Consider the following 55,249-nt stretch of genomic DNA (forward strand, 5'->3'; position numbering starts at 1 on the left):
CGGGCCGCGGAACGCTCAAGGAGGCCATCTCCGAGACGATGCGCGACTGGGCGACCACCGTCGAGAACACCCACTACGTGATCGGGTCGGTCGTCGGCCCGCACCCCTTCCCGGTGATGGTCCGGGACTTCCAGGCGGTCATCTCCGAGGAGGCGCGCGCGCAGTCGATCGAGAAGACGGGCGACCTCCCGACCGACGTGGTCGCCTGCGCCGGCGGCGGCTCCAACACGATGGGGTCGTTCGCGGCGTTCGTCGACGACGAATCCGTCGCGCTCCACGCGATCGAGGCGGGCGGCTCCACGCTTGAGGTCGACGAGGAGGCGGGCGTCGCGCCCAACTCCGCGTCGCTCTTCGCCGGCGAGGAGGGCGTGCTCCACGGCGCGCGCACCAAGCTGCTCCAGGACTCCGACGGCCAGATCATGGAGAGCCACTCGGTCTCCTCCGGGCTCGACTACGCCGGCGTCGGCCCCGAACTCGCGTACCTCGTCGACGAGGGGCGGGTCACGCCGGTCGCGGTCGACGACGACGACGCCCTCGAGGGCTTTCACCGCCTCTCGAACACCGAGGGGATCATCCCCGCGCTGGAGACTGCCCACGCGTTCGGCTACCTCGAGGAGCACGCCGCCGACCTCGGCGAGCGCGTGGTCGTGACCGTCTCCGGCCGCGGCGACAAGGACCTCGACGCCGCCATCGAGGAGACCGACAAGCGAGACGTCGCGGGTGCACCCGACATGTCGATGTTCACGGGGGGGATCTGAGATGCCCGCGACCGGCAACAGCGAGGCGCTCGCGGCGGCGTTCGCGGACGGTCCCGCCTACGTCCCGTACCTCGCGGTCGGCGACCCTGACTACGACGCCTCGCTCGAGTACGTCGAGGCGCTCGACCGCGGCGGGGCCGACGTCATCGAACTGGGACTCCCCTTCTCCGAGCCGATCGCCGAGGGACCGACGATCCAGGGCGCGGTCGTGCGCTCGCTCGAGGGCGGAATGACGCCAGACCGCTTCTTCGCGTTCGTCGAGGACCTCGACGTCGAGGCGCCGCTCGTGTGTATGACGTACTACAACCTGATCTACCAGTATGGGGACGGCGACGGCCCCCGAGACTTCGTCGAGAAGGCCGCCGAGGTCGGCTTGGAGGGGTTCGTCGTCCCCGACCTCCCGGCCGAGGAGGCCGACCCGCTGCGGGAGGCCTGCGACGAGTTCGGGCTCGATCTCGTGTTCATCGTCGCACCGACGACCACGGGCGACCGGCTCGAGCGCATCATGAGCCGGGTCTCGGGGTACGTCTACGTCCAGGCGCGCCTCGGGACGACCGGCGCGAAGAGCGACGTGGCCGACAGCACGACCGAGAGCCTCGACCGCCTCCGCGAGTACGACGTGCCGAAGGCGGTCGGGTTCGGGATCTCCACGGGCGAGCACGCCGAACGGATCGTCGCGGGGGGTGCGGACGGGATCATCGTCGGCTCGGCGCTCGTCGACATCGTCGCCGAGGGCGTCGAAGCGGACCTGTCGACGGAGGCGGTCGCCGACCGGCTCGAGTCGCTCTCGCGGGAGCTGAAGGCGGGTGCCGAGCGCGGCTACGCGGCGCGGACGGAGGCCGCGGAGTCGCGCTGATCCGCGGCGGCGGAGCCGCGTCGGACCGTGGTGGGGTGATCCCTTCGACCCGCACCGCATGACTGCGAGGGTCCGGGATGCGGATCCAAGCCAATACGTCCCGGAACGAAACCGACTTACCTCCCTTTGACACAGGGTCACATAAGAGCGATCCACAATGACAGCAGGACTCTCGGCACGACTCGACCGGATCTCCACGAACGATCGATACCTCATCGTCCCGATGGACCACGGGATCACCATGGGCGCGGTGAAGGGACTCGTCGACATCGAGTCGACGATAGACGGCGTCACTCGGGGTGGCGCGGACGCGGTGCTCACCCAGAAGGGGATCGCCCCGCGCGTCCACGACAACAAGAACGGCGCGGGATACATCGTTCACGCCAACGCCTCGACGACGATCGGTCCCGACGAGCAGGACAAACGCGTCACCGCGAGCGCGGAGGCCGCGGTCCGTGCCGGCGCTGACGCGGTCTCGTTCCACATCAACGTCGGGTCCGACTACGAACCCGACCAGATCGAGGAGCTGGCCGAGCTCTCCGAGGACGCCTCGCGGCTCGGGCTTCCCGTACTCGCGATGGCGTACGCGCGCGGCCCCGGCGTCGACAGCACGGATCCCGAGTCGCTCGGCCACGCCGTCCGGCTCGCCGAGGAGCTCGGCGCCGACGTGGTCAAGACCGGCTACTCCGGCGACGGCGACTCCTTCGGACGCGTCACCGAGTCGACCAGGCTCCCGGTCGTCATCGCCGGCGGCTCGAAGGGAACGGACCGGGAGACCGTCGAGATGGTCCGCGGCGCGATGGACGGCGACGCCGCCGGCGTCTCGATGGGGCGGTCGATCTTCCAGCACGACGACCCCGCGGGGATCGCGAGCGCGGTGTCCGCGGTCGTCCACGACGACGCCGACGTGGAGTCGGCGCTCGAAGCCGGCGGCTTCCTCGAGGCCTGAGCGTCCGGACGCGAGCGCCGTCGACGCCACGGGTCGCCCGTCGCTCGCGTTCCGCCGCGTCCTCCCTTTTTCCCCTTCGACCCGAACTGTTCGGTCGACCGGCCCATTCCACGGGAACTCTCACGGGGAATATCTCCCCTCGCGATCTACGTGGGTCCGTATGAGTCACGACACGCTCGACCGACGGACGTTCATCGGAACCACCGCGACGATCGGCGTCTCGACGCTTCTCGCCGGCTGTTCCGGCGGCGGGGCCAGCGGTGAATCCGGCGGAGACGGCGGCGGGAGCGGCGGAGGCGACTCCGAAAGCGACGGAGGCGATTCCGGGAGCGATGGCGGAAGCGGCTCCGACGGGGGCGGCGACTCCGGCGGCGACGCGGAGTACCTCTCGGAGGAGCCGAACTACGACGGCTGGTTCGACGGCGTGGGCAACTACGAAGGCACCGTGGACCGGACCGACGCCGACGAGGTGTCCGTCGAGGTCGGAGCGGCGGACGGCCTCTCGTTCGGCCCGGCGGCGGTGGCGGTCACCCCCGGCACGACGGTCGTCTGGGAGTGGACCGGCGAGGGCGGCGACCACAACGTCTCACACTCCGACGACGCCTTCGAGAGCGAGACGGTCGGCGACTCGGGCCACACCTTCGAGTACACCTTCGAGGAGTCAGGCGTCCACACGTACGTCTGTACGCCCCACGAGGCGGTGGGGATGAAGGGTGCCGTCTACGTCCAGGAGTAGCGGCGAGGCGGCTCCGATCCGTTCGACGCGACGCGACGACCCGCGTCCCGTCGCCGTCGCGATCTCCGGCACCACCGCCGCGCCTAAACAGTTAATCCGGTCGCCGCGAACGGTGAGCCATGTCCCCCGATCCGGCGATCCCGACCGCGGAGGGTTCGCTGTCGATCGGGTCGTTCGCGGACCCGCTGCTCGTCGATCCGGAACCTCCCTTGCTGTCGGCGGTCGTCGGAGCGTACCGCGAGGCGGCCCCGGATCTCGTCGATCCCGACTTCCCGGCGCTTCGAGCGGCCGCCGTCGGGAGGCGAGACGCGTCCGCGACGCCGGCGGAACTGCCCTCGCTCACGGTACTCGTGACCGTCGCTACGTTCGAGTCGGTCACTGACGGCTTTCACGACGCGAGTCGCCTCGCGGCGCTGGTGGACGCGGGCGCGATCCGGCTCCGGACCCTCACGCGACCACAGGCGAACGCCGTCCTCGCCGGCGACGTGGCGGGCTGTGTTCTCGTCGGCGGTCAGGGAGACCCCGAGAGGGACGGAGACGGCGAGGGAGACGGAGACGCGGCGCGATGGCACCGCCTCGGAGACGATCGGACGCTTCGGGACCGATACGAGCCGATCCTCGCGAACGCCGACGAACATCGGCTCCGGACCCCGAGTCGTCATCGCGTGTACGGCGCGTTCCGGGAACGGTGCGGCGAGGCGGTCGCGGAGGACGTCGTCCGGCTGCTCGATCCGGGTCCCGACCTCGCCGGAGACGACACCGTCGGCCCGCGAACCCGCGCGTACGCGGTCGGCGCGCGCCACGGAACGCACGATCACACGCTCCGACGCGCCTGTGAGGACGCCGGACTCGGGAGCCCCTCCACGTTTACCCGGATCAAGCGTCGGCTGATCGACGCCGGACTCGTCGAGACCGAACGGGTCGACCGGCCGGTCGGCCGCCCGCGAGAGCGGGTCGTCGCCGCCGATCCGCTGAGCGCTCCTCCGCTCGAGCGCGTCGCGGACGCGCTACGGGAGTCGCTCGAGGCGTGACCTCCGTCGGTCGACGCGGTCGGATGACTACGTCGAGCGGTCGGCCTCCGAAGGGGCCCCCGTCCCGGCGTCGGCTCCGCTTCCCGTGGCCCCCTCGGTCTCCCCGTCGGCGGTCGCGCGCTTCTCGATCTCCCCCTTGAGTTCGGCGGCGTCGAAGTCGTGGTCCGGGCGGATCGCGACGAAGTCCAGGAACCGGCGGGCCGCGAGCAGTTCGGCGGGGTCGTAGCTCGCGAGCGCCGCGTCGATCGCGGCCGGTGCGCCGATGAGGGGTTCCAGGGCGGCGAGCGCGCTGGCGAGGTCGTACGACCGGGCGTCCGTTCGACCGTTCTCGCTCACGTTCGTCGCGTCGATCACGTAGATCTCCCCGTCGAGGACTAGGACGTTCTCCGCGCGCACGTCCCCGTGAGCGAGCCCGGCGTCGTGGATCCGCCGCAGGGTCTCGAACAGCTCCGGCGCGAGCTCACGCTCCCGTTCGTGGTCGATCTCGTCCAGCGTGCGGAACTCGGGCAGATACTCCAACACGAGAACCCCGAACCCGTCCACCTCGAACGCCTCGATCGGCTCGGGGGCGTTCACGCCGATCTCCCGGACCTTCCGGGTGGCCTCCAGCTCGTGGCGGGCCATCTCGTAGGGCGTCTCGTGGCGCTCGAAGAAGCCCTCGGTGCCGGCCGAGAAGGCCCCCAGGTTCCGGCCGGTGGTGAAGAGCGTGTGGACGAGCGTGTTCTGGCGCGTGATCACCTTCACGAAGAGGTCGTCGTCGAGCACGAACGGGATCGAGAGCCAGTTGTCCGCGTCGAGGAACTCGACGCGCACGCGGTCGCGGTCGTACCGGTCCGCCAACTCGCGGACGACCCCCTCCAGCTCGGGCCAGCTCGCGGTCCCCCTGACGAGTCGGCGGAACTCCATACGTACCGGTCCACGCGCCGGCGACGGATAAAGGATCGCGAGCGACTCGCGCACGCGGCTCGTCATCGAGGACCTCCCGGCGCTCGCAGGAGTGCCGGTTCGTCGCCCCGATCCTCCCGATCGATCCAGATCGTCGTGTCGTTTATGCTCGCGGCGGGAAAACCTCCGGTCATGGAGTTCGAGCCCCCCGCGGAACACCGGATGATCAGGGACACCGTCAGAGAGTTCTGTGAGTCCGAGATCCGGCCGATCGCCCAGGAGATCGAGGACGACCACCGGTTCCCGGAGGAGACCTTCGCGGCGCTCGCCGACCTCGACGTGATGGGGATCCCGGTGAGCGAGGAGTACGGCGGGCTCGGCGGCGACCAGCTCATGTACGCCCTGGTGACCGAGGAGCTCGGCCGTGTCTCGGGCGGGATCGGCCTCTCGTACGCCGCCCACACCTCCCTCGGCGCGAAACCGATCGAGGCGTTCGGCACCGACGAACAGAAGGAGGCGTGGCTCCGGCCGCTCGCGGAGGGGGACGGGATCGGCGCGTGGGCGCTGACGGAGCCGGGGAGCGGTTCCGACGCCTCCGGAATGGAGACGACCGCCGAGTACGACGCCGATGCCGACGAGTACGTCCTGAACGGGACGAAACAGTTCATCACGAACGCCAACGTCGCGAACTCGGTGCTGGTGAAGGCGGTCACCGACCCCGACGCCGGCTACGACGGCATCTCGACGTTCATCGTCGACCCCCGGAACGACGACGGCTTCGAGGTCACCACGGTCTGGGAGAAGATGGGCCTGAACTGCTCGCCGACCTGCGAGATCCGGTTCGACGACCTCCGGATCCCGGCCGACCGCCTGCTCGGCGAGGAGGGAGAGGGGTGGGAACAGACGATGAAGACGCTCGACGGCGGCCGGATCTCCATCGCCGCACTGTCGGTCGGGCTCGCACAGGGTGCCTACGAGGCCGCGAAGGAGTACGCGGGCGAACGCGAGCAGTTCGGCAGGCCGATCGCGGAGTTCGACGCGATCCGCGATAAGGTCGTCCACATGTACCGCCAGATCGAGCGGGCGCGGCTGTTGACCCACAAGGCGGCGACGACGTACGACGCGGGCGAGCCGGTCACCCGCGAGTCGGCGCTCGCGAAGCTCGACGCCAGCGAGGCGGCCCGCGAGGTCGCCGAGGAGGCGGTGCAGACGCTCGGCGGCTACGGCTACACCACCGACTTCGCGCCCCAGCGGTTCTACCGCGACGCGAAGCTCATGGAGATCGGCGAGGGCACGAGCGAGATCCAACACGTCGTGCTCGGCCGGGAGTTGGGGCTGTAGGGCGGGTTGGCTGCTCGGGGTTGGTGACTCGAGAAGGCTGGAGACGGTTCGGTGGGAACCACCGCCAAGGCCCCAGCCGGCTGCCCCTTTGAATCCCACCCGACCGCACTACCGGAAGACGTTCCTGCTCGCTTCGCTGCGCGGGCTGCGACTTCCGTACTCCCGCTCGTTTCACTCGCGGGACCGCCCCGCACCCCACGCCTCCCCAGCCCCGGCGGACGGACCGGCGCGGGAACCGCACCGCGGCCGCGCCGGTCCGCCGCCTCCCTCGCGGTCCGGTCGCGCCCTGGCGGGCGCTCCCGGGCGCGCCGGTGAACGGTGACCGGTCGTCGTCGCGGTCGTGTCGATCGTCGTGCTCGCCTCCCCGATCGGTTCCGGCATCGAACGCGGTCAGGGCAACTCGACGAGGTCGTCGTCGACGGCCCGCAGGCTCTCGGCGAGCCGCGATCCCTCGGGGACGGATTCCAGGAACGCGGCCGAGCCGAACGGGGCGTCACCGTTGACCGAGAGGTAGCCCAGGTCGGCGGGCGCTCCGTCGACCCCGGTGAGGAGTCCGACGGTTCGGGCGATCGGCACGTCGCCGGCCGTTCCCGTGGGATCGACGGAGGCGTACAGCGTCCGGTGGGTCGCGACGTGGTGGACGCAGGTCGGCGTCGGCGCGAAAAACAGGAGGTAACGCGCGCCCGGGCCGGTCCGATCCAGTTTCGGTCGGAGCCGATGGGTCTCGTCGGCGTGGAAGTATCGCTCCATCCGGCGGTACTGCCTGAGGACCTCGTTCGCGCCCGTGGCGCGGCGCACGGCGGCGTCGGACTTGAGCTCGACGACGTGGTCGACCCGTTCGGGCGTCCGGAGCCGGACGTAGACGTCGACGACCCCACGGCGGCCCTCCGCGTCGTACGGCTCCTCGAGCCGGATCTCGGGGTCGTCGTGGACGGCCTCGTAGTGGTCGACGATCCGCGTCGCCAGGTCGTCCTCCCGCATGGGTCCACCGAGACGGCGGCAACGCTTAAACACGCCCTTCGGCGGCGGGTCGGACGGATCGAACCGACGCGGATCCCGGGGCCTGACGTCCCCGAACGTGACCCCCTCCGACGGTTCCCGTGACCCCCTTCTGTAAACATATCTCTACTGATAGATACGAGCGGTCGTTTACCCAGAAGACGAGAGTGATCAAGGGGTTTGTATGCCTTCGCACCCTACGATCCGGTGATGACACGAAGACTGTCTAGACGGCGGTACGTCGTCGGAACCGGCGCGGCGCTGGCCACCGGTCTGCTCGCGGGCTGTTCGGGTGGCGGTGACGGCAGTGGCGACGGCGGCGGGGGCGACGGCTCCGCCGGCGAGCCCGCGGACGACGTGCCGAGCGAGATCGACGACTACCTCTCCGAGAACGAGGCGCGGCTCTACGAGGGAACGATCGCCGACTACACCGGCGAGGACGAGGTCGTCGTCGACGTTGGTGCCGGCGAGATCGGGTTCGCGTTCGACCCCGCCGCGATCCGGATCGACGCCGGAACGACGGTCGTCTGGGAGTGGACCGGCGAGGGCGGCGCACACAACGTCGTCTCCGCGGAGGGCTCCGCGTCCGACTTCGAGAGCGGCGATCAGGTCGCCGAGGAGGGAACGACCTTCGAGCAGTCCTTCGATGACGCCGGGGTCCAGCTGTACTACTGCACGCCGCACCAGTCCAACGGGATGCACGGCGCGATAGAGGTCATCGAGTAGTCGCAGTCGTCGGGTAGTCGAAATCGGCGGGTAGTCGCGGTCGCGGGTGACCGCAACTGTCGGGTAACACCGACGTCAGCCGGTTTCTCTCGCGTCCACGCGTGTACAAGTGTCCCCGGCACGTAGCCCGGGTATGACCCACACCCTCGAGACGCCCGGGATCCACCACGTGACCGCGATCGCCGGCGATCCGAACGCCAACCACGCCTTCTACACCGAGACGCTCGGCCTCCGACTCGTCAAGCGGAGCGTCAACCAGGACGACGTGGGCGTCTACCACCTGTTCTACGCCGACGACGCCGGCAATCCGGGTACCAGCATGACCTTCTTCCCGTACGTCGGGGCGCGATCCGGCCGCGTCGGGGACGGACAGGCGTCGACGGTGTCGTTCACGATACCGGCCGCGTCGGTCGACTACTGGGTGGACCGGCTCGCGGACCGAGGCCTCGACGTCGAGACGACCGAGCGGTTCGGCGACGCGGTCGTCGGCTTCGAGGACCCCGACGGGCTCCCGCTCGAACTCGTCGCCCGCGAGGACGCCCCCGCGGGCGATCCTCCGACCGGCCCCGTCCCTGACGAACACGCGATCCGCGGGTTCTTCGCCGTCGAACTGTCGCTGTCCGACCCCAACGCCACGGTCGAGTTGCTGGAGGCGATGGGATACGAGGAGACCGACGGCGACGAGGCGGGCCACCGCCGCCGGTTCGAGGCCGACGGCGACCGCGGGTTCGTCGTCGACGTCGTGACCGACCCCGCGACACCGCAGGGGGCCCCGGGTGCGGGGACCGTCCACCACGTCGCCTATCGCGTCACGGACGAGGAGCAGGAGGAGTGGCGGACGCTGCTGCAGGAACACGGCCTCCGCCCGAGCGAGGTGATCGACCGCAAGTGGTTCCGGTCGGTGTACGCCCGCACCCGCGGCGGCGTGCTCTTCGAGTTCGCGACGGCCGAGCCCGGCTACGACGTCGACGAGCCGCGCTCGTCGCTCGGCGAACGGCTCGTGTTGCCCGACTGGCTCGAGGACCGCCGCGAGGAGATCGAGTCGGGTCTCCCCGAACTCGAGACGACACCGCCCGCGATGGAGTGACGACGGCGCCCCGCTACCGCAGACACGTCCACCGTACGTCGACGAGCTGGTCCCGCTCCCCGCTTATCGTCGGACGCGCGAGGTGGTCGTTGGCGTCGACTCCGTGCGATGCGAGCCCCAGAAGGGCGTCCTCGAGCGAGCGGTCCGATCGCTCCACGCTGGCGTCCCGGACGTACGGCACGTCCCGCGGCTCGTCGATCGAGTTGGTCGTCTCGATCCGGTCGGTGAGGTCGCTTCCGAACGCGTGGGGGGGCTGGTGGAACTCCCAGCCGTCGACGGTGACGAGTAGCCAGACGTCGCCGTGGACCGCGTGGTACTCGCCGGTGACCGCGCCGGGGTCGGCGGCGACGATCCGGTTCAACACCTCCGTCTTCGTCCGATACAGCGCGTCCTTCCGGGCGGAGGAGACGTTGCTGTCGGTGACGTCGCCGCGGTCGTAGGCGGCGGTCGCCTCGTCGGCGAGCCGCTTCGCGACCTTGTTCACGACGTAGAGCGATTCGAGCAGGTCGTCGTCGGGTTCGAGCGGTTCCACGGTGTGCCTCTCGGTCCGGACGGTGCCGGTCTCCGGACGTCGGTGGCCGGTGACCGGTAGCGGTCCGCGATCGATAGCAGGTCCGCGCGTCGCGGGCAAAGACGTTTCGGGGCGTCGAGACCGCGGACTCTCGGTCGGCGGCCCGCCGTCGAGATCGCGACCGCCGGCCCCCGGATGGTTAATTCTTTAAGCACGCGGACGAAGGTCATCTCAAGAAATGTCGTCCGACTCCGTCAAACTGTACTCGGCGATATATCTCGCGCTCCTGATCGCGGCGATTCTGAACTTCGTTCTCTTCGAGGTCGAGTTCTTCGGCTTCTCGTACTGGGAGGCGTTCGCCGGGACGATGATCATCTCCGTGGTCAAGACCGTCCTGATCGTCGCGTACTTCCAGCACCTGCGCTGGGAGAACCCCTCGTTGACGTACCTGATGGGGCTCGCGCTCGCGTTGACCATGCTTCTCATGGCCGCGGCCGCGTACTCGATCTCGTGAACGCGTCGCGGATCTTTTTGTAGTCGCGGAGACACTCCTCGGTATGGACTTACGAGAGGCTACCGCCGACGACGTCGGATCGATCCGCGAGGTAGCGTTAGCGTCGCTCGCCGCGTCCTACGGCCACGCCGTGGACGAGACCCTGCTGTCGGAGGCCGTCGAGAACTGGTACGGTGCCGACGACGTGGACGAGGACATCGCCGACCCGGACACCGTCTTCCCGGTCGCGGTCGTCGCCGGCGAGGTCGTCGCGTTCGCGGAGAGCTACGTCGTCGACCGCCGCGAGCGGGTCGGCGAGATCGACTGGCTCCACGTTCACCCGGACCACCGCGAGTCGGGGATCGGGTCGGCGCTGCTCGAACGCGTCGAGGACGAGCTCCGCGACCGCGACGTCGACAGCATCGAGGGGAAGGTCCTCGTCGACAACGAGGCCGGAACCGCCTTCTACGAGCGTGAGGGATACGACCTCTCGGGCGAGCGGGTCGTCGACATCGGCGGAGAGGAGTTCCAGGAGCGGCTCTACCGCAAGCGGATCGGTCGCGACGGAACCCTCCGAGAGGGGATCTACGAGACCGCCGACGGCGAGACGGTGTACGTCGCCTTCGACGAGGGTGAACGCGGCTCGAAGGCACCGTTCTACGTCGCGTACGCCGACGCCGATCACGAGAGCCGGTACGGCTACTTCTGCGGGAACTGCGAGGGGACGAACGTCGCGATCGACACGATGGACGCCGTGGAGTGTCTCGACTGCGAGAACCGACGGAAGGCGGCGCGGTGGGACGCGGCGTACTGAGGGGTACGGACGAGCGGGCCTTTCCGACTCGTCGCAGCCGACGTCGACCGCCTACAACGTCTCCTTCACGCCCAACACCCGCTCTTCCGCCTCGCGTCCGGGGTCCCACTCGCTGCCGTCGCGGTCCGACTCGCGGTGGTCGGCGACGCTCCGCGCCATCGCCTCCTCGACGGGCGTCGACTCCCAGCCGAGGTCGGCGAGCGCGCAGGTGTCGAGCAGGTGGGGATACTCCCGGTAGAGCGTGAAGTCGGTCGGCTCGAGCCCGCCGGCGGCGAGCGCGTCCGCGCTCGCGGGAACGACCGTACACGTCGTGTCGGCGGCTTCGGCGATGGTCTCCAGCGTCTCCTCGAGGGTGAGCGCCCGTCGATCCCCGACGTTGTAAGCTCTCCCCGGCTCGCCGCGCTCGGCAACGATACGGAGCGCCCGCGCCACGTCCTCGACGTACGCCCGGTGCCAGAGGTTGTCCCCGTCGCCGGGGACGACCACGCGGTCGTGCGTGAGAACGCGGTCGATCCAGTAGTCGAGCCGCTCGGTGTGGTCGTGCGGGCCGTACACGATACACGGCCTGACGGCCATGGCGTTCACCCCCTCCTCGGCGGCGGCGAAGACCGCCCGGTCGCCCGCGGCCTTCCGGTTGCCGTAGGTCGCGGCGTGCTCGTCGCGGGCCTGCTCGGGGGTACACTCCTCGAGGGGCGTCTCGTCCTCGCGTTTCGGGACGTGCTCGGCCGCGTAGGCGGCCCCGGAGGAGACGTACACGTAGCCGTCGACGTCCGCGAACGTCTCGGTCGCCGTCTCGACGTCGGCGGGGTGGTACGCGACGCAGTCGATCACGACGTCGGGATCGACGGACAGTTTCGCGGCCTCCAGGTCGCGGTCGTTCGTTCGGTCGCCCTCGACGTGTGAGACCCGGTCCTCGTCCGCGAACGGGTCCTCGCGGTTCCCGCGGGTCAGCGTCGTGACCCGGTAACCGTTCTCTATCAGGTCCTCGACCGTGTGTCGGCCGATGAACCGCGTGCCGCCGATGACGAGCGCCGTGTCGGTCATACCGGTCCTCCGGCGGGCGGCGGCAAAAGCGTAGTCGAAGCGGAAGCCCGAGGAGGACGTTGCCGCCGAGCGACGGTCAGTCGTCCGTCTCGTCGCCGTCGGTGTCGCGCGGGCCGTCGCCGCGCCACCGCCTGTACAGGAGGTACGCCACCACGAATCCGCCGCCCCAGTAGGCGACGGCGAGGAGGGCGATCCGGAGCCCCGTGAGGAGCTCCGTCGTCGGGATCCCGACCATGCCTCGACTCGGCGTCTCGGAGGGATAAACGCTCCGAGGGAGGGACAACTACACGGCCCCGGAGTCCGTACGCCGAGCCATGAGCGAGATCCGTCGACGGCGACCGTGGCTCGCCGTCCTGCTAGCGCTGTTGATATCCGGGCTCGGGCACGCGTATCTCCGTCGATGGGCCCGCGCGTTCGGCTGGTACGTGGCCATAACGGCGACGCTCGTCTTCCTCGTGCCCGACGCGGCCGTCGACCAACTGTTGGCCCGTGAAGCACCGCCGATCGCCGACATCGCGCCCGGCCTGCTCGCGGTGCTCGCCAGCGTCGTCGACGCGTACGTCCTCGCGATCCGGAACAACCGACGCTACGACCGCAAGCAACGCGCGGCCGCCGGGCGCACGGACGCGGCGGGGAGGGGGTCCGTCGGGACGGACGCGGTCGAGACGGCCGACCCGAGCGAGGGTCCGTCAGGCGGCCCGGCCGCGGGTCCGTCGGGCGACTCGGACGTCACGGCCGCCGGCGGGGACGACGAGCGGCGGGCCAAGCGGACCGCGTCCGATGCCGTCGAGGGAAAACCGTCCGGAACGACCCCGGACACCGTGGAGTGTCCCCACTGCGGGAAACGGACCGACGCGGAACTCGACTTCTGCCACTGGTGTACCGAACCGCTCGAGACCTCGGACGGTTCGATCGAGTGAGCCGAGCCTCGTCGTCTCCCGCCACGTTCGGTCGGTCGTTCCGCGTTCTCGGTGACCGCGACCGCGCTCACTCGAGTCGAGCCTCGACGAAGTCGACCACGTCGGCGAGTTCCTCCCGACCGATCCCGTGGCCGGTGGCGTACGTCCCGTAGGTCACGTCCGCGCCGAGTTCGGCGAGCCGGTCGGCGGCCGCCTCGGCCCTCGATTCGGGGATCACTCGGTCGCCCGTGCCGGCACCGACGAAGACGGGCTTTCCCTCGATCCCGTCGGACGCCAGGTCGGCGTGTGAGTCGGGCAGGTAGCCGTGGAGTCCGACGACCCAGTCGTAGGATCCGGGGTCCTCCACGAGCAGCGAGAAACTCGTGATCGCACCCTGGCTGAACCCGAGCAGTCCGATCCGGTCGGCGTCGAGGCCGTAGGCGTCGGTCGCGGCTGTGACGCTCTCCTCGATCAACTCGAGGCTCCGCCGGAAGTCCGCGGCGTGTGGCTGGCTCTCGTGAAGCCCGCCGCCGGAGAGGTCGAGCTCGTACCACGTGTAGCCGCCCTGAAGCCGGTCCGGGGCGCGGAGGCTGATCACGTGGAGGTCGTCGGGGAGCGATTCGGCGACGGGGAGGAGGTCCTCCTCGTCCGCGCCGCGGCCGTGAAGCACGAAGACGGCCGGCGCGCGATCGGGGTCGCCGTCGGGAGCGACGTGAACGTGTTCGAGCGGGATCTCGGTCATGGGGGGCCGTTCGCCGGCTCGGCGGTTGTATCCGTCGACCGCGGCAGTGGGAGGGCGGGGGAGCCGGCCCGTGTCGTCGACGGCCCTCGGCCGCTCACTCCTGGTAGGCGACCCGCACCTGCTCCCACTTGCCGACCTCCTCGAGATGTGCCTGGAGCTCGTCGGCGTACTCCTGGACGAGCCGTTCCGCCGCCTCGAGCTCCTCGTCGCTCGGACCGCCTCCTCCGCCGCCGAGCCCGAGCGCGCCCTTGATCGAGTCGACGATGCCGCCCCCCGAACCGCCGGAGCGGCCGCCATCTGACCCGCCGCCCATCGCGGCGACCTGCGACCGGACGTTCTCCAACTCGGGCATGATCGCCGGCAGACTCGAGGTGTCGGCGACGATCCGCGCCGCGTCGGGGTCCTCGGAGTTCTCGATCTCGAACTCCGTCGCGGTCATGATGAGTCCCCATTCCTGGCTGGAGAACCGGGAGGCCATCACGCGGTCATTGAACTCGTTGTCGACGGTCATCCGCTCGCCGACGATCGCGTCGGTCCACTCGCTCATGCACGCCCCTTCGACGCAGTCGGTGAAAAACCCGTTCCCATCGGTGGAGAGTCTCCGAGACGTTTTACCGGATCGCGCCCCACCGCATCGCATGGTCGAACGCAGCCGTCGCGCGCTCGTCGGGTCCTGTGGCGCCGTCTCGCTCTCCCTCCTCGCCGGCTGTGCCGGGCTGACCGGCGGATCGGGCGGGGGCGGAAGCGACGCGGAGCAGGTCGACCGGACCGGCCGGGAGACGGTCGAGGTCGCCGTCGGGGCCGGCAACGGGCTCTCGTTCGGTCCGGCGAACGTCCGGGTCGATCCCGAAACGACCGTCGTCTGGACGTGGACCGGCGAGGGCGGCGGCCACAACGTCGTCGACGTCGACGGCGCGTTCGAGTCCGAACTGACGGACGAGGCTGGTCACACCTTCGAATACACCTTCGAGGAGGCCGGGATCGTCGAGTACGTCTGTACCCCACACCAGACGCAGGGGATGCGCGGGGTCGTCGAAGTCGTGGTGTGACGATAGCGGTCGACGTGGAGTTATGCACGTGAACGCTTAACATACTACATCCCGTAGGTGGCGAGTATGAGTCACGACTCGGGTAAACTGTACGCGGGCGTCGAGATCGGAGAAACCGTTTACGACGAGGACGGCAGGGCCCTCGGAACCGTTCGCGGGGTCGACGACGACGGGTTCTACGTGCTCGCCCCCGAGGACGCTCCCGAGACGTCCCTCACCGAGGCACGAGAACTCACCGGACGCGACTACATCATGTGGCGATGCTGGGAGTGTGGCGAGATGGGCAAGATCGAGGGAGCACTGCCGGCGAACTGCCCGGAATGTGACGCACCGCGTGAGGAACTCTATTACTGGGCCGAAGACTAACTCCTCCACCTCGTTGATCGAGCGGAACGGCTCGACGACGCCCTACCAGTCGTACTCCTCGCGCGGGTCGACCCCGTCGCGCTCGCGGTCGAAGACGTGCTCGCCGTCGACGAAGACGTGTCGCGTTCGACTGTCGTTCTCGTAGAAGACGCCGTCCCAGACCGCCACGTCGGCGTCGGTGCCGACCTCCAGGGTGCCGACGCGGTCGTCGATCCCGAGGATCTCGGCCGGGTATCGCGTGACCGCCTCCAGCGCCTCCGTCTCGGGGAAACCCTCGCGGACCGCGAGCCCGACGCAGACGTCGAGGTGCCGTTGGGGTAACACGGGCGCGTCGGTCTGGATCGCGACCTTCACCCCGGCCTCGTGGAGTATCCCCGGCGTCTCGAAGGTGATGTTGCGGAGCTCGTACTTCGCGCCGGAGTACAGCGACGGGCCGACTATCGCGGGCACGTCCCGCTTCGCGAACTCCTCGGCTATCAGGTGGCCCTCGGTGGCGTGTTCGATAGAGAGAGACTCGATCCCGAACTCCTCGGCGATCCGGAAGACGGTCATGATGTCGTCCGTGCGGTGTGCGTGCACGCGAAGGGGAAACCCCTCGGTGAGCACGCGCGCGAGGTTCTCCATGCCGAGGTCGCGCTCGAACGGCTCGCCCTCGTTGCGGGCGTGCTCGCGCCGGTCGACGTAGTCCTCGGCCTCCATCAGCGCGGAGCGGAGGGTGGCCGCGACCCCGGGGCGCGTCGAGGGCTGGCGACCCTGCTCCTCGCCGTGGAAGCGTTTCGGGTTCTCGCCCATCGCGGCCTTCATCCCGTCCTCGCGGATCAGCATCTCGTCGGCGGTCAGCCCGTGCGTCTTCATCGAGCAGATGATCCCGCCGATCACGTTCCCGGAACCCATCCGTGCCGACACGGAGGTCACGCCGTTCTGGAACGCGTGTTTCAGCTCCTCGTCGCGGGGATGGAACCCGTCGAGCGCGTTGACGTGCGGGGTGACCGCCGAGGTTCCCTCGTTGTAATCGCCGTCCTCGGGCTCGCCCCACTCGGCCATCCCGGCGTGGCTGTGGGCGTCGACGAGTCCCGGCGTCACGTGATGTCCTTCGACGTCGATGGGAGTCGCCTCCTCGGGCGGTTCGACGTCGCCGACGGCGACGATCTCGCCGCGGTCCATGACGACGGTCCCTTCGATCGTTCCCTGCTCCGTTGCCGTGTGGACGGTCCCGCCGACGAGGGCGTACATGAAACGGCGTTCGACGGCACGGTACTAAACCGTTCAGGACGCGGCTCGGACGGCTCGAACGCGTCGGCCGTCTCGTATGCGATCAGTACACTCGCATGCGTCCGGTCCTCTCGCATCGCTTTTCACGTCGGACGGCCCACTCCGGGTAATGAGTTACCGGATCGGTCTCGTCGGTAAGCCCTCGGTGGGCAAATCGACGTTCTTCAACGCGGCGACGATGAACGACGTGCCCGAGGGAGCCTATCCCTTCACGACGATCGACCCGAGCGTGGGCGAGGCGTACGTCCGCGTCGAGTGTGCGGCACCGGAGTTCGACGAGACGTGTACGCCGAACGTCGGCGTCTGCCGCGACGGCACGCGGTTCGTCCCGATCGAACTCGTCGACGTGGCCGGGCTGGTTCCGGGCGCTCACGAGGGGCGCGGGCTCGGCAACCAGTTCCTCACCGACCTCAACGAGACGGACGCGCTGGTCCACGTCGTCGACTTCTCGGGGACGACCGACGTCGAGGGCGAGCGGACCGAGGGCCACGACCCCCGCGAGGACATCGACTTCCTCGAGGAGGAGCTCGACGCCTGGTACCTCGACGTGCTCGGCAAGGGCCTCGAGAAGTACGAGACGCGCTATCAGGGGTCGGAGGCCGCCATCGAGGAGGAGCTGGCCGAACAGATGTCCGCGTTCGGGATCACGAAGGACGGGATGAAGCAGGTGATCCTCGCCGAGGGTCTGGAACTCGAGCCCGAGACGTGGGACGAGGGGGACCGCGAGGAGCTCGCCCGCGAGATCAGAAAACGCACGAAGCCGATGGTGGTCGCGGCCAACAAGACCGACACGCCGGAAGCCAGGGAGAACTGGGCCGAGATCACCGCCGACCCCGACTACGACCACCTCTCGTTCGTCCCCGCCAGCGCCCACGCCGAGAAGGCGCTCAAGAACGCCGACGAGGCGGGCATCGTCGACTACACCGCCGGGGACGACGACTTCGAGGTCGTCGGGGACGTCTCGGGCGAGCAGGCCGCGGGCCTCGACGCGATCCGCGAGCACGTGACCGAGTACGGCGGGACCGGCGTACAGACGGCACTGGAGGCGGCCGTCTTCGACGTGCTCGGCTGTATCGCGGTGTTCCCGGGGTCGGCGAACGGTTCGAAGGACGAGAAGGGGGTCTTCCGCGACTGCTTCCTCCTTCCCGAGGGCGCGACGACGGAGGACTTCGCGTATCACATCCACTCGGACATCGGCGAGGGGCTGCTCCACGGCACCGACTGCCGGAGCGGCCGACAGGTCGGGACCGACCGCGAGCTCTCCCACCGCGACGTGATCGAACTGATCTCGACGAAGCAGGCGGCGCCGTAGCCGGCTCGATCCGCCCTCGCCGGGCGCCGTCGAGTCAGCGGCCGCCGGCTTCGTCCGCGACGACGGTCCCGTCCCCTGCCGTCAGGTCCAGGAGGTCGAGCCGATCGAGGAGTTCGGCCGTCGGACGTCCAGTACCGTCCCACTCCCGAACGGCGTAGTAGCCGTCGAGGAGGGCCTCGAACGCGTCGGGATCGAGCCCGTCGAGCGGGTCCGCGTCGTCACCGGCCGCTCGCGCGTCGTCGTCCCGTACCCCCGCGATCGCCGCCGGCAACGCGTCGTCGTCGCGGTCGAACCCCTCACGAACGTTGTACAGTCGGGTGAGCGTCCATACCCGCTCGCCGAGGGAGGCGAGGTCCGCCGGATCGTGGTCGTACCCGCGGGCGGCGAGCCACTCGGCGGCGACTGCGGCGTCGAACACGTCCTCGAGGAAGTCGTCGGCGACGAGACACCACAGCGCGGCTCGCCGGTCCTGCTCGGCCGCGACCGCGCGAGCGACGTCGTCGGGGTCGCGCGAGCGAGGGGCCATCGCGTCCACCTCGACCGGCCGGGCCCGACGGTGGCACGCGCCGCGGTCGCTGGTGGCGTACGCCAGCGCCATCGAGGTCGCCCCGCGCGGGTCGTACGAGGAGAGTTCCATCCCCTTCACCGTCGGGATCAGGTCGTCGCCGCCGAGACACGTCGCGGCGGCCGCGACGCCGTCGGCGAGGTCGTCTCCGAGCCGCGTCTCCCGAGCCGCGATCTGCTCGATCAGCGAGCGTGCGGCCGCCTCGTCTCCGAAGTCGACCTCGCGCTCGATCAGTCCCTCCTCGCCCGCGCGAACCGCCCAGGCGACCGCGTTGCCCGCGGATATCACGTCCATCCCGAGCCGGTCACAGACGCCGCCCAGCGCCGCGACCGCGTCGAAGTCGTCGATCCCGAGCCCCGCCCCGAGGACGATCGGGGTCGCCCCGCGAGGGACGCTGTCGGCGGCGGACGCGTCGTCCACGTCGGCCCCGACGTCCCCGTCGTCCTCTCCGTCCGTCGCTTCGTCCGTCTCGTCGACCCGCTCCTCCGTCTCCCCCGTCCCCTCGTCGTCGGGTATTCGGAACCCGCCGGGAACCGGGTCGTCCGCACGCTCGCGCCCCGTCGCGCGCTCCGTGGCGCGTTCGATCCCGATCGCCTCCGCGCCCTCGAAGCGTCGCTCCTGCCAGCCGCGGGTCGGGAGCACGCCCGCCTCGTTCGCGAAGTCGACCGTCTCGAGGGTGTCTCCCGCGGCCAGCCAGCGTCCCGAGTCGCTGTCGGCGAACGCCGCCCCGTCGCGCTCCCTGAGAGCCGCGAGCCGTCCGGAGGGCTCCGGCGGCGGGTCGCGTGCGACGACCGCCTTCAGCCGTTTCGATCCCATCACCGCGCCCGCACCGCCACGGCCGGCGTGGTGGTCTCCGCCGTCGGAGGCGATCGTCGCGTATCGCACCGCGTTCTCGCCCGCCGGGCCGACGCAAGCGACGGCCGCCTCCGGGAACCGGTCGTCCGCCGCCGCCGTGTCGAGCCCCCACAGGTCGCCCGCGGGCTCGATCGTCGCTTCGCCGTCCGAAACCGAGAGGACGACCGGCTCGTCGGCCGCGCCGGTGACGAGCACGCCGAGGTGTGGCCCGAGCGAGGCGGCGAGTCGCCCCGGAAAGGTGCCGCCGCCGTAGGAGTCGAGGAACGCACCGGTGAGCGGCGACTTCGTGATCGCCGCGTACCGCTGCTCGCCGGGGGTGTACCCGGTCAGGGGTCCGGTCATGAACGCGAGCGGGTTCGCGGGCGACTCCGGGTCGATCCCGCCGCCGGCCGCGTGGAGGTACCGAGCACCGAGACCCTTTCCGCCGACGTACCGCTCGAGCCACTCCTCGGGGACCGGATCGCTGTCGATCCGGCGGGTCGAGAGGTCGACGCGGAGGATCCGGTCCGGTGGGTCCATCGTCGTCGTTAGCCGCCGAAACGGGATTAAACCCCACGGTGTCGGCGACGAGTCGAGGACGCCCCCGCGTGAACCGTTCGACGGACCCCTCCTGCCGGGATCGACGCGCTTTCGACGCGGGGACCCCAGGAACGGACGCCATCATGAACGTCGTCGACGCGCTCGATGCGGGCGAGGGAACGACCTGTCTCGTCGGGGCCGGCGGGAAGAAGACGACGCTGTACGCGCTCGCCCCGCGTCTCGATCGGGCGATACTCACCGCGACGGTCCGGATCCCGATCTTCGACCGGCAGGTCTCGACGGTGCGGACGGCGGCGGATCCGGTCGACGAGCTCGCCGCGGTCCGCGAGGAGTACGCCGAGCGCGAGGAACCGCTTCCGTTTCCGCTCGGACTCGTCCCGGAACGCGAGCGAGAGGATCGATATCGAGGATACGATCCGGAGACGATCGATCGCCTCTCGGCCGCTCACGACGGCCCGGTCCTGGTGAAAGCCGACGGCGCGCGGACTCGACTGTTCAAGGCCCCGAACGACCGCGAGCCGCGGATTCCCGACGGGACCGACACCGTCGTTCCGGTGGCGAGCGCCCACGCCGTCGGCGAGCCGCTCTCGGAGGCGGCCGTTCACCGACCCGAGCGCGTGGCCGCGCTCGCCGACCTCGCGATCGACGACGAGATCACGCCGGAGGCGGTCGGGCGCGTCGTCGCCGACGAGGCGGGGGGACTGAAGGGAGTCCCGTCGTCCGCGACCGCGATCCCCCTGATAAACATGGTCGACGACGACGACGACGAGGCGGTCGCTCGAGAGATCGCCGCGGCGATCCACGAGCACGCCGACGTGCCGCGCGTCGTCCTCGCGCGGATGCGCGAGCCGGGAGTCGTCGCGGTCGTGACGTGACCCGGGTAGCCGGCGGCGTCAGGTGCCCGGCGGCCCGTGGACCGGTGGATCCTCCGTGGTTTCGTTCGCGTCGACGGTTTCGTTCGAGTCGCCGGTCCCGTTCGAATCGCCGGTCCCGTTCGAGTCGCCCGTCGACACCACGCTGACCGCGTCGGTCATCCAGCAGCCGTCGTACTCGCTGCCACCCTCGGTGAGCGAGGCGTCGGTGGCGTTCACCTTCCGCATCCGGAACTCGTAACTGCCGGTCGCGGAGCCGTTCTCGTACGTGACGACCCGCACCGTGGCGCGGTCGTCGTCGACCCCGAGCGGGGCGTACCACACGGCGTCGTGGGTGAGCATCGGTGCGTAGTTCGATCCCTCGAAGAGGTCGACGAACCGTCCGAAGGTGCTCACGGCCTGGCGGTTCCGCGGCGACGCGAACCGTCTCGTCGTCCGGATCCCGTCGTTGGTCGCCGGGTCGTTGTATCGAAGGGCGTTCATCTGGATCTGGACGACGTGAAGCGGTCCGCGCTCGCAGGTCGGCTCGAGGGCGGTCGCCCGTTCGGCCGTCGACCCGTTCCGGTCCGTCGCCCCGGCTTCGTCGAACGATCCGAACGAGTCCGCCACGCCGGTGTAGGTCCCGGAGTCGCCCAGGTCGACCGATTCGGTCGGATCGGTCGAGGACGACTCGCTCGAACCACCCGGTCCTTGACCGCCGTCAACCGCGTCCTCCCCGCTCGCCGACGGCATGTCGTCGCCCGGATCGAGACGATCGCCGATCCCCTCGGTGAGAGACGGACCGGTCAGCGACGCGGCACCCGCGACCGCCGCGAGCAGGACCACGACGACCACCGCGGTCGCGAGCCGACCACGGCGGACGTCGGCGTCGTGCCGCCGGGACCCTGTGCCCTCGTCGTCGGACGCGGCGGTGGCGATCGCGCCGTCATCGTTACCGATCGTCTCCCCGCCGCCGGGGGCCGTCCGGTCCACTGCGACGCCGGGGCTTGGACGGGAGGACGACGCCATCGGCTCCGGTTCGGTCGAGGCGGCTCCAGTCGATCGATCCGCCGCCATCGGGCTCTCGGCGGTTCGATCCTCGATGAGTCGATCCCCGGCCGTCCGGCCCCCGACCGCTCCCGCGGTCGCGTCGTTACCTCCCGCCGATTCCCGGCCTTCCGATCCCCGGTCTACCGACTCTCGGCCTACCGACGTCCGGTCGTACGACTCCGAACGGGCCGGCATCCCGAGGAACCGCTCACACGCCGACTCGGCGTCGGCCATCGGAAGGGCGTACAGGAGACGGCCTCTGAGGTCATCCGGAGAGACCGTCTCGAGACCGGCATCGGGAGACACCGAGCCCTCGTCGGGGAGCACGACCGCATCCGGATGGGCGGTAGCGTCGCCGTCGCCGGCGCGTATCGCCTCGAGCACCGCGTCCGACGCCGCGGGCGCGACGACGAGATCGGTTCGACTGCCGCCGTTCCGCACCGTGACGACTGGAGGATCGACATCGACCTCCTCGCCGGTCGCCGCCCACAACTCGGCGACGAACGCCACGAGGTCGTCCGGGTCGAGGGAGTCGAGCGCGTCCGCGAACTCGTCGGGCGGGATCGGTGCGGGATCGGTCACTGGTGGGCCCCCATGTGCTGTTCGTTGTATGCGTCGTGTTCACTTCCCGCTTGCGCTGCTCGTCAGCGACTCTGGAAGGGTCTCGGAGGGCCCGCGACGATCGACGGCGTCGATCGCGCGACGGTCGCGACGGTCCCCGTCAGAGCCGGTCGATCGAGTGCGCCGAGACGTCGAGGTCGGTCCCGCCCTCGGTCGCGAAGTCGGCCAAGACCTCGCCGGTGGCGCTCGCGAACTTGAACCCGTGACCGGTGAACCCGGTACCGACGGTGACCGAGTCGTACCCCGGCACCCGCCCGAGCACGAAGTCCTCGTCCGAGGAGTACGACTGGATACAGGTCCGCAACGCCAGCGTGGGGCCGGCCCCCTTCGGGAAGAACTCCTCCGCGAAGCGACGGTGGAGCTCCTCCTCGGCCGCGGTCGGCTCACGATCCATCCGGTCGGGATCGACGACCTCCCGCTGGTCGCCGGAGTAGCCGAACTTGAACCCCGGCACGTCGTGGACCGGGAAGCCGTAGCCGCCGCCGTCCTGGCCCCGGAGCACGAAGACGGGGAACCGATCGGGGGAGAACAGCTCCGGCTCCGTCGGCTGAAGCCAGGCCATGAGCGCGCGGACCGGGACCGCGTCGTCGGCGACCTCGGGCAACAGCTCGGCGGTCCACGGCCCCGCCGTCACGACGAGCTCGTCCGCCTCGTAGCGTCCCTCGTCCGTGCGGACCCGGACGCCGTCTCCCGTCTCCGACCAGTCGATGGCACGCTCTCGGGCGCGGACCGTCGCCCCCTCGGCGTGGGCGGCCTCGACGTGGGAGCTCACGCAGCGCTCGCAGTCGAGGTACCCGCCCTCGGGCTGGAAGACCGCCTCGAAGTCGCTCGGCAGGTCGTAGCCGGGGAACCGCTCGTTGACCTCGTCCCCGGAGAGGTCCTCGTAGTCGACGTCGTGGGCCGCACACGCCTCGCGGGCGTTCGCGACCACGTCCGTGCCCGGCGCGCCCGCGTGGACGGACCCGGTGACGGTCAGGAGGTCGCGGCCGGTCCGCTCCTCCAGGTCGCGCCAGCGCTCGTAGGCGCGCTCGACGAGCGGCACGTACTCCGGTCCCTCCTGTTGGGCCTTCCGGATGATCCGGGTGCTGCCGTGGGAGGAGCCCATCGCGTGTGGAACGTCGTACCGCTCGATCCCGAGCACGTCGAGGCCGCGCCGTGCCAGCTCGTAGACCGTCGCGCTGCCGACGCCACCGACGCCGACGACGATCGCGTCGTACCGGTCGTTTCCGCTCCGTGTATCGCTCATGGTTCCGACAGACGGCCGGAGTGCAAAATCCCCCGAGATCCGGCGGTTCCGTCCGGGAACCGCGAGCGAGCTCGATCGGGATCGCGGGCGAACGCGACGGGCACCGACGGACGACGCCGGACGACGCCGGGCACCGACGGACGACGCCGGACGCGCTCGGACGAGAGTATAATACCCGTCGCGTCGGAACGGAGGGTATGGAACGGATCGTCGAGGTGGTGCCGGAGGCGGGGTTACACGCGAGACCGGCCTCGAAGCTCGTCAAGACGGTCAACCGATTCGACGCGGACGTCTCGGTCGGCCGCGCCGCCGACGGCGACGACGGATCGGTCCGCGCCGACAGCATGCTCGCGGTGACCGGGCTCAACGTCGGACACGGGGAATCGGTCAGGATCGTCGCCGACGGGCCGGACGCCGAGGCGGCGCTCGACGCGATCGAGGACCTGCTGACGAGCCCGGTCGAGGACGGGAACGGAGGCGAGGAGAACGGAGGCGGGGAGAACGGCAACGGAAGCGAGCACGCCGAGGACGACGCGGAGGGCGACCCGTAGTGACGGGACCGACGACGCTGACGGGGATCGGAAGCACCCCCCGAACCGGAGTCGGGACCGCGCGGTGGTACCGCGGGGGAGCGGACCTGACGCTGCCGGACCGCCCCGACCCCTCGACGGTCGACCCCGCGATCGAGCGCGAGCGGTTCGAGGCCGCCCGGGAGGAGGCCCGCGAGGCGATCCGACTGGCACGCGACCGAGCTGAAGCGCGCGTCGGCGGGGAGGAAGCGGCCGTCTTCGACGCCCACGAGGCGTTCCTCGACGACCCGGGGATCGTCGACGACGTCGAGGACGCCATCGCGGACGGGACCCCCGCCGAGCACGCGGTTCGCGACCGGTTCGAGGCGGCGATCGGGCAGTTCGAGGGGATGGACGGGCGGATGGCCGAGCGCGCCGACGACCTCAGGGACGTACGGGACCGGCTGTTGCGCGCGCTGCTCGACGCCCCGACGCCGACCGACCTCTCGACGCTCCCGGCGGGCACGGTCCTGCTGGCCGAGCGGCTGACCCCGAGCGACACGGCCGAGTTGGACCCGGCGGCGGTGGCGGGGATCGCGACCGTCGCCGGCGGACGGACCTCTCACGCGGCGATCATCGCGCGATCGTTGTCGATCCCGGCGGTCGTCGGCGTCGTCGACGCGCTCGCCGAGGTCGCGGACGGAACCGAGGTCCTCGTCGACGGCGAGGCCGGCGAGGTCGTCGTCGAGCCCGGCGAGAAGCGACGGGCTGCGGCGCTCCGCAAGGACGACGCGCCGGTGGTCCCCGAACCGGTCTCGACCGCCGACGGTCGGGCGATCGAGGTCGCCGCGAACGTCGGGAGCGGGGCGGAGGTGCCGCCCGCGAGCGACCGCGGCGCGGACGGGATCGGCCTGTTCCGGAGCGAGTTCCTCTTTCTCGACCGCGAGTCGCCGCCGGACGAGGAGGAGCAGTACGAGGCGGTCGTCGCGGCGCTCGAGGCGTTTCCCGACGACCGGATCGTCGTGCGGACCCTCGACGTCGGCGGGGATAAGCAGGTTCCCTACCTCGACCTCCCGGAGGAGCCCAACCCGTTCCTGGGACGACGGGGGATCCGACTCTCCCTCGAGGAGCACGCCGACCTCTTCGAGACGCAGCTGCGCGCGCTGTTGCGGGCCGCCGCACACGGGAGGGACGGAAACGGAGGCGGCGGTAGCGAGGGCGACGGTGCTAGCGACGACGATCGCGACGACCGCGGCGGTCTCGCGGTCATGTTCCCGATGGTCTCGCGGGTCGAGGAGGTCGAGGCCGCGCTCGACCGCGTGGAGTCGGTTGCCGCCGACCTCGCGGCCGAGGGGGTAGACCACGCCGTCCCGGAGCTCGGTGCGATGGTCGAGACGCCGGCCGCGTCGTACCTCGCGGACGCGCTCGCCGCCCGGCTCGACTTCCTGAGCGTCGGGACGAACGACCTCGCCGGATACGTGATGGCCGCCGACCGCGAGAGCGACGCGGTGGCCGACTACCACGATCCGCTCCACCCGGCGGTGTTGCGGGCGATCGACCGGACGACGGCGGGCGCGGAGGGGACCGACGCCTGGGTCGGCATGTGCGGCGAGATGGCGGGCGACCCCGAGTTGACCGAGCTGTCGGTCGGATTCGGACTCGACGAACTCAGCATGAGCGCGGTCACGATCCCGGCGGTCAAAGAGCGCGTTCGGGAGGTCGACTCGGCGGAGGCACGCGAGCTGGCCGAGGCGGTACTCCGCTGCGAGACGCGTGCCGAAGTCCGCGACGTGCTCGGTCTGGACGAGTGACGTGCCCGGTCCGTCTCGGCGGCTGACGCGGCCGGTCCGGTCACCGTCCAGTCCGATCCTCGGGAGGTCTCAGACCTTCGAGATCTCGCTCGCCGCCTCGGCCTGCTCGCGGACCGACTCGAGCGTGGCGCTCGGGTCGGTGGCGGCGACCGCGGCGTTGACCGCGCCCTCGAGCACGGGCGCGTCGGCGATGACCGCGTCGACGTCCGAGAGCTCGATGGCGACCTCGGCGTTCATCACCGCACTCCCGAGGTCGACGAGGACGACGACGCCGTCGCTCGGGTCGTCGTCCGCACCCGAGTCGCCTCCGTTCCCGCTTCTCCCCACGTCGCCGGCGGCCACGAGGGCGTCCTCGATGTCGTCCGGAACGGTCCCGATCCCGCCCCGTCCGTCGCCGCCGACCGCCTCGATCCGGGTCTCGCCCGCCATCTCGGCCGCGATCTCGACTATCCCCTCGGCGGCCCGCGCGCTGTGTGAGACCACGACGAGTCCGACCGTCACTCCGCTCCCTCCGGGGTCGCGTCGTCCGATCCCGCTTCGTCCGCCTCCGCGTCTTCCGCCTCCGTGTCGTCCGGGATCGTCGGCGAACTCGCGTCCGTCTCGGGCACCTCGGCGTCGAGCCGGTCGGCCGCGACCTCGAGAACCTCCTCCAGGAGGAACAGCGTGCTCGTCGCGCCGGGGTCCTGGTGGCCGACCGACCGCCACCCGAGGTACGAGGCGCGGCCCTTCCGCGCCCGGATCGGGACCGTGAACGCGACGCCGCGCTCGGCCGCGTCGACCGCCTTCGCCAGCGCCTCCAGCGGATCGAGGTCGTCGACCTCGACGGACTTCTTGAACGTGTGGACCGCCGGCGTCAGCGCGTCGACCATCGTCCCGTCGCCGATCCGGGCGTCGCCACGGTCCTCGACCTTCTCGAGGTACGTCTCCGCGAACGCGACCGCGGTCTCGGCGGTGACCCCGTCCGCGAGTTCCGCGCCCGCGAACACGAGCGAGCCGCCGAAGAGCGGTCCCGACGCGCCGCCGACCTCGGACATGAGCGTCTTGCCGACCGTCTTCGCGACCGTCTCCGGGTTCGGATCCTCGAGGTCGCGGGCGGCGTCCGCGGCCTTCGCCCACCCGCGGGCCATGTTGCCGCCGTGGTCCGCGTCGCCGATGGCCGAGTCGAGGTCGGTCAGGTGATCGCGTTCCGCCTCGATCCGTTCGGCGACGGCCTCGACGGCCGCGACCACTGCCTCGCCGTCCTCACGCTCGTCGTCCGCGTGCTCGTCGCTCGCGCGCTCGTTCTCCTCGCTCATGAGACGGTGAGCGCGGGGGTGTCGGTCGTCGCGTCGAACAGCTCCTTCAGCTCGTCGTCAACGGCACACACGGTGATCGAGACGCCGGCCATGTCCAGCGAGGTCATGTAGTCGCCGACCCACGCGTCGTGGACCGAGAGGTCGCGTTCGCCGAGCAGCTCCCGGAGCCGTCGGTTGACGACGAACAGCTCCATCTGTGGCGTCCCGCCCATGCCGTTGACTATCGTCACGACCTCCCGGCCCGGTTCGAGTTCGAGATCCTCGAGGACTGCCTCGGTCAGCTCCTCGGTCACCTCGTCGGCCGACATCACGTCGGTCCGCTCGGTTCCCGGCTCGCCGTGGATCCCGATCCCGAGCTCGATCTCGTCGTCGCCGAGGTCGAAGGTCGGCTCGCCCTTCTCGGGGGTGACACACGAGGTGAGCGCCATCCCCATCGTGGCGACGTTGTCGACGGTCTTCTCGGCGACCCGCTTGACCTCCGGGAGGTCGGCTCCCGCCGCCGCCTTCGCGCCGGCGGCCTTGTGGACGAGGATCGTCCCGCAGACGCCGCGCCGGCCGGAGGTGTAAAGGGAGTCCTCGACGGCCACGTCGTCGTCGACGACGACGCTCTCGACCGTCGCGCCCTCCATCTCGGCGAGTTCGATGGCCGTCTCGAAGTTCATCACGTCTCCCTCGTAGTTCTTGATGACACAGAGGACGCCGGCGTCGCCGTCGCAGGCGGCGATCAGTTCCTCGAACTCGTCGGCGGTCGGCGAGGAGAAGACGCCGCCCGCGGCCGCCCCGTCGAGCATGCCGTCGCCGACGTAGCCCGCGTGGGTGGGCTCGTGGCCGCTCCCGCCGCCGGTGACGATCCCGACCTTCCCGTCAAGCGGCGCGTCCTCGCGGACGAGCACCTGCGTGTCCGGGAGCCTGCGGAGCCTGTCGGGGTGTGCCGCGGTCATTCCGTCGAGCATCTCGTCGACCACGTCGTCGGGATCGTTGATGAGCTTCTTCATGATCGATTAGAATGTTACTCCGTGATCAATTAAAGATAGTGGCGAGAACGGGATCCAACCGACGTATGCGGGCGTTTTATGCCGTTCTGCGCCGATCGTCACATGAGTTGACGGCATGAACGAGCCCTCCACGGACCCGCCCGCCGACTCCCCGATCGAGGTCGCGTACCTCCCGGGTTCCGCGGGAGCCACGGGCGGGGTCGACCGTGCGTGGCCGACGGCCGGCGAGCTCTCGGTCGGGAACGTCGAGTCGCTCCCGTCGATCGCGGCGCTCGAGGCCCACGGGGTCTCGACGGTCGACTGTCTCGTGACCTCGTTCGGGCTGGCCGACGGGACCGCAGTGGAGCTCCTCGACGCGATCACGGAACGCGCCGATGCCCCGCCGGTCGTGCTCGTCGCCCCCGTCGAGGACGAATCCGTTCCCGTCGAGACGGTGGAGTTCCCCTTCGACGCGGTCGTGCCGGTACGCGCGGAGGCGGATGCCGCCGACGTCGCCGAGCGGATCGACCGCGCGGTCAGGCGGACGATCCCTCCACGGTCGCCGCGGATAGACCCGGCGTTCGACCGGCGACTCGACGACGACGTTCTCGAAGACGACACTCCCGAAGACGACGCTCTCGACGCTCTCGGGGTCGACGAGTGGAAACGCCGGGTCCTCGACCAGCTGTTCACCGAGATACCGCTTCACATGTTCGTGAAGGACCGGGAGGCCCGAAACGTGATGGTGAGCGAGGCGAGCGTCGGCCGACGGATCCACCGGTTCAGCGACGAGTACCTCGGGCAACGCGACGTCGACGGCGTCGTCCCCGTCGAGGAGGGTAGGGGGCCGTATCTGGACGACCTCTCGGTGCTTCGGACGGGCGACCCGATCCTCGAGAAGGAGAAACACTACCCGACCAGCGACCGCTGGTTTCTCACCTCGAAGGTCCCCCTCCGCGACGACGACGGCCGAGTGATCGGCCTCGTCGGGGTCGCACAGGAGATAACCGCCCAGAAGCACCGTGAGCGCCAACTCGAGACGGTGAATCACCTCGTCAGACACACGATGCGAAACGACCTCAACGCCATCACCGGGTGGCTCGACGTGCTGCGGGAGGGAGACGTCTCCGGCGACGAAACGGACGACGAGGTGCTCGATCGGGTTCGACGGATCGCCGACGGGTTGTGCGGCAAGATCGACAAACAGCAGGCCGTCGTCGACGTCCTCACCGGGTCGAACGAGACCGAGTCGCGTGACCTCTCGTGGGTCGTGGGTCGGGAAGTCGCCGCCCTCGACGAGGAACACGGGGCGGCGACGATCCGCGCGGACGTCGAGGAACGAGTGTCCGCGGTCGTGACCGACGACGTGGGACGGGTCCTCGTCGAGCTGGTCGAGAACGCGGTCGTCCACGCGGAGCGGGCGGACCCCCGCGTCGAGGTGGTCCTGGAGAACGGCGGGGACGAGGCGGTCCTCCGCGTGCTCGACCGGTGTCCGGCGATCCCGATCGACGAGCGGGAGGTCCTCACGGGAACGCGACCCATCGACCAACTGAACCACAGCTCCGGGCTCGGGCTGTGGATGGCGCGGTGGATCGTCGAGAACGCCGACGGAACCATCGACTTCCGGGTCCGCGAGGACGGCGGCAACGAGGTCGTCGTGACGCTGCCGAGCGAGGAGTGAGCCCGTCGACTCGACGCACTCGACCGCATCCGCGGGATCACGGGGAGATATATATCCTCCGGGTGCATGGGTCATGATAACATGGCCTTGTACGACCGGGTCCTGGTTCCGACCGACGGCTCTCCGAAGGGGAAACGCGCCGTCGAACACGCGCTCGCGCTCGCGGCGGTCCACGACGCGGCGGTCCACGCGCTGTACGTGGTCGACACGGCGAGTTACGCCGGGACCGGCATGGAGGCCACCTGGACGGGGATAGACGAGATGCTCCGAGAGGACGCCGACGAGGCGGTCGCCCAGGTCGCGGCGCTGGCGGAGGGGACCGACGTCGCCGTCGAGACGAGCGTCGTCGAGGGGTCGCCGGGGCGCGAGATCGTTCGACATGCGACCGACGCCGGCTGCGACCTGATCGTGATGGGGACGCACGGTCGCGGCGGGATCGACCGGCTGCTGCTCGGGAGCGTCGCCGAGCGCGTCGTGCGCCGCTCGCCGGTTCCGGTGTTGACCGTCCGGCTGGGCGAGGAGGCGGAGCCGACGAGGGCAGCCGAGGAGCCGGAGGCGGCCGAGACGGCCGAGGACGGCTGAGCGAGTCTGCGAGGGGCGACCCGCCTACCGGACGTCCGCGTCCCGCAGGTGCTCGCAGTCGCCGGCGTGGACCCGCGTTCGCCCCTCGTCGGTCTCGACGACGAGCGCGCCGGGGGGCTCGACATCGACCGCCCTCCCGGTCACGGTTCCCCCCGGGGTCTCGACGCGTACCCGCCGACCGAGCGTGCTCGCTCGCTCCCGCCACGCCGAAAGGACCGCGTCGGGATCGGCGGCCAACTCGGCGTATCGCTCGAGGAGTCGAGCCAGGAACCGGCGGCGGTCGACGTCCTCGCCGCGTTCGGCCCGCAACGAGGTCGCGCCGGCCGGCAGCGTCCCCGGATCGAGGTTCGCGTTGACGCCGACCCCGACGACGAGCCAGGAGACGCGGTCGGCCTCGCCCTCCATCTCGGTGAGGACCCCGGCGAGCTTTCGACCGCCGCGATCGGGACGGTCCGAACGGCCGGGACGATCGTCGCCACCCCCCGCCTCGGGTCCCGCCACGAGCACGTCGTTCGGCCACTTGATCGTCGCGTCGACGCCGGCCTCCCGGCAGGCGTCGGCGACGGCCACCGCGGCCGCGAGCGTGAAAAGCGGAGCGCGGGCCGGAGCCACGGCGGGGCGGGTCAGGACCGAGACCCAGACGCCGCCGCTCGGCGCGACCCACTCGCGGTCCAACCGCCCGCGCCCGCCGGTCTGTTCGTCCGCCACGACGGCGACGTCGGTCCCGCCGTCCGCCGCCAGCGTCCGCGCTCGATCGTTCGTCGAGGGAAGGCTCTCGTGATGCTCGACGACGTACGGCGCGTCGAGTCCGAACTCGATGCCCGCCGCACAGTACGCGGGGTCGGCCGGCGCGACGTAGCCGTCGGCGGCGGATTCGACCGCGAATCCCTCCTCGCGGAGCCCCTCGACCGCCTTCCAGACGGCCGCGCGAGAGACGCCGAGCTCGTCGGCGAGCGCCGGCCCAGACACCGGTCCCGACTCGAGCGCGGAGAGGAGGGCGCGACGCGTGTCCATGCCCCCCACATGCCGCGGGGTCCGGAAAGCCGTTCCGAGTCGGCCGTGCCGGCCGGACGGATCGCTTTTCTCCGGGTGGTCGCTATCGGGTCACATGCACGGACTCGTCCTCGGCGGGACCGCCTCGGGCGTCGGGAAGACCGTCGCGGCGCTCGCCGTCTCGCGGGCGCTCGCCGACGCCGGCTACGACCCGATCCCGGCGAAGGCGGGTCCCGACTACATCGACCCGAGCCACCACGCCGCCGCGCTCGACCGCCCCTCCCGGACGCTCGACACCTGGATGCAGGGGGTCGAGGGCGTCCGGCGGAACCTCCACCGGGCGGTCGGCGGCGGAACGTCTCCCGGCTCCGCCCCCGCCGCCGGCGACGACCCCGAGCGCGTCGCGGTCGTCGAGGGAATGATGGGGTTGTACGACGGGTCGGCCACGTCGACGGCGGCGACCGCGGCGGCGCTCGACGTCCCGGTCGTCCTCGTCGTGGACGCGGGCGCGGGCATGCAGAGCGTCGGCGCGACCGCCCTCGGGTTCCGCGAGTACGCGGCGCACGCCGACCTGCCGGCGGACGTACGGGAACGCGTCGACGACCCCCGCGTCGACGTGGTCGGCGTGGTCGCCCAGAAGGCCCACGCCGGCCGCCACGCCGACGGGATCCGCGAGGCGCTCCCCGACGGGATCGCCTGGCTGGGGCATATCCCGCCGGCGGAGGGGCTGACGGTCCCGGACCGACACCTCGGATTGGAGATGGGCGACGAGACCCCGGTCCCCGAGGCCGCGATCGCGGAGGCCGCGGAGACGATCGACGGCGAGGCGGTCGCGCGGGTCGCCGAGGCGGTCGCACGCCCGAAGCCGAGGAACGACGGCGCTCGTCCGGGCTCCGAAACCGGCGGGAGCGACGGCGACCGCCCGACCGTCGCGGTCGCCGCCGACGACGCGTTCCGGTTCGTCTACCCCGCGACCTGGGATCGGCTCCGCGGGTTGGCGACCGTCGAGCCGTTCGCCCCGGTCGCCGGCGACGACCTCCCCGACTGTGACGCCGTCTACCTCCCCGGCGGCTACCCCGAGAACCACGCCGCCGCGCTCTCGTCGTCGCCGGCCCTGTCGACGCTCGCGGACCGGGCCGCGGACGGGCTCCCGGTGCTCGGCGAGTGCGGCGGGTTGATGGCGTTGTCCGCGTCGCTGACGACCGTTGACGGGGAGACACACCGTATGGCGGGGGTCCTCCCGGGCGGCGTCCGGATGCACGACCGGTACCGCGCGCTCGACCACGTCGAGCTGCGTGCGACCGCCGACGGCGTCACCGCCGCGGCCGGCGAGCGTCACCGCGGCCACGAGTTCCACTACTCCAGTCACGCGCTCGGGAACGGGGGCGGGGGTCATCCCGAAGCGACGCCCGACGCCGACGCCCGGTTCGCCTTCGAGGTCGCTCGAGGCGAGGGGATCGACGGCGACCACGACGGGCTCGTCGCCCACCGGACCCTCGGGACCTACGCGCACCGCCACCCGGCGAGCGGGGCGTTCGATCGGCTCGTGTCGGCGGCGGCGGAGTACGCGGGGGGCCCGTGACGCGGGGCGGGGAGCCGGCGATCCGGTCCGCTCCGGCGTCTCTCCGGGAGACACCGCGTTTCCGGTGAACCGACGGACGGCGATCGCTCCAAATCGCCCGTCGATCCGGGACGATCTCCGACACGAAACGACCGTTTCCGAGCGTTTCGTGTGCGTTTTCGACCGTTCACTCCCGGTCGGCACAAGACACAAGTCCTCACGGACGGGACCTGAGGGTATGCAACCCTCCAAGGAGCGGGAGGCCGGAGAGACCCGGGATGCCGGGGACGACGACCCGCTCGACGACCTCGACGACCTCCTCGACGACGACCTCGCGGGCGGCGGGGAGTCCGGCGGCGTCGACACCGACGCCACGCCGGAGGCGTCCGCCGGATCGGCGGAGACGACCCGATCCGCCGCCGGCTCGGGTCGGATCGGCGTCGACGGTCGCTGGTTCTCGCTCAAGAGCTTCGCTGTCGCCGTGCTCGCCGTCGTCCTCGGAACCGTCCTCGTCGGCCTGGTCCCGCTCGTCGGCGGAGCGATCGGCGGCGTGGCGGGCGTGCTGCTCGGAACCTTCCTCGTCGGCTTGATCTTCGCTTCGCCCAACTACGTCGAGACGGGCTTCGCCGGGGCGCTCGCGGGTGCCGGAACCGCCGTATCGAGCGTTCTCGGCGTCGGGTTCCTCCCGATCGGGATCGACTACCTCGGCCAGTGGGGGCTCCCGCTGCTCGCGGTCGGCGGCGGCGTAGGACTCCTCTGCGGGCTCGTCGGGCACTACTTCGGCCGCGACCTCCGTGCGGGCGTCACCGGCGAACTCCCGGAGTGAACCACGCAGTACGCCGGTCGGTTACTCGGGATCGAACTCGAAGACCAGCGCCGAACACTCCTCACAGGCCAACACGGGGAGATCCGGGTCGCGCTGGACACCGCCGGGGCCGCCACAGCAGTTCCGCCGGACCGTCTCGGCGACGTCGTCACCACAGACCGGACACGTCCGGACGAAGGTTCGGAGCGGCCGCGCGGATCTCCGACGGAACGTCGAACGCGGCGAGCGTCTCCGCCGCCGCGGTCTCGGCGATCGCCACCGGCCGCGAGAGCCAGACGGGGCGGTCGCCCGCGATCCGGATCCGGATCCGTGCACCTCCCCGCGGGGTCGTCGCCGGCGGCCGCGGCCGCGATCGGCCAGCGCGGACTCGGGAGATCCCGCAGGTCGGCCATTCGTTCCTCGAACGCCTCGCGGTGGTCGTCCGCCAGCCGGAGGTCCTCGCCGGCCTCGACGAGGACGCCGGCCTCCAGGAGCGCCGCGAGCAGTGCCTCGGGATCGGCGGCGGCGTCGGAGCCGGCGTCGAGGTGGTCGGAGCCGGGATCGGCGCTTTCATCGGGGCCATCGACGTCTTCACCGGCTTCGTCGATCCGTTCACCGGACCCGTCGGCGGCCGTTTCGCGGACGACCTCGTCGTCGGCCGTTCCGCGAGAGACGCCGTCGGCGATCGAGCTCCGGACCGACGTCGAACGGGAGCGGCTCGACGAGACTCGGCGCGAACCGCGGCGTCCCGGGGACGACGTACCCGCGAAGGTAGACGAGCGAGCTCCCACCGAGCGGGGCGAGCGGACCGAGCGGGGCGAACGCGACACCCGCGACCGCGGCGGCGACGACGATCGCGAGGTTGACGGCGGTACACGGCCAACAGCGGTTCTCGCCCGTGTGTTCGGGTCGACGAAGCGTGTCGAGTGCGGTCTCGTCGATCCGTGGGTCCCCCGCCGGTAAGGACGTTCCGGGGAGCGCCCCCCGCTACGAACCGAATCCGTGGTGGCTCGCGACGTAGGCGGCGATCTCCCGGCGTTCCAGCGCGGCGAAGCCGGCGAGGATGGCGACGAATCCGAGGATCGCCTCCCCGCCGATCAGGTGACCGAGCACGATCCAGCTCCCGACGGCGGCGACGACCGGCTCGACGTAGCTCACGAGGTGGAGCTGCGTCGGGCCGACGGCGTCCAGGAGCGCGAAGTAGAGGAGGAACCCGACGATCCCGGAGAGGACCGTGAGGTACGTCAGCGAGACGATAGAGGTCGCGTTCCACACGATCGAGGCGGGCGACTCGCCCGTGACGGCTGCCCCGCCGAAGAGCAGCCCCGCCCCGACCACCATCGCCCATCCCTGGAGTGCGGCGATCGGGAGGTCGGTTCGGAGCGGCCGCAGGAGAACGGCACCGACCGAGAAGGAGACCGCGGAGAGGAACACCAACGCGACGCCCAGAAGCTCCGGAGAGAGGCCGCCGAGGAGGGCACCGTCGCCTCCGGCCATGAGTCCCGCCCCGCCGGGGTCGGCGATCACGGCGACGCCGATCACGCCGAGGGCGAACCCGCCGATCTCGAGCGGGCCGAGCCGCTCGTTCGGCAACAGGAGCGCGGCGAACGCGGCGGTCAACACCGGCGAGAGGCTGACGATCACGGCGGCGATCGCGCCCGAAACGTGGAGTTCGCCCACGTACAGGAGGCCGTGGTACGCCGCGATCACGAGGGCGCCCGCGACGCCGACGCCGAGCCACTCGTCTGGATCGCGGGGGATCCAGCGGTCGGAGACGACGGTCGCGTACGCCAACACGGCGACCCCGGCGAGCGCGTACCGAACGCCCGCGAAGAGCAGCGGCGGGAAGTACGCCAATCCGGCCTCGATCGCGACGAACGAACTGCCCCACAGCGCCGCGAGCAGCAGGAACGCGCCGACGGTACCGGTGGGAGACGAAAGGAGATCTCTCGTGTACATTGGATACAGTATTGGTATTTCCGGATATATTTAAACTAATCTCTAAATAGGGACGATATTTTTGATTATGGATCACACATATGATGTTCGTTCAATATCCGTCCGGATCGATCGGTCGATGTTGGAGTCGACTCCGAGTATGTCGGTCGGAATATATACGGATCCGTAACGTGAACCCGGATATATGGACGAGCGCGACGTGCGGCTGTTGAAGGCGATCGCGGACCTCGGGACCGGGAGTCCGGAGGCACTTCACGAGGAGACGGACATTCCGGTGTCGACCATCCACTACCGATTGAACAACCTCCGGGACGCCGGCGTGATCGAAAACGACCTCTACGACTTCGATCACGAGGCGCTCGGACTCGGCGTCACCGTCCTCGTCGAGGTGCTCGCCGATTACGAGTGTTCCCACGAGGAGTTCGCCGAACGACTCCTCGACATCGAGGGCGTCACGGAGGCGTTCTTCACCATGGGCGAGACCGACTTCGTCGTCATCGCCCGACTCTCCTCGTCGGACACCGTCGAACGGCTCATCAGCGAGTTCGAGGCGATCGAGGGCGTCGAGCGTACCAACTCGACGTTCACGATATCGACGCTGCGCGACGAGTCACGCGCCCCGGCGACCTACGAACTCGACACGCTGATCGAGGAGCTGACGGACTGACGTTCTCCCCCGTCGGACCGGACGATGGAGCGACGTCCCGGGAACCATCGGCCATCGGCCGTCGGTGGTCGGTACGTGGGTAGTCGGTGGTCGGTACGTCGGGATGGAACCCACGGAACCCGTACGATCCCCGGACGCGAACTGCTACTCGTCGCCCTGGGCGTCGACGATAACGACCTCGCCGTCCTCGACGGTGACGTTGATCAGGGTCTTCACGTCGTGGTCGGTGTCGTCGAGCTCGTTCTCGCCCGCCTTCTTGATCACGGCGACGACGTCGACGACCTCCGCGCCGACCTCGTCGGTGAGCGCGTCGAGGATCGCCTTCATCGTGCCGCCCGTCGAGAGCACGTCGTCGAGCACGAGGACGCGGTCGCCCTGTTCGACGTCGTTGATGTACATCTCCGACTCGGAGTAGCCCGTCTCCTGGAACAGCGGGACCTCGCCGTCGAGACCGTACTGGCGCTTGCGGATGACGACGAGCGGGATGTCGGTCATGAGCGAGAGGGCGGTGGAGATGTGGATCCCCATCGCGGCGGGGGTAACGATCTTGTCGACGTTCTCCAGCTCCGCCTTCCGGATGATCCGGATGACGATCTCCCGGAGCAGCTCCGGTTCGAGCATCGGGACGCCGTCGCTGATCGGGTGGACGAAGTACTGGTACTCGCCTTTCTCGATGATCGGCGCGTCGAGGAGCGACTGCCGCAACTGGTCCATGTCGCCGGTACTCGGGGCGATTAATAAAGCGTGGCGATCCCCCGATTCCGTGGATCTCGGTGTCATGGACCGCGTTCGAGCATGGCGCCGTCCCGTACCGCGAAAACGTTCCCGAGGAGCCCGTCGGGAACCTCCACCGTCTCCCATGTCCGGCGGCCGTCTCTGAGCGTCTCCTCCCGAAGGAACATTTAACTCGGCGTTTCCGTACGTAACCCCATGGGCGACTCGACGGAGCCGGGTCGAGACGACGGGTTGCCGAAGCGGACTCGGGCCCACCGGGGTGGCGGACACAGCCCGCGACGCGGCCCACCGGGACGGGAGACGAGAGCGGCCACGTCGAACTACCGCAACGAGTTCCTGGCCATCGGGAACCGGGGTGGGAGCGAGAAGGACCGGATCGGGACCCTCCTCGCCGACTTCGGCCGGATCGTCGGTGAGGTCGGGGCCCTCACGCTTCCGGTCATGCTGTACCTGCCGTTCACTCCGGCTCGGGAACCGCCAGCGCTCTTCGAGACGTGGCTCGTGGCCCTGACGACGATGGTCGTCGTCGCCACGCTGATCAGAAACGGTCTGATCGCTTCACCGCCTCTCACGGACGCTCCGGGGTGGGCTCGCCTGTTTCCGACGCTGATCCTCCTCAGACTCGTCTACTTCAACGGGACCCTCCTCGCGGCGATCCACGGCGGCGGCGCCGTCGGCGGCGTAACGGGCGTGACGTCCGCCGGACTGTTGTGGGCGCTCGTCGTGGGCGGAACGGCCACGCTGCTGTTCCCCCGAGTGGTCGACGAGTGGATGGCTCGGCGGGCGTGACGCGACCGAACCGGCGACGCCGCCCCGTGCCGAGTGAGCGTGGGGGTTCCCCTACGTCGATTCGATGGCGGTCTCGCACACGTCGAACCACTCAGATGTCTTCCCGGCTGTCGATCTCGCTATAGATGAACCAGGCGATGGTGTACGCGCCGATGAACAGCAGGTAGCCGAACACGAGCCCGACGAGCTGGCGGGAGCCGAGCCCGCCCGGCAACGTCCGCGAGAGGATCCCGAGCGCCACGGCGAACACGACGAGCGAGAACAGGCCCGAGAGGGTGTACACGCCCAGATCGGAGGTGAGACGATCGCGCACGCCCTTACCAACGGTATCGGCTTATAAACTCGCGTCGGTCGCGGCGAGGCGGGGCCGGTCGGTGCCCGGAACGGGCGCGACCGGTCGACCGCTCGGCCCGTTCACGGATTGCAACCCCTATATGCCCCCGGCCACACGTGAGGGTATGAACGGGAACCGGTTCGGTCGCCTCTTTCAGGTGACCACGTACGGCGAGAGCCACGGCGACGCGATGGGCGTGACCGTCTCGGGCGTGCCCGCGGGCGTCGAACTCGACGAGGAAGCGATCCAGGCGCAGCTCGACCGACGCAAGCCGGGACAGTCGATGATCACCACCTCGCGGGGCGAGCCCGACGAGGTCGTCGTCAACTCCGGCGTCCAGGACGGCTACACCACCGGCACCCCGATCGGCATGGTCATCCAGAACAAGGACGCGCGCTCCGGCAAGTACGAGCCGTACGTCACCGCGCCGCGGCCCTCGCACGGCGATTACACCTACTCCGCGAAGTTCGGGACGCGGAACTGGGGCGGCGGCGGACGCTCCTCCGCGCGGGAGACCGTGAACTGGGTCGCCGCCGGCGCGGTCGCGGAACAGGTGCTCGACGCCTCCGACCACGACGTGGAGATCAAAGCCCACGTTAACCGCATCGGCGACGTCGAGGCGGACGACGTGAGCTTCGAGCAGCTCCTCGCCGAATCGGAGGGGAACGACGTGCGGTGTGCCGACCCCGAGGCGGCCGCCGAGATGCAGGAGCTGATCGAACGGTACCAGGAGGAGGGCGACTCCATCGGCGGCTCCATCTACTTCGAGTGCCGGGGCGTCCCGCGCGGGCTGGGCGCGCCGCGGTTCGACGGCTTCCCGGCGCGGCTCGGACGGGCGATGTTCTCCATCCCGGCGACCACCGGCGTCGAGTTCGGCCTCGGGAAGGACGCGGTCGACGTCGCCGGCAGCGACCGCAACGAGGACTGGACGTTCGACGACGGCGAGTCGTTCGAGCACGTCGAGAGCGAGGAGGGGGACCCGGTTCCCGTCGGCAACGACCACGGCGGGCTCCAGGGCGGGATCACGACCGGCGAGCCGATCTACGGCGAGGCGACGTGGCACGCGCCCACCTCGATCCCCAAGAAGCAGCGCTCCGCGGACTGGGAGACCGGCGAGGAGAAGGAGATCCAGGTCGTCGGACGGCACGACCCCGTCCTCCCGCCGCGCGCGGTCCCCGTCGTGGAGGCGATGTTGTACTGTACGGTCCTCGACTTCATGCTGCTCGCCGGCCGGATCAATCCCGACCGCGTCGACGCGAACCCCGGCCAGTACGACACCGAGTACCATCCGAGTAGCCCGCGTAACGAGTAGCGAGTCGGGACCGGGACGTTTCTTGGTTCCGGCGCGCGTGACGCGAGGACGACCGACGGGAGTCCTCGCCGCGCGCGAGGGAGCGGCGACCGCGCCGCCGCGCGGATCCGGCGGCGCGGTCGGTGCGAGGCTGGGGAGGGGTGAGGTGTTGGAGAGGGGTGAGGTGCGGGTGTGGCGGTCTTACCTTACACTACGACCACCGCGTCGACGACGACCAGCAGCACGAAGCCGACGAGGAAGGCCGCGGTCGCGGCGTCGGAGTGACCGTGACCGTGCGAGGAGGGGATCATCTCGCGGAAGACGACCGCGAGCATCGCGCCGGCGGCGAACCCGGCGGCGACGGGGAAGAGTCCGGTCGACAGCGAGACGAGCGAGAAGCCGACCGTCGCGGCGAGGACCTGCGGTATCGTTCCCGAGAGCGCCGTGTACGCCAGCACGCGGAGGTTCCCCATCCCGGTGTCGGCCATCGGGATCGCGAACGCGAAACCGTCGGGGACGTTCTGGAGCCCGATCACGACAGCCAACACCAGCGCGACCTCCTCGAGTCCGGAGGCGAACGCCACGCCGATGGCGAGCCCCTCCGGCGCGTTGTGGAGGGTGATCGCCCCGCCGACGAGCAGCGCCCGGCGGAGCGCGGCATCGAGGATCGCGGCCCTCCCGTCGTCCCCGTCCGAGTCGTCCGAACCGTCGGAGCCGTCGGCTCCCGTCGCCGTTCCTTTTCCTACCATGCCCGCGGCGTCCGCACGGGTCGCGCCCCCCTCCGCGCGCCACCCGCGATAGCGGGCGTGGAGGTGCGGGATGAGCCGGTTTCCCGCGAGCAGTCCGGTCCCGCCGACGAGGAGCCCGAAGAGCACCGCCTCGAGACTTCCCTCCTCGGTCCCGGGGAGGATCAGCCCGAACACGCTGGCGGCGACCATCAACCCCGCGGCCAGACCGAGGGCGGCGTCGTACGTCCGGTGGCTCACGCGGCCCCGGACGAACACCGGAAGCGCGCCGAGGCCGGTCACGAGCCCGGTCGCGCCGGCGATGCCGATCACGGTCGGCAGCGTCGTCATGGAAGGGCCTACCGACGAAGGTGGGATAAAACCGTCCACCTCGGCTCCGATTCCAGCGCGACCGACGTCGAACGCTCCCGCGACGCTTGAGTCAGGACGTTAAAGACGGAACGTCCTCGCGACTCGGACGGTCTCACGACGGCACCCCATCGTCTCACGACGGCATCGCTCGGGACTTCATCGACTCCTTCGCTCACGCCCGCGCGCGTGCGCCGGGTTTATAACCCATCACGGACTATCCACGTCAAGTTCTATGCCAGAGGAGACCGAATACGGAGCCGGCCAGATACAGGTCCTCGAGGGGCTTCAGGCCGTCCGCAAGCGTCCGGCGATGTACATCGGGTCCACGGACGGACGCGGGCTCCACCATCTCGTCTACGAGGTCGTCGACAACGCCATCGACGAGGCACTCGCGGGGTATTGTGAGGAGATCGACGTCACGATCCACGAGGACGACTCCGTGAGCGTCCGCGACGACGGACGCGGGATCCCCGTCGACACCCACGAGAAGTACGACCGGCCGGCGCTGGAGGTCATCATGACCGTCCTCCACGCGGGCGGGAAGTTCGACTCGAAGTCCTATCAGGTGTCGGGCGGTCTCCACGGCGTCGGCGTCAGCGTCGTCAACGCGCTCTCCGAGCGCCTGGAGGTCGAGGTGAAACGCGACGGCGGCGTCTACCGCCACGAGTTCGAACGGGGCGAGCCCGCTCCGGACGGGTTCGAGCGCGTTCGCGATCTCGACCCCGACGAGGGGACCGGGACGCACATCCGCTTTTGGCCCGACGACGACGTCTTCGAGACGACCGACTTCGAGTTCTCGACGCTCTCCAGTCGGCTCCGCGAGCTCGCCTTCCTCAACTCCGGCGTGGCGATCACGCTTTCGGACGACCGCGACGGGACCCGCGAGACGTTCCGGTACGACGGCGGGATCCGCGAGTTCGTCGGCTACCTCAACGAGACGCGCACGCCGATCCACGACGACGTGATCTACTTCAACGACGAGGAGAACGGCGTCCACGTCGAGGTCGCGATGCAGGCGACCGAGGAGCTTCAGGGCTCCGTCCACGCGTTCGCGAACAACATCAACACCCGCGAGGGCGGCACCCACCTCACGGGATTCAAGACGGCGCTCACCCGCGTGATCAACGACTACGCCAACGAACACGGGCTCGTCGACGACCTCGACGCCAACCTCAAGGGCGAGGACGTCCGCGAGGGGCTCACCGCAGTCATCTCGATCAAACACCCCGATCCGCAGTTCGAGGGCCAGACGAAGACGAAGCTCGGCAACAGCGAGGTCCGCGGCGTCGTCGAGTCGGCGACCCACGCCAAGCTCGGGACGTTCCTCGAGGAGAACCCCGACACCGCCCGGAAGATCGTCCACAAGGCCGCGGAGGCCGCCCGGGCCCGAAAGGCCGCGAAGAAGGCCGAGGAGCTGACGCGTCGGAAGTCGGCGCTCGAGTCGACGGCCCTGCCCGGCAAGCTCGCGGACTGTCAGACCCGGGACCCGACCGAGGCGGAGCTGTTCGTGGTGGAGGGCGACAGCGCCGGGGGATGCTTTACCGGTGACACAGAGGTCGCGCTCGCGTCCGGTCGATCAATTTCCTTCGAAAGCCTCGTCGAGGAGCACGAGGACGGTGAGACACATTACTGTTACACCGTTGATTCCGACGGCAAGATCGACCTTCAACGAATTACGAATCCGCGTGTCACGAAGGAGGATGCGAACCTCGTGGCAGTCACTCTCGACAACGGCGAGACGATACGGTGTACGCCGGACCACGAGTTCATGCTCAGAGACGGGAGCTACTGCGAGGCGCAGGACCTCGAAGACGGACAGTCGCTTATGCCGCTATATCGAAAAGAGTCGGACACTGCCGAGGATAACATCACTATTGACGGCTACGAAATGGTGAAACAGCCGGTGAGGGGTGATTTCTGGGAATTTACGCATCTCTTGGCCGATCGATACAATCTAGAGCGTGGGCAATACGCGGAGGATGACGGTGAGCATAAACACCACGTAGACTTCGACAAGCGGAACAACCGTCCGGACAACATCCAGCGGCTTCCGAAAGACGAACACCTCGAGTTACATCGCGAACACGCAGAACGAACACTCCACACAGAGGAAGTCTACGAGAAGCTGCGAGAACTCAAACAGAGCGAGGAGTTCCGCGAGAAGATGAGCGATCGTATGCAGCAAGAAGAGACCGTAGAGATCCTCCGCGAGCAGGCCAAAGAGCAGTGGGAAGACGAGGAGTACCGTGAGTTCATGCGAGAAGCGTGGCAGGAGTACTACGATAATAATCCCGAATACAGAGAGCGAGTACGCGAACGCCTCACCGAAGAGGCACGGAAATACTGGGCAGACGAATCTCACCGAAAGAAGCAGTCCGAGCGAGTTACGGAGTACTACGAGGAAAACCCGGAAGCGATCGAAAATCGACGGGAAGAGGCGAATGAACAGTGGGAAGACGAAGATCTCCGTGAGTGGCGGAGTGAGAAGACCGAAGAACAGTGGGACGACGAGTTCAGAGAACAGCGGATGGAGGCGTACAACCAGACGTACTTCGAGAACACGATCCCGTTCATGAAGGACGTTCTCGAAGAGGAAGGGGATCTGTCGAACTACGGCGAACGTAGACGGGAAGAGAACGATCCGAACGTCCTCACGAAAGCGACGACGATAGAGAAATTCTTCGAGGGAGAATCAGAACTACTTGAGGCCGTACAGGCCCACAACCACTCGATCGTATCTGTGGAACCTCTCGAAGAGACCGAGGACGTGTACGATCTTGAAGTACCCGAAACGCACAACTTCGCTCTCGAGTCTGGGGTGTTCGTCCACAACAGCGCCAAACAGGGCCGGAACCGCGAGAACCAGGCGATCCTCCCGCTCAAGGGGAAGATCCTCAACGTCGAGAAACACCGGCTCGACCGCATCCTCGAGAACGACGAGATCCGCGCGCTGATCACCGCGATCGGCGCTGGGATCGGCGAGGAGTTCGATCTCGAGGACGTCCGATACAACAAGATAATTCTCATGACGGACGCCGACGTCGACGGAGCTCACATCAGAACGCTCCTCTTGACCCTGCTCTACCGACACATGAAGCCGCTTTTGGAGGCCGGCTACGTCTACGCGGCTCAACCGCCGCTGTACCGGGTCCGGTACCGCGGCGAGACGTACGACGCGATGACGGAGGCCGAACGCGACCGTATCGTCGAGGAGGAGTGCGACGGGAACCCGACGCAGGTCCAGCGGTTCAAGGGGCTCGGCGAGATGAACCCCGAACAGCTGTGGGACACGACGATGGACCCGGAGAACCGCCGGCTCAAGCGGATCACGATCGACGACGCGGCCGCCGCGGACCGGATGTTCAACGTGTTGATGGGTGATGCGGTCGAACCGCGCAAGCAGTTCATCAAGGAGCACGCGACCGAGGCGGAGTGGGTGGACATATGAGCTCGGACGTCCCCGACGTCGACCCGAACGACGTCCGCGCCGCACAGGTGACGAACGCGCGCATCGAGGACGAGATGGAGCAGTCGTACATCGACTACGCGATGTCGGTCATCGCGGGTCGCGCGCTCCCCGACGTTCGCGACGGACTCAAGCCCGTCCATCGGCGCATCCTCTACGCGATGCACGAGGCGGGCGTGACGAGCAACTCCGCACACCGCAAGTCCTCCTCCATCGTCGGAGAGACGATGGGTGATTACCATCCGCACGGCGACAGCGCCATCTACGACACGCTCGCGCGGATGGCCCAGGACTTCTCGATGCGATACCCCCTCGTCGACGGCCAGGGGAACTTCGGTTCAGTCGACGGCGATCCGCCCGCGGCGATGCGGTACACGGAGGCGCGGATGGCACCCATCGCCGAGGAGCTGCTCGCCGACATCGAGCGCGACACGGTCGATTTCACGTCCAACTACGACGATCGACTCGAGGAGCCGTCGGTGTTGCCCTCGGCGGTGCCGAACCTGCTCGTCAACGGCTCGTCCGGCATCGCCGTCGGGATGTCGACGAACGTCCCGCCGCACAACCTCGGCGAGGTCGTGGACGCGACCGTCGAGCTGATCGAGAACCCCCACGCCACCGTCGAGGACCTGATGGAACACGTGAGGGGACCCGATTTCCCGACCGGCGCGAACATCGTCGGGCGAAACGCGGTCCACAAGGCGTACAAGACGGGTCGCGGCCGGATCCGGGTCCGCGCCGAGTTCGAGGTCGACGAGGAGGAGGGTCGGATCGTGATCACGGAGCTCCCCTTCCAGCAGAACAAGTCCCGACTCGTCGAGCGGATCGCCGAGGACGTCAACGAGGGGGCCATCGAGGGGATCCGCGACCTCCGCGACGAGTCCGACCGCGACGGGATCCGCGTCGTCGTCGAGCTCAAACGCGACGCGATGGCGGAGGTCGTGAAGAACCAGCTGCTGGAGAGCCACCTCGAGCGGACCTTCGGCGTGATCAACCTCGCGTTGGTCGACGGCTCGCCGCAGGTGCTCGACCTGAAGGAGACGCTCGAACACTACGTCGAGCACCGCCGCGACGTGGTCCGTCGACGATCGAACCACGAACTCGCCGAGCGGGAGGACCGCGCGCACATTCTCGAGGGACGGTTGAAGGCGCTCGAGAACGTCGACGACGTGGTCGAGACGATCCAGGACTCCGACGATCGTGACGCCGCGAGGGCAGCGCTGGAGGCGAAATTCGAGTTCACGGAGCCACAGGCCGAACACATCGTTCGGATGCAGCTCGGGTCGCTCACCTCCCTGGAGACACGCGAGATCGAGTCGGAGTACGAGGAGGTCACGGCCCGGATCGAGCGGCTGGAGACGATCCTCGACGACCCCGACGAGCTCGATTCGGTCATCGTCGAGGAGCTGGAGGAGATGAAGGCGGAGTACGACGACGAGCGCCGGACGAGCTTCATCGAGGACACGGGTTCGGTCACCCACGAGGACCTGATCCCCGAGGCCGAGTGTATCGTCGTCATGAGCGAGGACGACTACATCAAGCGGATGCCGCTCGAGACGTTCCGGGCACAGAACCGGGGCGGCAAGGGGATCATCGGGGCGGACCTCAAGGAGGGCGACCGCGTCTCCTCGGTGTTCGCCGCCAACTCCCACGACTACCTGCTCGTGTTCACCAACCACGGACAGATCTACCGGCTGAAGACCTACGAGATCCCGGAGATGTCCCGAACCGCTCGGGGGAAGTCGGCCGTGAACCTGATCGATCTCGACGACGGCGAGGAGATCGAGGCGGTCGTGAACACCGACGACCTCGACGACGACGAGTTCCTCACGATGGTCACCCGGGACGGGTACATCAAACGAACCGCCGTCGACGAGTTCGACAACATCCGGTCGACCGGGATCCGGGCGATCCGCCTGGAGGACGGCGACGAACTCGTCGACGTCGAGGTGACGGACGGCGGGACCCACATCGTCATCGGGAGCCGCGACGGGATGGCGATCCGGTTCGACGAGGACGACGTCAGAGCCATGGGCCGGACGGCCCGCGGCGTGATCGGGATCGACCTCCGGGAGGGCGACCGGGTCGCCGGCGTGGCCGCGATCGACGCCGACTACCACAACTGGGTGTTGACGGTGACCGAGAACGGCTACGGGAAGCGGTCGGACCTCTCGGAGTACCGACCGCAGTCCCGAAACGGGATGGGGCTCGTCGACATCAAGACCGGCGACCGCAACGGTGAGGTCGTCGCCATCGAGGCGGTGACCCACGGCGACCACCTGATCGCGATGAGCGCGGACGGACAGATCATGCGGACCCGCGTCGAGGAGATCTCGACGGTGAGCCGGAACACGATGGGCGTCATCGTGATGGACCTCGAACCCGACGACGAGGTCGCGTCCGTGGACATCGTTCTCGAGGCGGCGTACTCGGACGCGGACGAGGAGGAAGGCGGCGAGTAGGTTTCCCTCGATCCCGGACCCGATCGAAGACGGGGGACGTTCAGGAAAGTTACTTACTGTCCCCGCGGGAACGGTCCGTAGAGATGGACGAGTACGAGGGGATATCCGAGGTAGTCCACGAGCCCGATCCCGAGTTCGCGGAGTCGACGAACGTCGCCGCGTTCATGCGGGAGTACGGGATCGACGACTACGAGGAACTGATCGCGCGGACGACCTCGGACGTCCCGGGCGAACCCGAGTCCGGCATCGACTGGTTCTGGGACGAGATCGTCGACTACCTCGACATCGACTTCTATACCGACTACGACGCGGTCCGAAACGGCGCGGATCGGAGCGCCGCGGGCGACCGGACGCGGTCCGGTGACGGCCGAACCGGTCCGCAGTTCACCGACTGGTATCCCGGCGGCGAGATCAACGTCGCCCACAACGTCGTCGACCGCCACGCCGCCGTCGACTCGCCGAACCGGAACCGCGTCGCGCTGATCTGGGAGGGAGAGCCCGGCGACGTCCGGGAGGTCACCTTCCACGAGCTGCACCGCGAGAGCAACCGCGTCGCCAACTACCTCGAGTCGGTCGGGGTCGGGACCGGCGACACGGTCGGGCTGTACATGCCGATGGTTCCGGAGGTGGTCTCGATCCTCTACGGCTGTCTGAAGGTCGGGGCGATCGTCGTCCCGATCTTCTCGGGATTCGGCCGGGAGGCGACCGCGACGCGGATCGACGACGCCGAGCCGAGCGTGCTCTTCACCGGCGACGGGTTCTACCGGCGCGGGAGCGAGGTCCGGCTGAAGGCGACCGCGGACGCCGCGATCGACGACGCCGGCCACGTCGACCACACGGTCGTGTACGACCGGCTCGGGGGGACGCCGGACGGCGACGGGAACGACGGCGACGACTCGGGTGACGTCGACCCGGTCCCGTGGGACGACGACCGCGACGTGACGTGGCGCGAGGCGGTCGGGTCGCGGCCCTCGACGTACGACACCAAACGGCTTCCGAGCGACCGGGAGTCGATGCTGCTCTACTCCTCGGGAACGACCGGGACGCCGAAGGGGATCGTCCACACCCACGCCGGCGTTCTCACGCAGTGTGCCAAGGAGATCCACTTCGGCTTCGACCAGAAGCCCGCCGACCGCTTCTTCTGGGTCTCCGACATCGGCTGGATGATGGGACCGTGGACGCTGATCGGCAACCACGCCTTCGGCGGGACGGTGGTGATGTACGAGGGCGCGCCGGACCATCCCGAGCCCGACCGGTTCTGGGAGCTGATCGATCGCCACGGGATCACCCAGTTCGGCATCTCGCCGACGGCGATCCGGGCGCTCCGCAAGCACGGCGACGAGTGGGTCGAGGGCCACGACCTCTCCTCGCTCCGGATCCTGGGCTCCACGGGCGAGCCGTGGGACCCCGAGTCGTGGAACTGGTTCCACGGGACCGTCGGGGGCGGCGAGTGTCCGATCATCAACATCTCCGGGGGGACGGAGATCTGCGGCTGTTTCCTGATGCCGATGCCGAACCAGCCGCTGAAGCCGTGTACCCTCGGCGGGCCGGGGTTGGGGATGGCCGTCGACATCGTCGACGAGGCGGGCGAGTCCGTCCGCGAAAACAACGAGCGGGGCTATCTGGTCGCGCGCGACTCGTGTCCGTCGATGACGAAGAGCCTCTGGTCGGGCGACGAGCGCTACCTGGAGGAGTACTGGTCGACGTGGCCCGACCTCTGGGACCACGGCGACTTCGCCCAGAAGGACGAGGACGGCTTCTGGTTCCTCCACGGCCGTGCCGACGACGCGCTCAACGTCGCCGGCCGGAAGGTCGGTCCCGCCGAGATAGAGGGAGTTCTCATCGACCACGACGCCGTCAACCAGGCCGCCGCGGTCGGCGTTCCGGACGAGACGACGGGGACCGCCGTCGTCGCCTACGTCGTGCTCGAGCCGGACGTGGAGCCGAGCGAGGAACTCCGCGAGGAGCTCCGCGAGCTGGTCGGCGAGGAACACGGCAAGCCGTTCCGTCCGCGCGAGCTTCTGTTCGTCGACGCCTTCCCAAAGACCCAGTCGGGGAAGATCATCCGGCGGGCGATCGGGTCCGTCTACCGGGGCGAGGACCCCGGCGACCTCTCCTCGATGGAGAACCCGGAGGCGCTCGAGGACCTGCGCGACCCGGCCTGAGGATCGCTTCGTCGGACGGGGCGGGTCCCGTCACTCTCCGTCGCCTCACGCCGCCTCCGACACCGCCTCGTCGAGGGCGGCGTAGTCGGGCTCCAGGCCCGAACGCTCCGCGAGCCAGCGGTAGGTCACGGTCCCGTCCGCGTCGATCACGAAGACGGCGCGCCGTGCGACGGTCTCGACGCCGTAGTGCTCGAAGTCCTCGATGACGTCGTAGGCCTCGATCGCGTGGTGGTCCGGGTCGCCGACGAGTCCGAACGGGAGGTCGTACTGAGCGCGGTACGCCGCGAGCGCGTGCGGGAGGTCGGTGCTCACGCCGAGGAGGGTACAGTCGTCGCGGTCGAATCCGTCCCGGAGCGCCTCCATCTCGTCGGTACACGTGTTCGAGAACGCGGCCGGGAAGAAGGCGAGCACCACGGGGTCGTCGCCGAGGTGGTCCGAGAGCCGGAACGGCTCCATGTCGTCGGTCACGAGCGAAGCGGTGAAATCGGGTGCGTCGTCGCCTACGTCGACCATACGAACGCGTCGGAGGCCGGGCGTATCACGGTTTCGACCGGCGACGCCACGTCCGAACTGCCGATGTGATCGAACGACACACCTATGTGAACCGAACGAAACAGCCGGACATGGCCATCGGAAGCGTCGTCTCGGGCGTCCTCGGAGGAAAGCTCCGGATCGCCCTGGTCGGGTTGCTCGTCGTCGGGGCGGCCGTGGGCGGGGCGTTCGCCCTCGGGATACTCGGCGTCCCGAGCGTCGCCGCGATCGGCAACACGTTCGGCGACGTGACGAACGAGACGACGACGATCGAGACCGACCTGGTCGTCTCGAACCCCAATCCCGTCGGGGCGACCTTCGACGACGTCGCGGTGAACTACACGGTGTCGATGAACGGGATCGAGATGGCGCGCGGCGACCGCCAGGGGGTCGGGATCGCCGCCGGCAACTCGACGATCGAACTCGAGACAGCGATGCGAAACGACGCGATCCCGCCGTGGTGGACGAGCCACGTCCGGAACGGGGAACGGACGGAGATCGTCGTCGACGCGACGGTCGCCTCCGGACGGCTCGGCCGGAGCGTGGACTTCAGCCGGAGCCACGAGATCGAGACCGACCTCGTCGGCGCGTTCGAGTCCTCCGAGACGCGTCCGGTGAACGCGAGCAGCGCTCTCGTGGACGATCCGGTCCTCTACGTCAACGAGACCCGCGGCGGATGGGGAACGGTCAGCGAGCGGGAGACGCCGATCGAGATGGAGTTCGACGTGTACAACCCCAACCTCGAGCCGTACGTGGTCAGTCGGATCGGGTACGACATCACGATGAACGGCGTCGAGATGGGCAGCGGCGAGACGGACTCCGAGACGGTCATCCCGTCATACGGCTCCGAGACCGTACCGATCACGACGGTTCTCGAAAACGAACGACTCGACGATTGGTGGGTGACCCACCTCGACGAGGCGACGAACGGCCACCAGCGGAGCGAGCTCCGGATCGAGTTCTACGCGGTGATCGAGTTCCCGACCGGCGACCGGGTGACCGTCCCGCTCGACGAGTTGACCTACGAGGAGACCGTCGAGACCGACCTCTTCGACGAGGGTAACGACGTTCGCGACGGCTCGGGCTCCGGAGACGGCGACGCGGACGACGGTGGCGACGGAAGCGAGACCGATGGAAGCGGAACCGACGGAGACGACGGTGACACGAGCGGACCGGAGGACGACTCCAATACCGACGACGGCTCAGGCACCGACTCCGCCACTGACGACGATTCCGGCACCGACGGCGGGAACGAGAGCGACGACGATGACGACGGGATCGTTCCCCTGTGAGCACGAACGACGCGCCGCGTCGGTTGAACTCGTCGTAACCCCCGTGGATGCTCGTTCCCCGGCGAGGGAGATCGGGAAAACCATCGACTCGGGACGGTCACGCGGCGCTCCGTCGCCGGCTGACTCGTCCAAAAAGACTATAATCGCCACAGGGCTACCCACGTATAGAAATGGTGAACGCGATTCCACTGATCGGCGGCATTCCGGCGGGCCCGGAGCTCCTCATCATCCTGCTCGTGTTGGTTCTCTTGTTCGGCGCGAACAAGATCCCGAAGCTCGCCCGGTCGACGGGACAGGCGATGGGCGAGTTCAAGAAGGGCCGTGAGGAGGTCGAGGACGAACTGAAACAGATGCAGGAGGGCGACCTGGACACGGACGCCGACACGACGACGGAGACGGCCGACGACGACGAGGAGGAGCTCGAAACCGAGAAGGAATCGAGCGCGTAGCCGGCGACGGCGCCTCCAGAGATCCCCGCTCGATCATCCGTTTTTCCTCCCCGCCTCGGGCACGTGGCCTAGTGGACAGGGCGAGGGGTTCCTAACTCCTCGATCGCGGGTTCGAATCCCGCCGTGCCCGTTCCTCGCTCGTTCAACGGCCGCCGGACGACACTCCGTATCGGTTCACCGACGACGACTCGCGACCCGCTCCTCCGCCGTCTCCTCCGAGACGAGCTCGTAGAGTATCGCGCGGCCGTCGTCCTCCTTCGGTCGGAGGACTCGTCCGAGTCGCTGGGTGAACTCCCGCTCGCTGCCGGAGCCGGAGAGGACGACCGCGACGTTCGCGTCGGGGACGTCGACCCCCTCGTCGAGGACGTTCGCGGCGACCACCCGACCGTAGGTGCCCTCACGGAACCGTTCGAGTATCTCGCGGCGTTCGGCCGCACCCGTCTCCGCCGTGATGGCCGGTATCAGGAATCGCTCGGAGATCCGGTAGACGAGCTCGGTGTGTGCGGTGAAGACGATGACCCGGTCGTCGCGGTGGCGCTCGAGGAGGTCCGCGAGCCGCTCGAGTTTCCGGTCGGCGTTCATCATGACCTCGCGGGCGGCGGACTTCGCGAGCAGCGCCTCCCGCGCCCGCGGGTCGTTGCCCGAGCGCATCACCAGCTTCCGATAGTCCTCGCCGCTCGTGAACGTGATCCCGGCCTCGCGGACGTACTCGAGGAAGGTGCCCTGCTTCTCGTCGTATCGCTCGCGCTCCTCGGGCGTCAGCTCCACCTCGATCCGCCGGATGTCGTAGGGTGCGAGGTGCTCGCCGGCGAGGTCGTCGACGTCGAGCGCGTAGACGCGGTCGCCGACGAGCTCTGCAACCGTCTCGTGGGCTCCGTCGGGCCGCTCGAACGTCGCGGTGAGCCCGAGTCGCGCGGGCGCGGCGAGCAGGCGGGCGACGTCCCGATACCCCTCGCCGCCGAGGTGGTGGACCTCGTCGAAGACGACGAGGCCGAACGCGTCGCCGACGTCCTCGGCTTTGAGGTACGCGGAGTCGTACGTCGACACCGTGATCGGCTCCCGACGCTGTTCGCCGCCGCCGAACCGCCCGATCGGCACGTCGAACTCCGTCTCCAGTTCGCGTTGCCACTGCTCGAGGAGGTCGACCGTGGGAACGACGACGAGCGCCGGGACGCCGAGATCGACCATCGCGCGGATCGCGATCACGGTCTTGCCCGCCCCCGTCGGGAGCTCCAGGACGCCCCGGTCGTCGGCGTCGTGCCACGCCGCGAGCGCCTCGGCCTGATACTCCCGGAGGTCGTAGTCGGTCGAGAGCGACAGGCCGGGACCGCCCCCCTCGGCTTCGCTCTCCGCCGATGACTCCCACGTGGGGACCCGGTCGTCGATCGAGATCCCGGCGACCTCGAGCGCCCGGCGGATCGCCGCGTAGCGGTACGCGGGGGCCCGGCCCGTTCCCGAACGGGGGTCGGTCTCGACGCCCGGCAGCGGCGGGAGCGTGGGTGCGTCGCGGTCGGCGTTGCGGTCGGCGTCGTCGTCGCTGCCGCGTCCACCGGGATCGGCGTCGACCCGGATCGTCCCGTTCTCGTACGACAGCCGGACCGTCATCGGTCGGAGTTACCGACCGACTGATAAAGGACCACCGCCTCGGACCGTCCATGCGCGCGGCCGAACTCGACCCCGAACTCGCGGCGGTCGTCGACGAACTCGAGACGCTCGGCCTCCCGGAGTGGCACGACCTCTCCGTCGAGGCCGCGAGACGCCTGGAGGACGAGGTGTTCTCCGGCGAGCCGGAGCCGCCCGTCGCGAGCGTGCGGGACCTCGCGTTCGACGGGCCACACGGGGAGGTCCCCGTCCGGGTGTACCGACCGGAGGCCGCGGCCGATCCCGACGCGGGGTCGGCGGCCCGGACCCTCGTCTACTTCCACGGCGGCGGCTGGACGCTCGGGACGCTCGACTCGATCGACGGCCCGTGTCGCGAACTGGCGACCCGGACCGACTCGGTGGTCGTCTCAGTGGACTATCGCCTCGCGCCGGAACACCCCTTCCCGGTCGCCGTCGACGAGGCGGCCGCCGCGGTCGAGTGGGTCGCGACGGTCGCCGCGAGCTTCGGCGGCGATCCCGATCGGATCGGGGTCGCCGGCACCAGCGCCGGCGGAACGCTCGCCGCCGTCGCTGCGCTTCACGCCCGCGAGTTCGACGGCCCCGAGATCGCGGGGCAGTTCCTGTTGTACCCGATCGCCGGCCACGACTTCGAGACGGACTCCTACCGCGAGAACGCCGACGGGCCGCTCCTCACCCGCGCGGACATGGAGTGGTTCTACGAGCGGTACCTCCGGAGCCCGGTCGACGCCGCCAACCCCTTCGCGGTCCCGCTCCGCGCCGCCGACCTCGGCGACCTTCCGCCGGCGACCGTCGTCACCGCCGGCTTCGACCCGCTCCGGGACGACGGGCTCGCGCTCGGCGACCGGTTCGCCGAGGAGGGGACCCCCGTCGAGGGTCGACACTACCCGGCGATGGCACACGGGTTCTGTAGCCTCACGGACCGCGTCGCGGTCGCCGAGGAGGCGATCTCGGCGGTCGCCGAGGACGTCCGGTCGCGGCTGTAGCGGTTCCGGTACCCTGAACCGTCTAGCCGGAGACGGGTCCGTATGAGCCTCGTCGGATCCCTGATCGCGTTCCTCGTCGGCCTGCTCGTGGGCGGGCTCGCGATCTTCGTCGCCGCCGGCGTCGTCACCGGCACTCGGGACTACGGCCACGCCGTGTTCACGGCGCTCGTCGGGGCGTTCGTCTGGGGAGTCTCGGAGCTGTTCCTCTCGTGGGTACCGGTCGTCGGCGATCTCATCCCGCTTCTCGCGTGGATCTGGGTGATCCGATCGCGGTACGACACCTCGTGGCTCCACGCCGGGATCATCGGCTTCATCGCGTGGGGCGCGGCGGTCCTGGTCCTGGCCGTGCTCCCGCTCGTGGGGATCACCGACGCGGTCGGCGTCCCGTTCGTCTAGAGCGCCCGCGCCCCGCGGGGCGTCGGTGGCCCGTCTAGAACAGCGCCTCGCTCGCGTCCAGCGTGTGCGCCGGCCCGCCGACCTCCCAGACGTCGGTGTCGATCCCGATCTCGGCGATCCGTGACTCGACCTCCTCGACGTGCTCGGCGCGGGTGTTGACGTACACCGACGCGCCGGTGTCCGTCGAGAAGTAGACGTCGACGCCGGACTCACGAAGTTCGCGCACCGCGTTGAACACGGCGATCGTCTCGGGCTGCCAGTAGACCCAGCCCGCCGGGCCGGTCATCGTCGTCGCCGTCAACGACAACGAGTCGTGTTCGGCGGTCCCGTAGATCCGATCGAAGTCGCCCGTGCGGAGGGCGTCCCTCATCTCCACGAGCTGGTCCTGGACGTGGGCGGTCCGCGCCTGCATCATGTGGCTCGCGGCGGCCTCGCGGTGGGCCTCCTCGGTCTCCTTGTACGCCGGGACGTGTGCGGCCACGATCCGGAGGTCCGCCTCGGGATCGAAGCCGTCCTCGCCGACGCCGACGTCGAGCCGGCGGGAACGGCAGTCCGCGTCGTTGAGCCCGGCCTCGAGCAGCGAGTACGCACCGGTCACGGCCCGGGCGGCCGACGAGGAGCCGCGGCGGGCGACGGTGGAGACCTCCGGAAGCGAGAGGTCGAGCCCCGCGGCCTCCGAAAGCGCCAGCGCGGCCGCGGCGAAACCCGAGGACGACGATCCGAAGCCGATGTTCGACGGGAAGGAGTTCTCGCTCTCCAGGCGGACGGCGTGGTCGAACCCCGCCAGCTCGCGGACGTGGTCGACGACGGCGTCGATCCGCTCGGCCGCGCGACCCTCGACCGGATCGCCGCCGATGACGTAGGTGTCCGCCGCGGCGTCCGGCTCCCACTCCACCGTGGTCGTCGTCGCGGTCGGCGCGGTACAGAGGCTGATGCTGTCGTGGTACGGAAGCCGAAGCTCCGCGTCGCGCATCCCGTGATACTTGACGAGCCCCTGGATCGGGTGGGCCCGCGCGGTGACTTTCTCGGTCATTACTCGGGATGGCGGTCGGCGTCGGATTAGTCGTTGCGATGGCCGGGCGGTGACGGGAGGCGACCGCTCCTCGCGTGGCCACTCGACGACGACGGAGGTCATGCGACGACGACGGAGGACATTCGGCGACGATGGAGGGACCTCCCGTCCGCGAACCGCTGCCGTCAC

Annotated in this window: 52 protein-coding genes, 1 tRNA gene and 3 pseudogenes (1 of these 56 running past the window's edge); 32 read left to right on the top strand and 24 right to left on the bottom strand. The window is 69.5% G+C overall.

Translation table 11 applies throughout. The annotated features are described in order from the left end of the window. The 5 genes from trpB to EAO78_RS06545 all read left to right on the top strand — a co-directional run. A protein-coding gene (trpB, locus tag EAO78_RS06525) for a tryptophan synthase subunit beta (RefSeq protein WP_122105034.1) crosses the window boundary here: on the top strand, positions 1–758 show its 3' portion. It extends 547 nt beyond the left edge of the window; the window shows 758 of its 1,305 coding nt (coding positions 548–1,305); its start codon lies beyond the left edge, outside the window; its stop codon occupies positions 756–758. Between the two features lies 1 nt (position 759). Continuing rightward, complete coding sequence (trpA, locus tag EAO78_RS06530; protein ID WP_122105035.1) at positions 760–1,614, top strand: tryptophan synthase subunit alpha; 855 nt, start codon at positions 760–762, stop codon at positions 1,612–1,614. A 157-nt stretch (positions 1,615–1,771) separates the two neighbouring features. Further along, positions 1,772–2,563: a 2-amino-3,7-dideoxy-D-threo-hept-6-ulosonate synthase gene (locus EAO78_RS06535; RefSeq protein ID WP_122105036.1), complete on the top strand. Its 792-nt coding sequence runs from the start codon at positions 1,772–1,774 to the stop codon at positions 2,561–2,563. A gap of 160 nt (positions 2,564–2,723) precedes the next feature. Continuing rightward, positions 2,724–3,299: a halocyanin domain-containing protein gene (locus EAO78_RS06540; protein ID WP_122105037.1), complete on the top strand. Its 576-nt coding sequence runs from the start codon at positions 2,724–2,726 to the stop codon at positions 3,297–3,299. Between the two features lie 119 nt (positions 3,300–3,418). Continuing rightward, complete coding sequence (locus EAO78_RS06545) at positions 3,419–4,330, top strand: transcriptional regulator TbsP domain-containing protein (RefSeq protein WP_122105038.1); 912 nt, start codon at positions 3,419–3,421, stop codon at positions 4,328–4,330. A gap of 114 nt (positions 4,331–4,444) precedes the next feature. Here EAO78_RS06545 and EAO78_RS06550 read toward each other — a convergent pair. Beyond that, positions 4,445–5,236 (bottom strand): annotated as a pseudogene (locus EAO78_RS06550) (RIO1 family regulatory kinase/ATPase domain-containing protein); the annotation flags it as partial. Positions 5,237–5,407: 171 nt separating this feature from the next. Here EAO78_RS06550 and EAO78_RS06555 point away from each other — a divergent pair. Beyond that, positions 5,408–6,556, top strand: a complete 1,149-nt coding sequence (locus tag EAO78_RS06555; protein WP_122105040.1) for an acyl-CoA dehydrogenase family protein — start codon at positions 5,408–5,410, stop codon at positions 6,554–6,556. Between the two features lie 390 nt (positions 6,557–6,946). Here the strand turns inward: EAO78_RS06555 and EAO78_RS06560 are convergent, their stop codons facing one another. Continuing rightward, positions 6,947–7,537, bottom strand: a complete 591-nt coding sequence (locus EAO78_RS06560; protein WP_122105041.1) for a hypothetical protein — start codon at positions 7,535–7,537, stop codon at positions 6,947–6,949. Between the two features lie 228 nt (positions 7,538–7,765). On the opposite strand from EAO78_RS06560, the gene EAO78_RS06565 reads away from it, so the two are divergent. After that, the gene (locus EAO78_RS06565; protein ID WP_122105042.1) at positions 7,766–8,281 is read left to right on the top strand and encodes a halocyanin domain-containing protein; all 516 of its coding nucleotides are present in this window, start codon (positions 7,766–7,768) and stop codon (positions 8,279–8,281) included. 133 nt (positions 8,282–8,414) lie between these two features. After that, a complete protein-coding gene (locus EAO78_RS06570) occupies positions 8,415–9,368 on the top strand; it encodes a VOC family protein (RefSeq protein WP_122105043.1) in 954 nt (317 codons plus the stop codon). A gap of 13 nt (positions 9,369–9,381) precedes the next feature. Here EAO78_RS06570 and EAO78_RS06575 read toward each other — a convergent pair whose 3' ends face one another. Continuing rightward, positions 9,382–9,900, bottom strand: coding sequence for a hypothetical protein (locus EAO78_RS06575; RefSeq protein WP_122105044.1), 519 nt, complete (start codon positions 9,898–9,900; stop codon positions 9,382–9,384). A 217-nt stretch (positions 9,901–10,117) separates the two neighbouring features. On the opposite strand from EAO78_RS06575, the gene EAO78_RS06580 reads away from it, so the two are divergent. Continuing rightward, on the top strand, positions 10,118–10,393 hold the full coding sequence (locus EAO78_RS06580; protein WP_122105045.1) for a cytochrome C oxidase subunit IV family protein: 276 nt from the start codon (positions 10,118–10,120) through the stop codon (positions 10,391–10,393). Between the two features lie 43 nt (positions 10,394–10,436). Continuing rightward, the gene (locus tag EAO78_RS06585; protein WP_122105046.1) at positions 10,437–11,186 is read left to right on the top strand and encodes a GNAT family N-acetyltransferase; all 750 of its coding nucleotides are present in this window, start codon (positions 10,437–10,439) and stop codon (positions 11,184–11,186) included. 51 nt (positions 11,187–11,237) lie between these two features. Here EAO78_RS06585 and EAO78_RS06590 read toward each other — a convergent pair whose 3' ends face one another. Next, positions 11,238–12,230 carry an NAD-dependent epimerase/dehydratase family protein gene (locus EAO78_RS06590; protein WP_122105047.1) on the bottom strand — a complete coding sequence of 331 codons (993 nt, stop codon included), beginning with the start codon at positions 12,228–12,230 and terminating at the stop codon, positions 11,238–11,240. Positions 12,231–12,306: 76 nt separating this feature from the next. After that, entirely contained in the window at positions 12,307–12,465 is a 159-nt protein-coding gene (locus EAO78_RS18110; protein ID WP_203227841.1) for a hypothetical protein, read from the bottom strand. A 79-nt stretch (positions 12,466–12,544) separates the two neighbouring features. Between EAO78_RS18110 and EAO78_RS06595 the strand changes: the two genes are divergently transcribed. Further along, positions 12,545–13,150 (top strand): DUF7575 domain-containing protein, encoded by a 606-nt coding sequence (locus tag EAO78_RS06595; protein ID WP_122105048.1) that lies wholly within the window; start codon positions 12,545–12,547, stop codon positions 13,148–13,150. Between the two features lie 67 nt (positions 13,151–13,217). Here EAO78_RS06595 and EAO78_RS06600 read toward each other — a convergent pair whose 3' ends face one another. After that, a complete protein-coding gene (locus tag EAO78_RS06600) occupies positions 13,218–13,871 on the bottom strand; it encodes an alpha/beta hydrolase (RefSeq protein ID WP_122105049.1) in 654 nt (217 codons plus the stop codon). A gap of 94 nt (positions 13,872–13,965) precedes the next feature. Then, entirely contained in the window at positions 13,966–14,418 is a 453-nt protein-coding gene (locus EAO78_RS06605) for a DUF5799 family protein (protein ID WP_122105050.1), read from the bottom strand. A 91-nt stretch (positions 14,419–14,509) separates the two neighbouring features. On the opposite strand from EAO78_RS06605, the gene EAO78_RS06610 reads away from it, so the two are divergent. Then, positions 14,510–14,920: a halocyanin domain-containing protein gene (locus EAO78_RS06610; protein ID WP_122105051.1), complete on the top strand. Its 411-nt coding sequence runs from the start codon at positions 14,510–14,512 to the stop codon at positions 14,918–14,920. A gap of 66 nt (positions 14,921–14,986) precedes the next feature. Then, positions 14,987–15,286: a DUF7130 family rubredoxin-like protein gene (locus tag EAO78_RS06615; protein WP_122105052.1), complete on the top strand. Its 300-nt coding sequence runs from the start codon at positions 14,987–14,989 to the stop codon at positions 15,284–15,286. Positions 15,287–15,328: 42 nt separating this feature from the next. Here the strand turns inward: EAO78_RS06615 and EAO78_RS06620 are convergent, their stop codons facing one another. Further along, positions 15,329–16,519 carry an amidohydrolase family protein gene (locus tag EAO78_RS06620; protein ID WP_122105053.1) on the bottom strand — a complete coding sequence of 397 codons (1,191 nt, stop codon included), beginning with the start codon at positions 16,517–16,519 and terminating at the stop codon, positions 15,329–15,331. 148 nt (positions 16,520–16,667) lie between these two features. On the opposite strand from EAO78_RS06620, the gene EAO78_RS06625 reads away from it, so the two are divergent. Continuing rightward, positions 16,668–17,870, top strand: coding sequence for a redox-regulated ATPase YchF (locus EAO78_RS06625; protein ID WP_122105054.1), 1,203 nt, complete (start codon positions 16,668–16,670; stop codon positions 17,868–17,870). A 34-nt stretch (positions 17,871–17,904) separates the two neighbouring features. Here the strand turns inward: EAO78_RS06625 and EAO78_RS06630 are convergent, their stop codons facing one another. Beyond that, entirely contained in the window at positions 17,905–19,809 is a 1,905-nt protein-coding gene (locus EAO78_RS06630; RefSeq protein WP_122105055.1) for an aldehyde ferredoxin oxidoreductase family protein, read from the bottom strand. Positions 19,810–19,952: 143 nt separating this feature from the next. On the opposite strand from EAO78_RS06630, the gene yqeC reads away from it, so the two are divergent. Continuing rightward, positions 19,953–20,705, top strand: a complete 753-nt coding sequence (gene yqeC, locus EAO78_RS06635) for a selenium cofactor biosynthesis protein YqeC (RefSeq protein WP_122105056.1) — start codon at positions 19,953–19,955, stop codon at positions 20,703–20,705. Positions 20,706–20,723: 18 nt separating this feature from the next. Here yqeC and EAO78_RS06640 read toward each other — a convergent pair whose 3' ends face one another. After that, positions 20,724–22,313: a hypothetical protein gene (locus EAO78_RS06640; RefSeq protein WP_122105057.1), complete on the bottom strand. Its 1,590-nt coding sequence runs from the start codon at positions 22,311–22,313 to the stop codon at positions 20,724–20,726. A gap of 139 nt (positions 22,314–22,452) precedes the next feature. Next, positions 22,453–23,598 (bottom strand): N-methyl-L-tryptophan oxidase, encoded by a 1,146-nt coding sequence (gene solA, locus EAO78_RS06645; RefSeq protein WP_122105058.1) that lies wholly within the window; start codon positions 23,596–23,598, stop codon positions 22,453–22,455. A 197-nt stretch (positions 23,599–23,795) separates the two neighbouring features. On the opposite strand from solA, the pseudogene EAO78_RS06650 reads away from it, so the two are divergent. Together EAO78_RS06650 and EAO78_RS06655 are read left to right on the top strand one after the other, a co-directional pair. Further along, positions 23,796–24,056, top strand: a pseudogene (locus tag EAO78_RS06650) (HPr family phosphocarrier protein); the annotation flags it as partial. Between the two features lie 92 nt (positions 24,057–24,148). Next, positions 24,149–25,918 carry a phosphoenolpyruvate--protein phosphotransferase gene (locus EAO78_RS06655; RefSeq protein WP_122105059.1) on the top strand — a complete coding sequence of 590 codons (1,770 nt, stop codon included), beginning with the start codon at positions 24,149–24,151 and terminating at the stop codon, positions 25,916–25,918. 69 nt (positions 25,919–25,987) lie between these two features. Here EAO78_RS06655 and EAO78_RS06660 read toward each other — a convergent pair whose 3' ends face one another. The 3 genes from EAO78_RS06660 to dhaK are packed head-to-tail and all read right to left on the bottom strand — an operon-like array spanning position 25,988 to position 28,208. Next, positions 25,988–26,419 (bottom strand): PTS-dependent dihydroxyacetone kinase phosphotransferase subunit DhaM, encoded by a 432-nt coding sequence (locus tag EAO78_RS06660; RefSeq protein ID WP_122105060.1) that lies wholly within the window; start codon positions 26,417–26,419, stop codon positions 25,988–25,990. Further along, positions 26,416–27,213: a dihydroxyacetone kinase subunit DhaL gene (gene dhaL / locus EAO78_RS06665; RefSeq protein ID WP_122105061.1), complete on the bottom strand. Its 798-nt coding sequence runs from the start codon at positions 27,211–27,213 to the stop codon at positions 26,416–26,418. Before dhaL ends, EAO78_RS06660 begins: the two co-directional genes overlap by 4 nt. Beyond that, entirely contained in the window at positions 27,210–28,208 is a 999-nt protein-coding gene (gene dhaK / locus EAO78_RS06670; RefSeq protein WP_122105062.1) for a dihydroxyacetone kinase subunit DhaK, read from the bottom strand. Before dhaK ends, dhaL begins: the two co-directional genes overlap by 4 nt. A gap of 115 nt (positions 28,209–28,323) precedes the next feature. Here dhaK and EAO78_RS06675 point away from each other — a divergent pair, with 115 nt between their 5' ends. Continuing rightward, the gene (locus tag EAO78_RS06675; protein ID WP_122105063.1) at positions 28,324–29,868 is read left to right on the top strand and encodes an ATP-binding protein; all 1,545 of its coding nucleotides are present in this window, start codon (positions 28,324–28,326) and stop codon (positions 29,866–29,868) included. Positions 29,869–29,949: 81 nt separating this feature from the next. Next, a complete protein-coding gene (locus EAO78_RS06680; protein ID WP_122105064.1) occupies positions 29,950–30,450 on the top strand; it encodes a universal stress protein in 501 nt (166 codons plus the stop codon). A gap of 24 nt (positions 30,451–30,474) precedes the next feature. On the opposite strand, the gene EAO78_RS06685 is transcribed toward EAO78_RS06680, so the two are convergent. Further along, positions 30,475–31,464, bottom strand: coding sequence for a biotin--[acetyl-CoA-carboxylase] ligase (locus EAO78_RS06685; protein WP_122105065.1), 990 nt, complete (start codon positions 31,462–31,464; stop codon positions 30,475–30,477). A 94-nt stretch (positions 31,465–31,558) separates the two neighbouring features. Here EAO78_RS06685 and EAO78_RS06690 point away from each other — a divergent pair, with 94 nt between their 5' ends. Together EAO78_RS06690 and EAO78_RS06695 are read left to right on the top strand one after the other, a co-directional pair. Further along, complete coding sequence (locus EAO78_RS06690; protein ID WP_122105066.1) at positions 31,559–33,025, top strand: cobyrinate a,c-diamide synthase; 1,467 nt, start codon at positions 31,559–31,561, stop codon at positions 33,023–33,025. A gap of 217 nt (positions 33,026–33,242) precedes the next feature. Then, positions 33,243–33,830 (top strand): hypothetical protein, encoded by a 588-nt coding sequence (locus tag EAO78_RS06695; protein ID WP_122105067.1) that lies wholly within the window; start codon positions 33,243–33,245, stop codon positions 33,828–33,830. A 148-nt stretch (positions 33,831–33,978) separates the two neighbouring features. Here EAO78_RS06695 and EAO78_RS18415 read toward each other — a convergent pair whose 3' ends face one another. From EAO78_RS18415 to EAO78_RS06705, 3 genes and pseudogenes are all read right to left on the bottom strand, one after another. Next, the gene (locus EAO78_RS18415) at positions 33,979–34,425 is read right to left on the bottom strand and encodes a hypothetical protein (protein ID WP_238987640.1); all 447 of its coding nucleotides are present in this window, start codon (positions 34,423–34,425) and stop codon (positions 33,979–33,981) included. A 104-nt stretch (positions 34,426–34,529) separates the two neighbouring features. After that, a pseudogene (locus EAO78_RS18790) lies at positions 34,530–34,751 on the bottom strand (hypothetical protein); the annotation flags it as partial. 45 nt (positions 34,752–34,796) lie between these two features. Beyond that, on the bottom strand, positions 34,797–35,768 hold the full coding sequence (locus tag EAO78_RS06705) for a DMT family transporter (protein ID WP_122105068.1): 972 nt from the start codon (positions 35,766–35,768) through the stop codon (positions 34,797–34,799). A 184-nt stretch (positions 35,769–35,952) separates the two neighbouring features. Between EAO78_RS06705 and EAO78_RS06710 the strand changes: the two genes are divergently transcribed. Next, positions 35,953–36,435, top strand: coding sequence for an Lrp/AsnC family transcriptional regulator (locus EAO78_RS06710; RefSeq protein WP_122105069.1), 483 nt, complete (start codon positions 35,953–35,955; stop codon positions 36,433–36,435). 144 nt (positions 36,436–36,579) lie between these two features. Here the strand turns inward: EAO78_RS06710 and hpt are convergent, their stop codons facing one another. Beyond that, entirely contained in the window at positions 36,580–37,149 is a 570-nt protein-coding gene (hpt, locus tag EAO78_RS06715; RefSeq protein ID WP_122105070.1) for a hypoxanthine/guanine phosphoribosyltransferase, read from the bottom strand. A 216-nt stretch (positions 37,150–37,365) separates the two neighbouring features. Here hpt and EAO78_RS06720 point away from each other — a divergent pair, with 216 nt between their 5' ends. Beyond that, positions 37,366–37,959: a hypothetical protein gene (locus EAO78_RS06720; protein WP_122105071.1), complete on the top strand. Its 594-nt coding sequence runs from the start codon at positions 37,366–37,368 to the stop codon at positions 37,957–37,959. 91 nt (positions 37,960–38,050) lie between these two features. Here EAO78_RS06720 and EAO78_RS06725 read toward each other — a convergent pair whose 3' ends face one another. Continuing rightward, positions 38,051–38,272 carry a hypothetical protein gene (locus tag EAO78_RS06725; protein WP_122105072.1) on the bottom strand — a complete coding sequence of 74 codons (222 nt, stop codon included), beginning with the start codon at positions 38,270–38,272 and terminating at the stop codon, positions 38,051–38,053. Positions 38,273–38,417: 145 nt separating this feature from the next. On the opposite strand from EAO78_RS06725, the gene aroC reads away from it, so the two are divergent. Then, entirely contained in the window at positions 38,418–39,605 is a 1,188-nt protein-coding gene (gene aroC, locus EAO78_RS06730; RefSeq protein WP_122105073.1) for a chorismate synthase, read from the top strand. Positions 39,606–39,790: 185 nt separating this feature from the next. On the opposite strand, the gene EAO78_RS06735 is transcribed toward aroC, so the two are convergent. Further along, positions 39,791–40,660 (bottom strand): ZIP family metal transporter, encoded by an 870-nt coding sequence (locus tag EAO78_RS06735; protein WP_122105074.1) that lies wholly within the window; start codon positions 40,658–40,660, stop codon positions 39,791–39,793. Positions 40,661–40,913: 253 nt separating this feature from the next. Here EAO78_RS06735 and gyrB point away from each other — a divergent pair, with 253 nt between their 5' ends. The 3 genes from gyrB to EAO78_RS06750 all read left to right on the top strand — a co-directional run bounded on the left by gyrB (position 40,914) and on the right by EAO78_RS06750 (position 48,774). Next, positions 40,914–44,129 (top strand): DNA topoisomerase (ATP-hydrolyzing) subunit B, encoded by a 3,216-nt coding sequence (gene gyrB, locus EAO78_RS06740; protein ID WP_122105075.1) that lies wholly within the window; start codon positions 40,914–40,916, stop codon positions 44,127–44,129. Continuing rightward, complete coding sequence (gene gyrA / locus EAO78_RS06745; RefSeq protein ID WP_122105076.1) at positions 44,126–46,609, top strand: DNA gyrase subunit A; 2,484 nt, start codon at positions 44,126–44,128, stop codon at positions 46,607–46,609. The genes gyrB and gyrA overlap by 4 nt, the downstream gene beginning before the upstream one ends. Positions 46,610–46,692: 83 nt before the next feature. Then, entirely contained in the window at positions 46,693–48,774 is a 2,082-nt protein-coding gene (locus EAO78_RS06750; RefSeq protein WP_122105077.1) for an AMP-binding protein, read from the top strand. Between the two features lie 45 nt (positions 48,775–48,819). Here the strand turns inward: EAO78_RS06750 and EAO78_RS06755 are convergent, their stop codons facing one another. Further along, entirely contained in the window at positions 48,820–49,287 is a 468-nt protein-coding gene (locus EAO78_RS06755) for a redoxin domain-containing protein (RefSeq protein ID WP_122105078.1), read from the bottom strand. Between the two features lie 110 nt (positions 49,288–49,397). Here EAO78_RS06755 and EAO78_RS06760 point away from each other — a divergent pair, with 110 nt between their 5' ends. The 3 genes from EAO78_RS06760 (at position 49,398) to EAO78_RS06770 (ending at position 51,176) form a co-directional block, all read left to right on the top strand. Further along, positions 49,398–50,597 carry an LEA/WHy family protein gene (locus EAO78_RS06760; RefSeq protein ID WP_122105079.1) on the top strand — a complete coding sequence of 400 codons (1,200 nt, stop codon included), beginning with the start codon at positions 49,398–49,400 and terminating at the stop codon, positions 50,595–50,597. A gap of 170 nt (positions 50,598–50,767) precedes the next feature. Beyond that, positions 50,768–51,046: a Sec-independent protein translocase subunit TatA/TatB gene (locus EAO78_RS06765; protein ID WP_122105080.1), complete on the top strand. Its 279-nt coding sequence runs from the start codon at positions 50,768–50,770 to the stop codon at positions 51,044–51,046. Positions 51,047–51,103: 57 nt separating this feature from the next. Continuing rightward, positions 51,104–51,176, top strand: a tRNA-Arg gene (locus EAO78_RS06770). Between the two features lie 44 nt (positions 51,177–51,220). On the opposite strand, the gene EAO78_RS06775 is transcribed toward EAO78_RS06770, so the two are convergent. After that, entirely contained in the window at positions 51,221–52,651 is a 1,431-nt protein-coding gene (locus EAO78_RS06775; RefSeq protein WP_122105081.1) for a DEAD/DEAH box helicase family protein, read from the bottom strand. Positions 52,652–52,701: 50 nt separating this feature from the next. Here EAO78_RS06775 and EAO78_RS06780 point away from each other — a divergent pair, with 50 nt between their 5' ends. Together EAO78_RS06780 and EAO78_RS06785 are read left to right on the top strand one after the other, a co-directional pair. Beyond that, positions 52,702–53,652 carry an alpha/beta hydrolase gene (locus EAO78_RS06780; protein WP_122105082.1) on the top strand — a complete coding sequence of 317 codons (951 nt, stop codon included), beginning with the start codon at positions 52,702–52,704 and terminating at the stop codon, positions 53,650–53,652. A gap of 42 nt (positions 53,653–53,694) precedes the next feature. Continuing rightward, on the top strand, positions 53,695–54,048 hold the full coding sequence (locus EAO78_RS06785) for a hypothetical protein (protein ID WP_122105083.1): 354 nt from the start codon (positions 53,695–53,697) through the stop codon (positions 54,046–54,048). Positions 54,049–54,082: 34 nt separating this feature from the next. Here the strand turns inward: EAO78_RS06785 and mvaD are convergent, their stop codons facing one another. Then, positions 54,083–55,081, bottom strand: a complete 999-nt coding sequence (mvaD, locus tag EAO78_RS06790; protein ID WP_122105084.1) for a phosphomevalonate decarboxylase MvaD — start codon at positions 55,079–55,081, stop codon at positions 54,083–54,085. Positions 55,082–55,249 lie beyond the last annotated feature (168 nt).

Origin of the sequence: Halobellus captivus, assembly GCF_003697845.1 — an archaeon.
Taxonomy (GTDB): Archaea; Halobacteriota; Halobacteria; order Halobacteriales; family Haloferacaceae; genus Halorubrum; species Halorubrum glutamatedens.

Bases quoted from the DNA above. Each gene is read 5' to 3' on its own strand.
- EAO78_RS06610 (WP_122105051.1), top strand. From the start codon at position 14,510: ATGGTCGAACGCAGCCGTCGCGCGCTCGTCGGGTCCTGTGGCGCCGTC.
- EAO78_RS06690 (WP_122105066.1), top strand. From the start codon at position 31,559: ATGCACGGACTCGTCCTCGGCGGGACCGCCTCGGGCGTCGGGAAGACC.
- mvaD (WP_122105084.1), bottom strand. From the start codon at position 55,081: ATGACCGAGAAAGTCACCGCGCGGGCCCACCCGATCCAGGGGCTCGTC.
- gyrB (WP_122105075.1), top strand. From the start codon at position 40,914: ATGCCAGAGGAGACCGAATACGGAGCCGGCCAGATACAGGTCCTCGAG.
- solA (WP_122105058.1), bottom strand. From the start codon at position 23,598: ATGAGCGATACACGGAGCGGAAACGACCGGTACGACGCGATCGTCGTC.
- EAO78_RS06785 (WP_122105083.1), top strand. From the start codon at position 53,695: ATGAGCCTCGTCGGATCCCTGATCGCGTTCCTCGTCGGCCTGCTCGTG.
- EAO78_RS06620 (WP_122105053.1), bottom strand. From the start codon at position 16,519: ATGTACGCCCTCGTCGGCGGGACCGTCCACACGGCAACGGAGCAGGGA.
- EAO78_RS06580 (WP_122105045.1), top strand. From the start codon at position 10,118: ATGTCGTCCGACTCCGTCAAACTGTACTCGGCGATATATCTCGCGCTC.
- EAO78_RS06560 (WP_122105041.1), bottom strand. From the start codon at position 7,537: ATGCGGGAGGACGACCTGGCGACGCGGATCGTCGACCACTACGAGGCC.
- aroC (WP_122105073.1), top strand. From the start codon at position 38,418: ATGAACGGGAACCGGTTCGGTCGCCTCTTTCAGGTGACCACGTACGGC.
- dhaK (WP_122105062.1), bottom strand. From the start codon at position 28,208: ATGAAGAAGCTCATCAACGATCCCGACGACGTGGTCGACGAGATGCTC.
- EAO78_RS06555 (WP_122105040.1), top strand. From the start codon at position 5,408: ATGGAGTTCGAGCCCCCCGCGGAACACCGGATGATCAGGGACACCGTC.
- EAO78_RS06720 (WP_122105071.1), top strand. From the start codon at position 37,366: ATGGGCGACTCGACGGAGCCGGGTCGAGACGACGGGTTGCCGAAGCGG.
- EAO78_RS06780 (WP_122105082.1), top strand. From the start codon at position 52,702: ATGCGCGCGGCCGAACTCGACCCCGAACTCGCGGCGGTCGTCGACGAA.
- trpA (WP_122105035.1), top strand. From the start codon at position 760: ATGCCCGCGACCGGCAACAGCGAGGCGCTCGCGGCGGCGTTCGCGGAC.
- EAO78_RS06535 (WP_122105036.1), top strand. From the start codon at position 1,772: ATGACAGCAGGACTCTCGGCACGACTCGACCGGATCTCCACGAACGAT.
- EAO78_RS06760 (WP_122105079.1), top strand. From the start codon at position 49,398: ATGGCCATCGGAAGCGTCGTCTCGGGCGTCCTCGGAGGAAAGCTCCGG.
- EAO78_RS06705 (WP_122105068.1), bottom strand. From the start codon at position 35,768: ATGTACACGAGAGATCTCCTTTCGTCTCCCACCGGTACCGTCGGCGCG.
- EAO78_RS06755 (WP_122105078.1), bottom strand. From the start codon at position 49,287: ATGGTCGACGTAGGCGACGACGCACCCGATTTCACCGCTTCGCTCGTG.
- EAO78_RS06540 (WP_122105037.1), top strand. From the start codon at position 2,724: ATGAGTCACGACACGCTCGACCGACGGACGTTCATCGGAACCACCGCG.
- EAO78_RS06590 (WP_122105047.1), bottom strand. From the start codon at position 12,230: ATGACCGACACGGCGCTCGTCATCGGCGGCACGCGGTTCATCGGCCGA.
- EAO78_RS06695 (WP_122105067.1), top strand. From the start codon at position 33,243: ATGCAACCCTCCAAGGAGCGGGAGGCCGGAGAGACCCGGGATGCCGGG.
- EAO78_RS06625 (WP_122105054.1), top strand. From the start codon at position 16,668: ATGAGTTACCGGATCGGTCTCGTCGGTAAGCCCTCGGTGGGCAAATCG.
- EAO78_RS06615 (WP_122105052.1), top strand. From the start codon at position 14,987: ATGAGTCACGACTCGGGTAAACTGTACGCGGGCGTCGAGATCGGAGAA.
- EAO78_RS06685 (WP_122105065.1), bottom strand. From the start codon at position 31,464: ATGGACACGCGTCGCGCCCTCCTCTCCGCGCTCGAGTCGGGACCGGTG.
- gyrA (WP_122105076.1), top strand. From the start codon at position 44,126: ATGAGCTCGGACGTCCCCGACGTCGACCCGAACGACGTCCGCGCCGCA.
- EAO78_RS06545 (WP_122105038.1), top strand. From the start codon at position 3,419: ATGTCCCCCGATCCGGCGATCCCGACCGCGGAGGGTTCGCTGTCGATC.
- EAO78_RS06735 (WP_122105074.1), bottom strand. From the start codon at position 40,660: ATGACGACGCTGCCGACCGTGATCGGCATCGCCGGCGCGACCGGGCTC.
- EAO78_RS06605 (WP_122105050.1), bottom strand. From the start codon at position 14,418: ATGAGCGAGTGGACCGACGCGATCGTCGGCGAGCGGATGACCGTCGAC.
- EAO78_RS06595 (WP_122105048.1), top strand. From the start codon at position 12,545: ATGAGCGAGATCCGTCGACGGCGACCGTGGCTCGCCGTCCTGCTAGCG.
- EAO78_RS06570 (WP_122105043.1), top strand. From the start codon at position 8,415: ATGACCCACACCCTCGAGACGCCCGGGATCCACCACGTGACCGCGATC.
- hpt (WP_122105070.1), bottom strand. From the start codon at position 37,149: ATGGACCAGTTGCGGCAGTCGCTCCTCGACGCGCCGATCATCGAGAAA.
- EAO78_RS06750 (WP_122105077.1), top strand. From the start codon at position 46,693: ATGGACGAGTACGAGGGGATATCCGAGGTAGTCCACGAGCCCGATCCC.
- EAO78_RS06680 (WP_122105064.1), top strand. From the start codon at position 29,950: ATGGCCTTGTACGACCGGGTCCTGGTTCCGACCGACGGCTCTCCGAAG.
- EAO78_RS06630 (WP_122105055.1), bottom strand. From the start codon at position 19,809: ATGGACCCACCGGACCGGATCCTCCGCGTCGACCTCTCGACCCGCCGG.
- EAO78_RS06710 (WP_122105069.1), top strand. From the start codon at position 35,953: ATGGACGAGCGCGACGTGCGGCTGTTGAAGGCGATCGCGGACCTCGGG.
- EAO78_RS06565 (WP_122105042.1), top strand. From the start codon at position 7,766: ATGACACGAAGACTGTCTAGACGGCGGTACGTCGTCGGAACCGGCGCG.
- yqeC (WP_122105056.1), top strand. From the start codon at position 19,953: ATGAACGTCGTCGACGCGCTCGATGCGGGCGAGGGAACGACCTGTCTC.
- dhaL (WP_122105061.1), bottom strand. From the start codon at position 27,213: ATGAGCGAGGAGAACGAGCGCGCGAGCGACGAGCACGCGGACGACGAG.
- EAO78_RS06765 (WP_122105080.1), top strand. From the start codon at position 50,768: ATGGTGAACGCGATTCCACTGATCGGCGGCATTCCGGCGGGCCCGGAG.
- EAO78_RS06675 (WP_122105063.1), top strand. From the start codon at position 28,324: ATGAACGAGCCCTCCACGGACCCGCCCGCCGACTCCCCGATCGAGGTC.
- EAO78_RS18110 (WP_203227841.1), bottom strand. From the start codon at position 12,465: ATGGTCGGGATCCCGACGACGGAGCTCCTCACGGGGCTCCGGATCGCC.
- EAO78_RS06600 (WP_122105049.1), bottom strand. From the start codon at position 13,871: ATGACCGAGATCCCGCTCGAACACGTTCACGTCGCTCCCGACGGCGAC.
- EAO78_RS06775 (WP_122105081.1), bottom strand. From the start codon at position 52,651: ATGACGGTCCGGCTGTCGTACGAGAACGGGACGATCCGGGTCGACGCC.
- EAO78_RS06585 (WP_122105046.1), top strand. From the start codon at position 10,437: ATGGACTTACGAGAGGCTACCGCCGACGACGTCGGATCGATCCGCGAG.